48 protein-coding genes and 1 riboswitch are annotated in these 55,442 nt (G+C 71.5%); of the genes, 24 read left to right on the top strand and 24 right to left on the bottom strand.

What is annotated here, in order from left to right:
- The first annotated feature begins 427 nt into the window (after positions 1-427).
- The 4 genes from ACFVH5_RS21825 (at position 428) to ACFVH5_RS21840 (ending at position 3,772) form a co-directional block, all read left to right on the top strand.
- Positions 428-973: an RBBP9/YdeN family alpha/beta hydrolase gene (locus ACFVH5_RS21825; protein WP_385835269.1), complete on the top strand. Its 546-nt coding sequence runs from the start codon at positions 428-430 to the stop codon at positions 971-973.
- Between the two features lie 106 nt (positions 974-1,079).
- Complete coding sequence (locus ACFVH5_RS21830; RefSeq protein ID WP_385835270.1) at positions 1,080-1,679, top strand: cysteine hydrolase family protein; 600 nt, start codon at positions 1,080-1,082, stop codon at positions 1,677-1,679.
- A 10-nt stretch (positions 1,680-1,689) separates the two neighbouring features.
- Positions 1,690-2,598, top strand: coding sequence for a GlxA family transcriptional regulator (locus ACFVH5_RS21835; protein ID WP_385835271.1), 909 nt, complete (start codon positions 1,690-1,692; stop codon positions 2,596-2,598).
- A gap of 346 nt (positions 2,599-2,944) precedes the next feature.
- The gene (locus ACFVH5_RS21840) at positions 2,945-3,772 is read left to right on the top strand and encodes a GAF and ANTAR domain-containing protein (protein ID WP_385835272.1); all 828 of its coding nucleotides are present in this window, start codon (positions 2,945-2,947) and stop codon (positions 3,770-3,772) included.
- On the opposite strand, the gene ACFVH5_RS21845 is transcribed toward ACFVH5_RS21840, so the two are convergent.
- Positions 3,773-3,922 carry a hypothetical protein gene (locus ACFVH5_RS21845; RefSeq protein WP_385835274.1) on the bottom strand — a complete coding sequence of 50 codons (150 nt, stop codon included), beginning with the start codon at positions 3,920-3,922 and terminating at the stop codon, positions 3,773-3,775.
- 116 nt (positions 3,923-4,038) lie between these two features.
- On the opposite strand from ACFVH5_RS21845, the gene ACFVH5_RS21850 reads away from it, so the two are divergent.
- A complete protein-coding gene (locus tag ACFVH5_RS21850) occupies positions 4,039-4,434 on the top strand; it encodes a ribonuclease domain-containing protein (protein WP_384805357.1) in 396 nt (131 codons plus the stop codon).
- 9 nt (positions 4,435-4,443) lie between these two features.
- Here ACFVH5_RS21850 and ACFVH5_RS21855 read toward each other — a convergent pair whose 3' ends face one another.
- The 14 genes from ACFVH5_RS21855 to ACFVH5_RS21920 all read right to left on the bottom strand — a co-directional run bounded on the left by ACFVH5_RS21855 (position 4,444) and on the right by ACFVH5_RS21920 (position 21,425).
- Positions 4,444-5,256 carry an ABC transporter ATP-binding protein gene (locus tag ACFVH5_RS21855; protein ID WP_385835275.1) on the bottom strand — a complete coding sequence of 271 codons (813 nt, stop codon included), beginning with the start codon at positions 5,254-5,256 and terminating at the stop codon, positions 4,444-4,446.
- Positions 5,253-6,227 (bottom strand): FecCD family ABC transporter permease, encoded by a 975-nt coding sequence (locus ACFVH5_RS21860; RefSeq protein ID WP_385835313.1) that lies wholly within the window; start codon positions 6,225-6,227, stop codon positions 5,253-5,255. Before ACFVH5_RS21860 ends, ACFVH5_RS21855 begins: the two co-directional genes overlap by 4 nt.
- A 68-nt stretch (positions 6,228-6,295) precedes the next feature.
- Positions 6,296-7,333, bottom strand: a complete 1,038-nt coding sequence (locus ACFVH5_RS21865; RefSeq protein ID WP_385835276.1) for an ABC transporter substrate-binding protein — start codon at positions 7,331-7,333, stop codon at positions 6,296-6,298.
- 146 nt (positions 7,334-7,479) lie between these two features.
- A complete protein-coding gene (locus ACFVH5_RS21870; RefSeq protein ID WP_385835277.1) occupies positions 7,480-11,886 on the bottom strand; it encodes an amino acid adenylation domain-containing protein in 4,407 nt (1,468 codons plus the stop codon).
- Positions 11,873-12,175 (bottom strand): phosphopantetheine-binding protein, encoded by a 303-nt coding sequence (locus tag ACFVH5_RS21875; protein WP_385835278.1) that lies wholly within the window; start codon positions 12,173-12,175, stop codon positions 11,873-11,875. Before ACFVH5_RS21875 ends, ACFVH5_RS21870 begins: the two co-directional genes overlap by 14 nt.
- A gap of 85 nt (positions 12,176-12,260) precedes the next feature.
- A complete protein-coding gene (locus tag ACFVH5_RS21880; RefSeq protein WP_385835279.1) occupies positions 12,261-13,871 on the bottom strand; it encodes a long-chain-fatty-acid--CoA ligase in 1,611 nt (536 codons plus the stop codon).
- A gap of 60 nt (positions 13,872-13,931) precedes the next feature.
- Positions 13,932-14,459, bottom strand: a complete 528-nt coding sequence (locus ACFVH5_RS21885; RefSeq protein WP_385835280.1) for an FcoT family thioesterase — start codon at positions 14,457-14,459, stop codon at positions 13,932-13,934.
- Positions 14,456-15,346, bottom strand: coding sequence for a TauD/TfdA dioxygenase family protein (locus tag ACFVH5_RS21890; protein WP_385835281.1), 891 nt, complete (start codon positions 15,344-15,346; stop codon positions 14,456-14,458). The genes ACFVH5_RS21885 and ACFVH5_RS21890 overlap by 4 nt, the downstream gene beginning before the upstream one ends.
- A 57-nt stretch (positions 15,347-15,403) precedes the next feature.
- Entirely contained in the window at positions 15,404-16,786 is a 1,383-nt protein-coding gene (locus ACFVH5_RS21895) for an MFS transporter (protein ID WP_385835282.1), read from the bottom strand.
- Complete coding sequence (locus tag ACFVH5_RS21900) at positions 16,786-17,538, bottom strand: aspartyl/asparaginyl beta-hydroxylase domain-containing protein (protein WP_385835283.1); 753 nt, start codon at positions 17,536-17,538, stop codon at positions 16,786-16,788. Before ACFVH5_RS21900 ends, ACFVH5_RS21895 begins: the two co-directional genes overlap by 1 nt.
- Before the next feature lie 158 nt (positions 17,539-17,696).
- A complete protein-coding gene (locus tag ACFVH5_RS21905) occupies positions 17,697-18,341 on the bottom strand; it encodes a sigma-70 family RNA polymerase sigma factor (RefSeq protein ID WP_385835284.1) in 645 nt (214 codons plus the stop codon).
- On the bottom strand, positions 18,338-18,853 hold the full coding sequence (locus tag ACFVH5_RS21910; RefSeq protein WP_385835285.1) for a copper chaperone PCu(A)C: 516 nt from the start codon (positions 18,851-18,853) through the stop codon (positions 18,338-18,340). Before ACFVH5_RS21910 ends, ACFVH5_RS21905 begins: the two co-directional genes overlap by 4 nt.
- Positions 18,850-21,183: a heavy metal translocating P-type ATPase gene (locus ACFVH5_RS21915; protein WP_385835286.1), complete on the bottom strand. Its 2,334-nt coding sequence runs from the start codon at positions 21,181-21,183 to the stop codon at positions 18,850-18,852. The genes ACFVH5_RS21910 and ACFVH5_RS21915 overlap by 4 nt, the downstream gene beginning before the upstream one ends.
- On the bottom strand, positions 21,183-21,425 hold the full coding sequence (locus ACFVH5_RS21920) for a hypothetical protein (protein ID WP_385835287.1): 243 nt from the start codon (positions 21,423-21,425) through the stop codon (positions 21,183-21,185). Before ACFVH5_RS21920 ends, ACFVH5_RS21915 begins: the two co-directional genes overlap by 1 nt.
- A 352-nt stretch (positions 21,426-21,777) precedes the next feature.
- Here ACFVH5_RS21920 and ACFVH5_RS21925 point away from each other — a divergent pair, with 352 nt between their 5' ends.
- From ACFVH5_RS21925 to meaB, 3 genes are read left to right on the top strand one after another with little or no spacing between them, the layout of a single operon-like run.
- Positions 21,778-23,586 (top strand): methylmalonyl-CoA mutase family protein, encoded by a 1,809-nt coding sequence (locus ACFVH5_RS21925; RefSeq protein WP_385835288.1) that lies wholly within the window; start codon positions 21,778-21,780, stop codon positions 23,584-23,586.
- On the top strand, positions 23,586-25,760 hold the full coding sequence (gene scpA, locus ACFVH5_RS21930; protein WP_385835289.1) for a methylmalonyl-CoA mutase: 2,175 nt from the start codon (positions 23,586-23,588) through the stop codon (positions 25,758-25,760). The genes ACFVH5_RS21925 and scpA overlap by 1 nt, the downstream gene beginning before the upstream one ends.
- Positions 25,757-26,755 (top strand): methylmalonyl Co-A mutase-associated GTPase MeaB, encoded by a 999-nt coding sequence (gene meaB, locus ACFVH5_RS21935; RefSeq protein WP_385835290.1) that lies wholly within the window; start codon positions 25,757-25,759, stop codon positions 26,753-26,755. The genes scpA and meaB overlap by 4 nt, the downstream gene beginning before the upstream one ends.
- Positions 26,756-26,766: 11 nt before the next feature.
- Here meaB and ACFVH5_RS21940 read toward each other — a convergent pair whose 3' ends face one another.
- Positions 26,767-27,096 (bottom strand): hypothetical protein, encoded by a 330-nt coding sequence (locus ACFVH5_RS21940; protein WP_384805389.1) that lies wholly within the window; start codon positions 27,094-27,096, stop codon positions 26,767-26,769.
- 238 nt (positions 27,097-27,334) lie between these two features.
- Here ACFVH5_RS21940 and ACFVH5_RS21945 point away from each other — a divergent pair, with 238 nt between their 5' ends.
- Both ACFVH5_RS21945 and ACFVH5_RS21950 read left to right on the top strand, forming a co-directional pair.
- Entirely contained in the window at positions 27,335-27,622 is a 288-nt protein-coding gene (locus ACFVH5_RS21945; protein ID WP_385835291.1) for a hypothetical protein, read from the top strand.
- Between the two features lie 258 nt (positions 27,623-27,880).
- Entirely contained in the window at positions 27,881-28,333 is a 453-nt protein-coding gene (locus tag ACFVH5_RS21950; protein WP_384805393.1) for a flavodoxin family protein, read from the top strand.
- A 22-nt stretch (positions 28,334-28,355) separates the two neighbouring features.
- Here the strand turns inward: ACFVH5_RS21950 and ACFVH5_RS21955 are convergent, their stop codons facing one another.
- Together ACFVH5_RS21955 and cobN are read right to left on the bottom strand one after the other, a co-directional pair.
- Positions 28,356-28,997: a superoxide dismutase gene (locus tag ACFVH5_RS21955; RefSeq protein ID WP_107014838.1), complete on the bottom strand. Its 642-nt coding sequence runs from the start codon at positions 28,995-28,997 to the stop codon at positions 28,356-28,358.
- Positions 28,998-29,164: 167 nt separating this feature from the next.
- Positions 29,165-32,758 carry a cobaltochelatase subunit CobN gene (cobN, locus tag ACFVH5_RS21960; RefSeq protein WP_385835292.1) on the bottom strand — a complete coding sequence of 1,198 codons (3,594 nt, stop codon included), beginning with the start codon at positions 32,756-32,758 and terminating at the stop codon, positions 29,165-29,167.
- A gap of 92 nt (positions 32,759-32,850) precedes the next feature.
- Positions 32,851-32,925: riboswitch (cobalamin riboswitch) on the bottom strand.
- Positions 32,926-33,026: 101 nt separating this feature from the next.
- Here cobN and cobG point away from each other — a divergent pair.
- Genes cobG through ACFVH5_RS21975 form a run of 3 tightly spaced genes read left to right on the top strand, consistent with a single transcriptional unit; the run spans position 33,027 to position 36,549 of the window.
- Positions 33,027-34,334: a precorrin-3B synthase gene (cobG, locus tag ACFVH5_RS21965; protein ID WP_385835293.1), complete on the top strand. Its 1,308-nt coding sequence runs from the start codon at positions 33,027-33,029 to the stop codon at positions 34,332-34,334.
- Positions 34,335-34,381: 47 nt separating this feature from the next.
- Entirely contained in the window at positions 34,382-35,044 is a 663-nt protein-coding gene (locus tag ACFVH5_RS21970) for a precorrin-8X methylmutase (RefSeq protein WP_385835295.1), read from the top strand.
- A 14-nt stretch (positions 35,045-35,058) separates the two neighbouring features.
- Entirely contained in the window at positions 35,059-36,549 is a 1,491-nt protein-coding gene (locus tag ACFVH5_RS21975) for a precorrin-2 C(20)-methyltransferase (protein WP_385835314.1), read from the top strand.
- 82 nt (positions 36,550-36,631) lie between these two features.
- On the opposite strand, the gene ACFVH5_RS21980 is transcribed toward ACFVH5_RS21975, so the two are convergent.
- On the bottom strand, positions 36,632-37,375 hold the full coding sequence (locus tag ACFVH5_RS21980) for a cobalt-precorrin-6A reductase (RefSeq protein WP_385835296.1): 744 nt from the start codon (positions 37,373-37,375) through the stop codon (positions 36,632-36,634).
- Positions 37,376-37,393: 18 nt separating this feature from the next.
- Here ACFVH5_RS21980 and ACFVH5_RS21985 point away from each other — a divergent pair, with 18 nt between their 5' ends.
- Positions 37,394-38,566 (top strand): cobalt-precorrin-5B (C(1))-methyltransferase, encoded by a 1,173-nt coding sequence (locus ACFVH5_RS21985; RefSeq protein WP_385835297.1) that lies wholly within the window; start codon positions 37,394-37,396, stop codon positions 38,564-38,566.
- Between the two features lie 34 nt (positions 38,567-38,600).
- Here ACFVH5_RS21985 and cobM read toward each other — a convergent pair whose 3' ends face one another.
- Complete coding sequence (gene cobM / locus ACFVH5_RS21990; RefSeq protein WP_385835299.1) at positions 38,601-39,350, bottom strand: precorrin-4 C(11)-methyltransferase; 750 nt, start codon at positions 39,348-39,350, stop codon at positions 38,601-38,603.
- Positions 39,347-40,678, bottom strand: a complete 1,332-nt coding sequence (gene cbiE, locus ACFVH5_RS21995) for a precorrin-6y C5,15-methyltransferase (decarboxylating) subunit CbiE (protein WP_385835300.1) — start codon at positions 40,676-40,678, stop codon at positions 39,347-39,349. Before cbiE ends, cobM begins: the two co-directional genes overlap by 4 nt.
- A gap of 170 nt (positions 40,679-40,848) precedes the next feature.
- On the opposite strand from cbiE, the gene ACFVH5_RS22000 reads away from it, so the two are divergent.
- The 5 genes from ACFVH5_RS22000 to ACFVH5_RS22020 all read left to right on the top strand — a co-directional run bounded on the left by ACFVH5_RS22000 (position 40,849) and on the right by ACFVH5_RS22020 (position 46,302).
- Positions 40,849-41,541 carry a winged helix-turn-helix domain-containing protein gene (locus tag ACFVH5_RS22000; RefSeq protein WP_385835301.1) on the top strand — a complete coding sequence of 231 codons (693 nt, stop codon included), beginning with the start codon at positions 40,849-40,851 and terminating at the stop codon, positions 41,539-41,541.
- A complete protein-coding gene (locus ACFVH5_RS22005; RefSeq protein ID WP_385835302.1) occupies positions 41,538-42,896 on the top strand; it encodes a sensor histidine kinase in 1,359 nt (452 codons plus the stop codon). The genes ACFVH5_RS22000 and ACFVH5_RS22005 overlap by 4 nt, the downstream gene beginning before the upstream one ends.
- 43 nt (positions 42,897-42,939) lie before the next feature.
- Positions 42,940-43,335, top strand: coding sequence for a cation:dicarboxylate symporter family transporter (locus tag ACFVH5_RS22010; RefSeq protein WP_385835315.1), 396 nt, complete (start codon positions 42,940-42,942; stop codon positions 43,333-43,335).
- 85 nt (positions 43,336-43,420) lie between these two features.
- On the top strand, positions 43,421-45,367 hold the full coding sequence (locus tag ACFVH5_RS22015; RefSeq protein WP_385835303.1) for a glycoside hydrolase family 9 protein: 1,947 nt from the start codon (positions 43,421-43,423) through the stop codon (positions 45,365-45,367).
- An 89-nt stretch (positions 45,368-45,456) separates the two neighbouring features.
- Complete coding sequence (locus ACFVH5_RS22020; protein ID WP_385835305.1) at positions 45,457-46,302, top strand: class I SAM-dependent methyltransferase; 846 nt, start codon at positions 45,457-45,459, stop codon at positions 46,300-46,302.
- Positions 46,303-46,333: 31 nt separating this feature from the next.
- Here ACFVH5_RS22020 and ACFVH5_RS22025 read toward each other — a convergent pair whose 3' ends face one another.
- The 3 genes from ACFVH5_RS22025 to ACFVH5_RS22035 all read right to left on the bottom strand — a co-directional run bounded on the left by ACFVH5_RS22025 (position 46,334) and on the right by ACFVH5_RS22035 (position 48,864).
- Positions 46,334-46,996, bottom strand: a complete 663-nt coding sequence (locus ACFVH5_RS22025) for a hypothetical protein (RefSeq protein WP_385835306.1) — start codon at positions 46,994-46,996, stop codon at positions 46,334-46,336.
- Positions 46,993-47,712: an HAD family hydrolase gene (locus tag ACFVH5_RS22030; protein WP_385835307.1), complete on the bottom strand. Its 720-nt coding sequence runs from the start codon at positions 47,710-47,712 to the stop codon at positions 46,993-46,995. The genes ACFVH5_RS22025 and ACFVH5_RS22030 overlap by 4 nt, the downstream gene beginning before the upstream one ends.
- A 129-nt stretch (positions 47,713-47,841) precedes the next feature.
- A complete protein-coding gene (locus ACFVH5_RS22035) occupies positions 47,842-48,864 on the bottom strand; it encodes a LacI family DNA-binding transcriptional regulator (protein ID WP_385835308.1) in 1,023 nt (340 codons plus the stop codon).
- A 336-nt stretch (positions 48,865-49,200) separates the two neighbouring features.
- Here ACFVH5_RS22035 and ACFVH5_RS22040 point away from each other — a divergent pair, with 336 nt between their 5' ends.
- The 5 genes from ACFVH5_RS22040 to ACFVH5_RS22060 all read left to right on the top strand — a co-directional run bounded on the left by ACFVH5_RS22040 (position 49,201) and on the right by ACFVH5_RS22060 (position 55,329).
- Positions 49,201-50,568: an extracellular solute-binding protein gene (locus tag ACFVH5_RS22040; RefSeq protein WP_385835309.1), complete on the top strand. Its 1,368-nt coding sequence runs from the start codon at positions 49,201-49,203 to the stop codon at positions 50,566-50,568.
- 98 nt (positions 50,569-50,666) lie between these two features.
- Entirely contained in the window at positions 50,667-51,575 is a 909-nt protein-coding gene (locus ACFVH5_RS22045; protein ID WP_384805433.1) for a carbohydrate ABC transporter permease, read from the top strand.
- A gap of 2 nt (positions 51,576-51,577) precedes the next feature.
- Positions 51,578-52,465 carry a carbohydrate ABC transporter permease gene (locus tag ACFVH5_RS22050; protein WP_385835310.1) on the top strand — a complete coding sequence of 296 codons (888 nt, stop codon included), beginning with the start codon at positions 51,578-51,580 and terminating at the stop codon, positions 52,463-52,465.
- A gap of 59 nt (positions 52,466-52,524) precedes the next feature.
- Positions 52,525-54,042 carry an alpha-N-arabinofuranosidase gene (locus tag ACFVH5_RS22055; RefSeq protein ID WP_385835311.1) on the top strand — a complete coding sequence of 506 codons (1,518 nt, stop codon included), beginning with the start codon at positions 52,525-52,527 and terminating at the stop codon, positions 54,040-54,042.
- A gap of 129 nt (positions 54,043-54,171) precedes the next feature.
- Positions 54,172-55,329 (top strand): exo-alpha-sialidase, encoded by a 1,158-nt coding sequence (locus tag ACFVH5_RS22060; protein WP_385835312.1) that lies wholly within the window; start codon positions 54,172-54,174, stop codon positions 55,327-55,329.
- Positions 55,330-55,442 lie beyond the last annotated feature (113 nt).

A 55,442-nucleotide genomic window follows, 5' to 3' on the forward strand; every position in this document is an offset into this window, starting at 1 on the left:
GACTCGCGTCGTCCCCTGACGCGAGTCCTCGCGCGGGATCGTCCTCACGGCACTTGGGGCGCGCGGGAGTACGCCCCAACTCGAAAGGCCGGGAGGACGAGGGACCGGGGTCCGCGCAGAGCATCGCGGGATGCGGACTCCGGTTTCCCGGTTGGCTCGGTGGTCTCTCCTGGCCCGGGGGCTGGGGGCCGACTGCTGGTACCCGTCGCGGCGGGCCGGCTGCCCGTGCGGGAGCCGGTGTCTCTGCCCGAGATCTTAGAACGTGGCCGGTACGAGGCAAGAACGCGTTTCGGCCCCGACGGGCGGGACGTACCGGATCGCGGGAGGTCGGACGCACCCCGGGCCCATCTCTGTGACCCCACCACCGATAATCGCCGCATGGTGGCCCCGCGCAGCACGGGGCACCCCGATCGAAGGAAGGCGGGCCATGGTCTCGTACGTCATCATCCCGGGGATCGACGGTTCGGACGAGCGGCACTGGCAGAGCTTGTGGGAGAAGCAGTGGGGCGGCTCGGCCGTCCGTATCGCACCGGCCTCGTGGAGCGAGCCCGAGCTGTCGGACTGGGTCGACTCGGTCCAGACCGCCTACGAGTCGGTCGCGCGCCGTGACGGCGAGGTCGTGCTGGTGGCTCACAGCCTCGGCTGCTGGACGGCCGCTGAGTGGCTTGAGCGGGTGCGGCCCGCCGGGGTCTCGGCGTTCCTGGTCGCGCCTCCGAACACGCGGGCCGCTTCGTTCCCGAGCCGGGCGGCGGCCTCGTTCGTGGACGTGACCGCTCGCCCGCTGCCGTGCAGGAGTCTGCTGGTGGCAAGCGACGACGACCCGTACTGCGATCCGGCGGCGTCCGCCGCGTTCGCGCGCGACTGGCGGGCACAAGCGCATTTCGTCGGGAACCGCGGCCACATCAACTCGGGAAGCGGTCTCGGCGACTGGCCGGCCGGACGGGAACTCCTGCGCACACTCGTCGAGGAGTAGACGGCGTAAGCCTGCGGCCCGGCCTTCCGAAGGCTGACCGGATCGGTCCGCTTCGGGACCCGATACGGCATGTCGCGGCGCCCCTCACGTGACTCAGACTCTGGGCATGAACCGCGCACTGATCGTCATCGATGTCCAGGAATCCTTCCGCGCCCGCCCCCTGTGGGCGACGATCTCCGACCCGAAGATCGCCGACCAGGTGAACCGGCTGGTCGGGATCGCCCGCGAGGCCGGGGACCTCGTGGTGTGGGTGCTGCACTGCGAGCCCGGCAGCGGCGATGTCTTCGACCCGGCCCTCGGCCATGTCCGGCTCATGGAGGAACTGGAGCAGGCGGAGGGCGAGCCGCTGATCCACAAGACCTCGCACAACGCCTTCACCACGACCAATCTCCAGCAGGTGCTCACCGAACGCGGTGTCCGCGAACTCGTCGTCTGCGGCATCCGCACCGAGCAGTGCGTGGAGACCACCACCCGCGTCGCGAGCGACCTCGGCTACCAGGTCACGTTCGTCACCGACGCCACCGCGACCAACCCCATCCCGCACCGCGACGCTCCCGCCGACCAGAGCGTGGCCGATCTGCTGGCCGACCCTCGTACGCTCTCCGCCGACGAGGTCATCCGGCGCACCGAGTACGCGCTCGCCGGACGGTTCGCCACCATCGCGACGGTCGACGGACTGGAGGCCGCGGCACTGCGTCAGGCATGATGACCGGATCGTGAGCCACATCGTCTTCTTCCTGGTGCCCGGAGTCCATCTGCTGGACCTGGCCGGCCCCGCGCAGGTCTTCTCCACGGCCGACGACTTCGGGCACCCGTACACGCTCTCCTACGTCGCCGAGCGGCCTCAGGTCCCCACGGCGCAGGGGCTGCCGCTGGTGGCCCGGCTCGACTGGCCGGAGCTGGGGCCCGAGGACCTGGTCCTGGTGCCCGGCTGGCGGGCGGGCACCCTGGCCGACAGCCCCGCCATCGGTCCCGCCCCGCTGCAGGCCATCCGGGACCACCACGCCAGGGGCGGCACGGTGGCCAGTGTCTGCGCCGGGGCCGAGGCGCTCGGTCTGGCCGGGCTGCTGGACGGCCGCCACTGCACGACCCACCACGACGTGCAGGACGAACTGGCTTCACGTCATCCGCGGGCGCTGGTCGTCCGGGACGTCCTGTTCACCACGGACGACCGGGTCGTCACCTCGGCCGGCATCGCCAGTGGCATCGATCTGGCCCTGCACCTGGTCGCCACCCGGCACGGCCCCGCGGTCGCCGCGCAGGTGGCACGGGAGATGGTCGTCTACGCCCGCCGCAACGGGCACGAACCACAGTCCAGCGCGATGCTCCGGCACCGGTCCCACCTCGACGACACCGTGCACCGGGCCCAGGACCTCATCGACGAACGCTTCGACCAGGCGCTCCCCCTGCCCACCGTGGCCTCGGCCGTGGGCGTCAGCGAACGCACCCTCACCCGCCTCTTCAGCCGCGCCACCGGGCTGACCCCTCTGCGCTATCAGCAGACCCTGCGTCTCGAACGCGCCCAGCACCTCATCAGTCACGGCGCGACCATGGACGCCGCGGCCCGCTCCGTGGGCTTCGAGGACCCGCGCATGCTGCGCCGCCTGCGCGCCCGCACCACCTGACCGCACCTCCACATCGTCCGGCTGAGGAACGGTTCGCCGCCGCGTTGGGGAACGGTTCGCCGCCGTGCTGCGGGGCAGTTCGCCTCCGCCGGGTTCACCCGCCCTCCCTTCGGCTCCAGTTGCGTCGAGAAGAGGTGACATCTGCGGGTAAAGTTGTGCCGGTGCTTGGGCAATAGGCACGCGTCCTCCATGGACCTCACCGTCGAAACGTGACGTTCATGTGAGTCCTCCGCCGTGCCCAAGCTGCTGTAAGGAAGACCGCCCAGTGAGACAGGAACCCCCTCACCCACGCCCCCGGAACACCCCTGGTTCCGCCGCCGTACCGGAGACGGTCACGCCGGAACCGGTGGCGCCGGAACCGGGTGAGACGGCGGCGCAGCGCAATCGGCGTCTGGCACACATCGGTGTCGCCCACGCGCAGCGGGTGCTGACCGGCCGTTACCGCCTCGCCTCGCAGCAGGACGCGTTCGACCTGCTGCGGCAGACCTCGCAGCAGTTCAACATCAAGCTGCACACGCTGGCCGATGCCGTACTGCACACCGCGGCGCCCGACACGGACGCCGAACTGTGGTTCCCCAGACGCGCCCGCTACAGCCCGCCGCCGCTTCCGAACCTGGCGGTGGACGAGGCGAGCCGCACCAACCACGGGGTGGTGCTGAGGAACGCGATGCGGCGCGTGCTGCACATCACCGAGACCACCATGGGCAACGTACAGCTGTCGGAGCAGGGCATGCTGCGCATGGAGAAACACACCGGGCTGAACCAGGAGTTCACCGATTTCTTCGCCTTCGTGGGGGATTCCACGACGTCCTGCGCGCAGTCCGCCGAACAGCGCCGGCAGGTCACGGTGAAGGACGTGGCGGTCGCGGACATCTTCGACGACGAGTCCCGGCACGCGATCTTGCAGGCAGGCAGCCGGGCCGCGCACAGCGTGCCGCTGGTCGGCCGCAAGGACCGGGTCGTGGGCATCATCTCAAGCCATCACGAACAGCCCCTGACCGACTTCTCCCGTGCGCAACTCGCCGCCCTGGAAGCCGTCGGCACACAAGTGGGTCGCTGGTTGCTCTGGCACCGGCACACCATGGTCCTGGACGCACTGGAACAGCTCCACGCCACCGCCACCGCTCAAGGTGTTCAGGGTGCGCGGGGTAGTGAGGGTGTTCAGCCGGACTGATCAGCCCGACTGACCCGCCGACCGTCCCCACAGTTCCCGAAGGACGGCGTTGACGGTGACGGGCTGCTGCGTGTGGGGGTAGTAGCCCGCCACCCGCACCAGCCGAGCGCCGACACCGTCGGCGACGGCCTCCGGGTGTGTGTGGGTCACCCGCGCCTGCCGGCCGGTGTGAGAGGTTAAATTCCCGAAAACTCATCGGACGAGACGGTGAAAATCTTCGTGGTTGTCATTGACATGTCAGCGTCTACGCGCGTCATCATGTGGGCATGAGATTCCCCCCACGAATCACTCGCATCGGCGCCGCAGCCGCCGTTCTGTCCGCGCTTCTCGTCGGCGGCACCACGACCGCCAACGCCGCGGGCACGTCCGCCTCGGCAGTCGGCAGCATCTGCTACGGCAGTCTGCCGTCCCAGGCACACGACACGCTGGACCTGATCGAGCAGGGCGGTCCCTACCCCTACTCGCAGGACGGGAGCGTCTTCCAGAACCGGGAAGGCATCCTGCCCAGCCAGTCGACCGGCTACTACCACGAGTACACGGTGATCACGCCCGGCTCCTCCACGCGCGGTGCCCGTCGCATCGTCACCGGTGAGGAAGTCCGGGAGGACTACTACACGTCCGATCACTACGCCTCGTTCAAGCTGGTCAACTACAGCTGCTGACCGGCACGTTCAGGAACCCTCGCCCCGCGGACCCCCCACTTCCACCGGCCGCGGGGCGAGTGGCCGGGCGGCGTACGTGATGCGCACGACGCCGTCCGCGTGTCTCTCCGTCCCACCCTGTACGCCGAAGACCTCGCGCAGCAGTTCCGGTGTCAGGACCTCAAGGACCGGGCCCGCCGCCACCACCTCGCCCTCGTGGAGCACGACGAGACGGTCGCAGAGCCGGGCGGCCAGGTCGAGGTCGTGCAGGACCGCCAGGGTGGTGACCCCCGTGCTGCGGATGAGGTCCAGGAGCTCGAACCGGGCGCGGATGTCCAGGTGGTTGGTGAGTTCGTCCAGGACCAGCAGGCGCGGCTGCTGGGCGAGTGCGCGGGCCAGCAGGACACGCTGGCGCTCACCGCCCGACAGAGTGGCGTAGTCCCGGTCCGCGAAGGGCCCGACCCCGCAGAGTTCGACCGCTTCGGCGACCGCCCGATGGTCGTCGGTGCCGTCCCTGTCCATCAGACCGTGGTGGGGCGTCCGGCCCAGGGCCACGATCTCGGTCACGTTCAGGCCGGTCGTCGTGGCGGCGTCCTGCAGCACCGCCGCCGTTCGGCGGGCCGCCGTACGGGACGACAGCGCCCATACGTCGTCGCCGCCCACCCGGACCACTCCCCCGGCCGGCCGCAGTGAACGGTAGACCGTGCGCAACAGGGTCGACTTGCCACTGCCGTTGGGGCCCACGAGCCCGACGACGTCGCCCGGGGCGGCCTCCAGACTCACATCGCGGAGGATGGGCCTGCGGTCCAGGGTGACGTGGAGTTGGTCCACGGTCAGTTTCATGCGCTGTCCAGTCCCTTGTCCCGGCGCAGCAGCCACAGGAAGAACGGGGCGCCGAGCAGGGCGGTGAGGATGCCGAGCGGCAGTTCGTTGGGGCGGGTGAGGGTGCGGGAGAGCAGGTCGACGGCCACGAGGTAGACGGCGCCGAGGAGTGCGGTCAGGGGGAGCAGTCTGCGGTGGTCGGCCCCCGTCGTGAGCCGGACCAGGTGAGGGATCATCAGGCCGACGAAGCCGACGCCGCCCGCGACCGCGATGACGGTGCCCGTGAGCAGCGCGCTGATCACCAGCAGGACCGCGCGCAGCCGGTTGACGTCCACGCCGAGCGCGGTGGCGGACTCGTCACCGGCCAGCAGGGCGTTGAGCCGCCGCCCGAACAGGGTGAGCAGGACGGTGCTCGCGAGGACCACCACGGTGACGGTGGGCAGTTGGTCCCACTGAGCGCCCGCGACACTGCCGAGCATCCAGAACATCACGGTACGCAGTTCGGTGGGGGTCGCCATCAGCTGGACGAAGCTGGTCATGGACAGGAGGACGTAACCGACCGCGACTCCGGCCAGGACGAGCCGGGTGGGGGCCAGTCGGCCCCGCCGCTGCCCGAGGGCGAAGACCAGGGCCCCGGCCGCCAGGGCGCCGAGGAACGCCGCGCCGGACACCCCCAGTCCGCCCAGTCCGCCGAGCACGGCGCCGCCGAGGGTGATGACCAGTACGGCGCCCAGCGAGGCCCCGTACGAGAAGCCCAGGACGACGGGGTCGGCGAGCGGGTTGGAGACCAGGGTCTGGAGGACCGCGCCCGCGACGGCGAGGCCCGCGCCGACCAGGGCGGCCAGGGCGACGCGGGGTGCTCGGAACGTCCAGACGATCTGGTCCAGCGCCGGGTCGCCGGTGGCTCCGCGGCCGGTGACGTGGCGCAGGAGGACCGACCAGACGTCGGTCAGCGGGATGTTCACCGCGCCGATGCTCACCGCCACCACCATGACGGCGACGAGGAGGACCAGCAGTCCGACGGTCGCGAGCGACAACCGCGCGCGGCCGGGGAGGGGCTTCAGAACGCGTCGGGGTGCAGCATCCCGGCGATCTTCGCGACGGCCAGGTCGTTGCTCGGGCCGAGGTACATCGAGTCCGACAGGGCCACGTACGTGTTGTTCTTCGCGGCCGGCCACTGGGGGAACTCCTTCAGCAGTTTCCTGGCGTAGGCCGCCGGGTTCGGGTCGTTGTAGCCGATGACGACGAGCGCGTCGACGTCGGTGGCGGCCACCTTCTCCTTGCTCAGGTCGGCGAAGGAGGTCTTGGAGGCCGACTCGAAGGCGTTGGTGCCGCCCGCCTCGGCGAGGATGTCGTTGTAGATGCCCTTGGCGACGACGGAGCTGAAGTCGTTCCCGCCCATGGCCATGTTGGAGAAGAGGACCATGACCTTGGGCCGCTTCTCGCCCTTCACCTTGGCGGCGACGCCGGCGATGTTCTTCTCGGACGCGGCGATCAGCTGCTCGGCCCGGTCGCTCCGGTCGAAGACCCTGCCCATGTCCCGCAGGAGGGTGTAGCTGTCCGCGATCGTCATCTTCGAGGTGTCCTGGTCGCAGCCCTGCGGGGAGACGTAGGTGTGGGCTCCCACGTCCTTGAGCTGGTCGCGGGTGGCGAAGCCGTTCTTCTCGTCGAAGCCGTAGGAGGTCGTGGACAGCACGAGGTCGGGGCGCAGGCCGATCATCGCCTCGCGCGGGACGTCGTAGGCGTCGTTGAGCTTGACGCCTCCGTCGGGCAGGCCCTTGATGGCCTCGGCCCGGCCGTCGACCTCCGACATTCCATAGTTCTGCTGGTTGGCGACGATGCTGTCGCCGAGGCCGAGGGCGAGCAGGGTGGACACCTCCGCCACCGAGGCGCCGTTCATGACGACCACCCGGCCGGGTGCCTCGGTGAACTTCTGGGTCGCCCCGCAGTTGTCGAGGGTCACCGGGTAGCCCGACTTCGCCGCGGCGGCTGATGCCTGGCCCGCGGCGCCTGTCGTGTCGTTCGCGTCGGCACAGGCCGTCGTGACCAGACAGAGGGCGCCGGCCAGGGCGACGGCGACCGGCCGTTTCTTCGACATGCGGGGCTCCTTGTTGCATGGGCGGTACGTGGGTGGTAGGTCAGCAGTAGGTAGCGGTGCGTGGGCCCCACGCAGGTGATTCGCCTGCGTGGGGCGCTGTTGCAGTAGTCGGAGGAGGAGACTCCTGAGTTCCCGAAGGCCCGTCACTACTTCGCCGGTGGCGGCAGCATTCCGCTGGTGACGCAGTGGTCGAGATAGCGGAAGACGAGGTCCCGGTCGACGGGCGGGCACGTGATGCCGCTGCCGCGCAGACCGTTCCTCACGTTGTCGGAGCGGATGCGGCCCAGCCGGAGGTCGAGTCCGGCGGGTTCCGCGTCCCGGGAGTCGAAGAAGGCCAGTGTGGTCGCCGCCGTGGAGGCCGTAGCGCCCGGAGCGTCGGCAGAGCGCGCCAGTTCGGTCCGCCAGCGGGCCGTCGGCATGCGGCGCAGCGGGTAGCCGTACTCCCCCAGCCAGTCGTAGACGTCGCTCAGGCGTACCGGGGCGGTGGCCGCGTGCTGAAAGACCGTGGCGTTCGTGGGGCGTTGTACGAGGCTGAGGTGGACGAGTGCCTTGGCCACGTGGTCGACCGGTGTCCAGGTCTCCTCCTCGAACAGGTCGGGGACGATGCCCGCGGGCACTCCCGCGCGCAGCACGCTCCACAGGAAGTCCCGTTCGTTCACGTAACCGGTGGTGTACGGGCCGACGACCCGGCCGAGCCGGTGCACGGTGACGGGCAGCCCCCTCTCGGCGGCCTGTTCCAGCAGGCGCTCCGACGCCCACTTCGACTGCTGGTAGCCGGAGCGGAGTCCGGCGTGGGGCGGGAGGAAGGCTTCCGGTACCTCGCGGCTGAGCGCGAGCGACGGGGCGACCGAGAGGGTCGACACATAGTGCAGCGGGGTCGAACGTGCCGCCGCCATGCGCAGGAGGTCCCTGGTCGACTCGGTGTTGGCGGCGCGCAGAGTGGCGTACTCGCGCAGGATGCTGACGGTCGCCGCGTTGTGGACGATCGCCCGGCAGGTACGGCCCAGTTCCGTGAAGTGCCGTTCTTCGAGGCCCAGTCGGGGGCGGGAGAGATCCGAGGGGATCGCGGTGATGCGCCGCAGTGCCTGGTCCGGAAGGTGGATCCGTTGGGCCTTCAGTGCCTCCCGGACACGGGCGGTGGCCTCGGCGGGGGTCCGGGCCCGGACGGTACAGACCACCTCGGGACCCACATCCGTACGCGGGCCCGTGCTCGTCCTCGTGCCCGTCAGGAGTTCGGCCAGCAGGTGTACGCCGACGAAGCCGGTGGCACCGGTGAGGAGAATCCTGTCGGGTGCGTGTCCCACCCGGGACCCGTCGCCGGTCCGGGGTCGGATGTCCGGGTCCAGGACGGTGTCCGTGAGCAGGCCGGCCGGCAGACCCGCAGCGACGGACGGTTGCCACGCCTGTGCCTGCCGTTCCAGGAATCCCGCCAGCCCGGCGGGGGTCGGGTGCTGGAAGAGCCAGGCGACCTTCACCTCCCGGTGGAGTTCGGTACCCAGGCGGTTGGCGACCTGGATGGCCTGGAGGGACTGGGCGCCCAGGTCGAACACGTCGTCCTGCGCGGAGAGGGTCGTGACGCCGAGCGCCCGCTGCCAGGCACCGGCGACGGCCCGCTCCAACGGGCTGTCGGACGCGTCCTCGTACGCGACCGGCGTGCCGTCGGACGTGCCCGTCTGCGCGCCGGGGCGGGGCGCCATCCGTCCGAGCGCGTCCCGGTCGGTCTTCCCGGAGCCGGTACGAGGCATGTGGTCCAGGAACTCGACGGCCGAAGGGATCATCGCGGCGGGAAGGGTCGCCCGGAGGTGTGCCCTGAGCAGGGCCGTCGCCGGAGGTGGGCCGTCCGGGACGACGAACGCGATCAGCCGCCGCGTCCCGTCCTCCAGTACCTGCCCGACCACGGCGGTGTCGCGGACCGCCGGGTGGGTGAGGAGCGCGTTCTCCACCTCGGCGGGGTGCACCCGGTGACCGCTGATCTTGAACTCCGCGTCCGAGCGGCCCAGGTACCGCAGCCGGCCGTCGTCGCCGAGCCGTACCAGGTCGCCGGTGCGGTAGGCGCGGGGCCCTCCGGGGAGCCGGTCGAGTGGGGCGAAGCGCGACGCGTCCGGTGGCCGGGCTCCCCGGTAACCGAGCGCCAAGTTGGCGCCCAGGAGGTGAAGTTCACCGTCGACGACGGCGGCACGGGTGCCGGGGAGCGGCAGTCCGATGGGGACGTCTCCCGCGGGGAGGGATTCGTCGTGCAGGTCGGCGACGGTGGCGACCACGGTCGCCTCGGTCGGCCCGTAGGTGTTCAGCAGCCGCACCGAGGTGCCGACCGCCTTGCGCCAGCGGTCGACCCGTTCGGGCAGGGCGGCCTCCCCGCCGATCACGACGGTACGTATCCCGCCGGGCAGGGCCGGGGTGTCGGCCGAGCCGGTCGAGAGCGCGTGGGCCAGTTCGTGCCAGTAGGCGGTGGGCAGGTCGAGAAAGCTGATCCGCAGCCGTGCGCAGGCGTTCAGGAAGCCGGGGACCGAGTCGGTCATGTCGTCGTCGCGGACGACGAGCGTGGCGCCCCGGCACAGGGTGAGGAAGACCTCTTCGACGCTCGTGTCGAAGTGCAGGGGGGCGAACTGCAGGACGCGGTCCTCCTGTTGGAGGCCGTAGCGATGAGTGGCGCCGGCGACGAAGTGCGCGAGGGCGCGGTGGCCGATCTCCACGCCCTTGGGACGCCCGGTGGAGCCCGAGGTGTGCAGGACGTAGGCGAGGTCGCCCGGCGCTGGCGCCGGGGGTTGCCGAGCGCCCAGCCCCTGGAGCCCCTGGGGCTGCTGGGGCTGCTGGGGCTGCTGAGACTTCTGGGGCTCCTTCAGTACCGTTTCGGCGGTGAGGGCGAGCGCGGGGCGTGCGTCGTCCAGCAGCTGCGCTCTGCGCGCCGGGGTCGCGGTCGGGTCGAGCGGGCAGTAGGCGGCTCCCGACAGCAGGACGCCGAGAATGGTGGTGACGGCCTCGATCCCGCGCGGCAGGACGACGGCCACCAGATCGCCGCGGCCGATCCCCCGCGCGGTCAGCCGACGGGCCGTCTCCCGTGCGGAGTCGAGCAGTTGCGCGTAGGTGACCGCTCGCCCCGCGTGCTCGACGGCGATGGATCCGCCGCGCTGGGAGGCATGTTCGGCGATCAGGTCGAGGACCGGGCGGGTTGGACCGGGCAGCGGACCTCCGTCCAGGATCTGGACGTCGGCGACGTCCGGCCGGGCACGCGTGCGCGCACCGAAGCCGCGGAGCGGCTCGTACGGAGCGGTGATCGCCTTGTCGAGCAGCAGGATCAGTTCCTCCTGGAACGCGACGACGTCCGCCTCGTCGTAGAGGTCGGGGTGGGCGTCCACCGCGATGCGCAGTCCCCCGCCCTCGGCACGGTCGTACACGTTGACGGAGAGGTCGTCGACCGGTCCGGCGGAGACGTTGTGGACGGTGCTGGGGTGTCCGGCGAAGCGCAGGTCGTACGCGAAAGGCATGATGTTGACGCCCGGCCCTGACAATCGGCGCTGTCCGCCGACGAGCTTGAGGTCGCGCCGCAGTCGCTCGTAGCGGTAGCGCTGATGCGGCAGGCCCGCACGCAGTTCGGCGGAGATCCGCTGGGCCAGGTCACGCACGCTGTCGGACGCGGAGACGGCGACGCGCAGGGGCAGGATGTTGCGGACCATGCAGGGCACGCGCAGGGCGACGGAGCCGAGCCGGCCCATGGTGGGCAGGCTGAGGACGATCTCCGGTGCGCCGGTCGCGCGGTGCAGCTGTGCGGCCGTCACGGCCAGCAGGACCTCCGACCAGGTGACCTCCAGTTCGCGGGCGACCGTGCGCAGAGCCTGCGTACGGTCCGCGCCGAGGTCGACGACTCGACGGTGAAAGGTGCGTGCGGGCAGGGCCGTACGACCCGCCGGGGTGGCCACCGGCGGGCGGTCCGCGAACCGGCCCGTCCAGTACGCGCGGTCCTCGGCGAAGCGGGGCGACTCCTGGTAGGCGCGTTCCTCGTCCCGTACGGAGGCCAGGGTGCCGAAGCCGCTGTCCCCCGTCGGCTCACCCTTCGTCAGGGCGGTGTAGACCTGGGCGACCCGGCGGGCGACCAGCGACAGGCCGAAGCCGTCGAGGGCGATGTGGTGCACACGGTGGTACCAGAGGTGTTCCTCCGGTGCGACGCGCAGCAGGGCGTGGCCGAAGAGCGGACCGTGTGCGAGGTCGACGGGGTGGGTCATGTCCGTGTCGATCCAGGCCAGGGCCGCCGCGTACGGGTCGGGCTCGGCGGTGAGGTCGGCGGTGTGCAGCCGCCAGTCCCCGGCCGGCGTCTCCCGCTGCCGGGGCCGGCCGTCCGCGTCGACCACGAAGGAGACGTTCAGGGCTGGGGTCTCCGCGACGACCTGGTGCAGCGCGGAGTCGAGGACGGCCGGGTCCACCGGTCCGGTGATGTGCACGTACTCGGCCGTGTTGTACGCGGGGCTGTCCGCGTCCAGTTGCTGGCCGGTCCAGATGGCCTCCTGGGCGGCGAGCAGCGCGTGGCCGCCCACCGTGCCGTCGTCATGCGCCGGCACGGTCCACTCCCTCCTGACTGGTTTGACGTGCCTGGGATGCCTGGGATGTCTGGCGTGCTTGACGTGCGGAGAGCAGGTGCCACCACTGGGCGAACGAGGTGCACTCGGCGAGTTCGACGAAGTTCACGTCCACGCCGGTCTCGCGCCAGCGTTCGATGAGGGTGACGATGCGCAGGGAGTCGAGGCCCGCGAGGAGGGGGCTCTCTTCGAGGTCGACTTCTTCGGGTCGCTGGTACAGGAACTCCGCCAGGTCCGCGCGGAAACCGTCCAGGGTGAGGGGAGCAGGCATGTGGTCTCTCTCGTCGGCGCTCTGAACTTGGTACTTGCCGCTCGGCGCTTGGCGCTCGGCACGCGGCACCTGGGTTGGGCCGCGGTCAGTTGACCTTGCGGGCGGAGGCGCTCCAGAAGCGGTCGCGCAGTTCCCGGCGCAGGATCTTGCCGCTCGGGTTGCGCGGAACGCTGTCGATCAGCTCGTAGCGGGCCGGCAGCTTGAATCCCGCCAGCTGCGGGACGAGGAAGGTGTGCAGGTCGCGGGGTGTGGGCCGGTGCTCGGGGGCGGGGACGACGAAGGCGTGCACATACTCGCCCCAGCGTGCGTCGGGGGCGCCGACGACGACGGCCTCGGCGACGCCGGGGTGGCCTTCCAGGACGTTCTCGATCTCGGCGGGGTAGACGTTCTCGCCGGCGACGAGGATGGCGTCCTTGATGCGGTCCCGGATGACGACGTATCCGTCCTCGTCGATGTATCCGGCGTCCCCGGTGTGGATCCAGCCGTCGACGAGGACTTCCGCTGTCTTCTCGGGCAGCCCCCAGTACTCGACCATGTGCGCGGGCGTGGCCAGGCAGACCTCTCCGACCGCGCCCGGGGGCAGTTCGCGCCCCTCGCCGTCAATCACCTTGCCGCGTACGCCCGGATAGGGGCGTCCCGCCGCCTGCATGAGGGAACTGCCGGGAACGTGGGCGGCCGGTGGCAGGCAGACCGCGGTGTTGCCGGTCTCGGTGAGGCCGTAGATCTGGGCGAACTCGCAGTTCACCACCGTGAGGCTCTCCTCCAGGAGTGCCTCGGAGATCGGGGAGCCGCCGTAGACGACCTTGCGCAGGGTGGTGAAGTCCCGTGCGCCGACGCCGGGTTCGCCGAGCATCATGCGGAGCATGGCGGGCACGACGCAGGCGGTGGTGATGCCGAGGTCCCGGATGAGGCCGACGGCCTCGCGGGCGTCGAAGGCGCGCAGCGCGACCACGGTCGTGCCCGCGTTGAAGTTCTGGGTGGCCCACCACAGACCGCCGACGTGGAATCCGGGGATGCCGATCAGTGCGATGTCTCCGGTGCGCCAGTCGATCCAGTCCAGTCCCTCGCTCGCCAGGGCGTCCCGGATCGCGAAGAAACTGCGGTGGGCGAGGACGACACCCTTGGGCAGTCCGGTGGTACCGCTGGTGTAGAGGTGAGCGACCGGGGTGTCGGGGGTGACGTGCGGCACCGGGCCGATGTCCGGACGCGTGTCCGGGTCGGTGTCGGGGTGGGCAGCCAGGTCGGTGTCCGGGTGGGACGCCTTCCAGGCGGAGAAGCCGTCATTGAGCGCGACGATCGTCTCCGGAGGCGCACCCGGCATCCGCTCGACGGTCGGCCCGAACTCGGCTTCCAGAAAGAGCAGTCGGGCCCCCGAGTCCTGGAGGATGTGACTGACCTCGGGCGCGGCGAGCCGCCAGTTGACGGGGACGAGGACGGTGCCGCTCTTGGCGCACCCGAACAGCACCTCGTAGTAGTGCTCCGACTCCTTGCCGAGGTAGGCGACCCGGTCGCCCGGTCCGAGTCCGGCGGCCCGGAGGGCGTGGGCGATGCGATTGCTCTCGCTGTGCAGTTGCCCGTACGTCAGTGTGCGGCCCTCGCAGAGCACGGCGGGGGCGGTGGGCCGGTGCTCCGCGTGGAAGCTCGTGGTCTGGACGAGCGTCCGGAGCTGTGGGTGGTGGAGTCTGTCCGTGGTCATGCAACTCTCGTCTCGTGTCACTCGTGTCTTGTCGTGTCACTCGCGTCATGTCATGTCGTGTCAGGGGACGTTGACGAACGCCAGGACCGCCTTGCCGTCGCACCGGCCCGATGCGGCGTCCCAGCAGCGGTAGACGGTCTCCGCGTGCAGGAACGGGGAGCCGCCGGCCGGAACACGCCGGGTGACGGACCGGAATTCCATCTCCCCCGAAAAAGCACGGGGATTGACCGGACGCCGGAAATTCGCGGCGAACCGGGCGATGAGAATGTCGGGGAGCTGATGCTTCCAGAAATCGTCCAGCGTCCAGGACTCGAACCCCGCCAGCAGCCCCTCTTCCACGGACTTGGCGACGAGGTAATACATCATCTGGTTGTAGCAGATGTTCACCTCGACGGAATTCAGATGCCCTGTGTCGTTGATGTAGCACGACTCCGGGATCGCGAACTCGCAGCGGGCGGACGTCTGTCCGGCGCCTTCGGACACGACGACGGCCGAACGCAGGTATTTGCAGTGGTCCTTGTAGGGCGCGAGCACCCGCGCCAACAGGTCCTCGTCCGTGGGGTGCTCGGTCGCGAGGAGGGTTGTCATGCCGCCTCGATTCCGTCGTGGAGTTTGCGCTCGTCGTGCACGGTGACGCGGAAGGAGACGGTCGGTTCGGGTGTCGTCGTGTGCCGGGCGCGGTGGACGAGGCTGCGGTTGTCCCACACCAACAGGTCGCCCTGCTCGAAACCCTGCAGGTGGATGTTGTCGTGCTCGAAGGTCTCGTCGAGCTGGCCGGTGGCCTCGAACAGGCGCTTGAGCAGCTCCTCGTCGAGCGGCTCGCCGTCCCGGTCCTCGATGCCGACGGTGAATCCCTCACTGAGATAGAGGAGGGTCTCGCCGGTCATGGGATGGGTGAAGGTGGTCGGCTGCGTGACGGCCGGGGTCTTCCGTTCGACCTCCTCGATGATCTCGGAGATCGGCCGGTAGACGTCATGGGGACGGATCTTGAAGTACTTGCGCACGGAGTGCCGGCAGTACGTTCCGTCGATCTCCTTCTTGAGCTCCTCGGGCAGTCCGTCGTAAGCCCGGCCCATGTCGATGAAGTACGTGCCCCTGTTCTGCGCCGGAATCACCTGGGGGTATATCAGGGTGATTCCGAAGGGGTCCGGCATGAACTGGTAGTCGGCGTGCCAGAACTTGCCGGTCCTCGGCACGCCTATCTGCTGTCCGTTCTCCGGAACATTGGAGGAGACGAATATCTCCCTGACCTCCGGGTGGTGGTACATGGGCTCGTAGTAGGTCTCCGGGCGGCCCAGTCGCCTGCCGAGTGCGAGGAACGCTTCGGGAGAGAGGTCCTGTCCCTTCAGGACGGCGATCTTCTTCGTGTAGACGGCGTTCTTGAGGACGTCGATGTCGGCGTCGGAGGCGTCGGTGTGGTCGAACCCCTCGACGATCACGCCGATCGCGTCGCCGGGCTGGTCTTGGATGTGCATGGGTTGCCTTTCTCGGGAGATCGGCCGGAGCACCGGCCGACTGCTCGTGGACGCTGCTCAGGAGGTGGTGATGTCCGTCGTCCGACGGCGGGCGAACAGCGCGAGTGCGCCGCAGCCGATGCCTGCCGCGACGACGAGGACGGCGGTCCGGATGCCGTCGAGGAGGGCCGGGCCGGAGGCGTTCTGCCCGATGCCGCCGGCCGTCGCGACCAGTACGGCGAGGCCCACGGCACCGCCGACCTGCAGGGCGGTCGAGGCCATTCCGGAGGCCACGCCCTGGTCACCGGGGGCGATCCCGGCGGACGCGGCGATCCACATCCCCGTCCAGGCGGCTCCTTGGCCGAGGCCCAGCAGGACGATCCCCGGCAGCAGCGCGGGATACGAGCCGTCCGAGGTCAGCGCCGGAGCCAGTGCCACGGCTCCGGCGGCGCCCAGCGTCATCCCACCCACCAGCATGCGGCGGACGCCGAAGACGGACACGGCACGCTCACCGGCCTGTGTACCGACGGCGACCACGAGGGCGGGGACGAGGAACGCGAGCCCGGTGGCGGCGGCACCGTATCCCTGGACCGTGCGGAAGTAGAGAGTCAGGAAGTACGGGACCGCACTGAAGGTGGCACCGAACAGGGCGGCGATCCCCATGGCGGTGAGCAGCCCGCGGTGGCCGAGCAGCCTTGCCGGGAGGAGCGGATCACGGGACCGGCGCTCCACCACGGCGAAGAGCGTCAGCAGGCCGAGGGAGAGCGCGGCGCTCACAAGGACCGTGGGAGCCCCCCAGCCCTCGGCGGATGCCCGCACCAGTACGAACACCAGGAGGGTGATGCCGCCCGTCGCGGTCAGCGCACCCGCCGCGTCGAAGCTCCGCGAGCGGTCCCGCGGTCCGTCGGCGGGGAAGAGCAGCCGTCCGGCCACCGCGAGCGCTCCCGCCACGGGCACGTTGACGAAGAACACCGACGGCCAGCCGAACGCCTCCACCAGCACCCCGCCGAGCAGCGATCCGAAGCACAGCCCGCCGGCTCCCGCGGCGCCCCAGACCGCCAGGGCGCGGTTCCGGTCGCGCCCCTCCTCGTACAGGGTGCCGATCAGGGACAGTGTCGCGGGGAACAGCAGGGAACCGCCGATGCCCTGGACCGCCCGGACGGCGACCAGTACGCCGGGTGACTGGGACAGGCCGCCCACCAGGGACGAGCCCGCGTAGAGCAGCGCCGCGACGACGAACATACGGCGCCGGCCGAGGAGGTCCGCGGCCCGGCCGCCCAGCAGCAGGAAGCCTCCCGTGGCCACGACGTAGGCGCTCACCACCCACTGGAGATCGTGGTCGGAGAAACCCAGCCCGGCGCCGATGTCGGGCAGGGCGACGTACACGATGTTGTAGTCGAGCGAGATGACGAGCTGCCCCAGTGCCAGCACCGCCAGCGGAAGTCCGAGCGCATTGCGCATCACTCGCCCCGTACGAGCCGGCGCACCTCGGTCACGAGGGCCTCCAGCGCCCGGCGTTCCGGAACGGTGGTCTCCGGATGCCAGAGGTCGATGAGCAGACAAGTTCGCGGTGCGGTGCCTTCGTTGCGCGCCTCGTGCTCGAACGAGTAGTCGAAGAGCAGACACTTCCCCTCCTCCCACGAGCGGGTTTCTCCCGCGACCGTGATGCCGCACCCGTCGGGGACGTCCACGGCGAGATGCAGATTGATGCTGAAGTTCCACAGGTCGCAATGGGGTTCGATGACGGCGCCGGGCAACAGTGTGGAGAAATGGCATTCCAGGAGGGGACACAGGATTCCCGTGTCCACGGCGAAGTCCTTGAGGACCCGGTACGCGGTGGGTGCGATACCGGCCGATTCCTCGACGAGGCCGCCGTCGCGGAAGAGATGGAGTGCCTGCCAGTTCCGCTGGCGTGTCAGATAGTGCTCGTAGTCCGAGAACACCTCGCGGCGGGCGGTCCATGCGGAACCGAACTCCTTCCTGATCGCCCGATGGCTGGCCTCCAATTCGCGCACCACGGGGGCCAGTTCCGGGTATGCGTAGGGATCGTGCCAGGGCGTGGGAGAGATTCCCGGCATGACCCACTTGGCCGCCTTCTGCAGTGGATGCCTTTCACCTCTGCCCGCCGCCAGCATCTGCTCGACCCGGTCGATCGAATCCTTTCCGGACTCGGCTCTGATCGCGGCGAAGGCGTTCTCTATTTCCGGTGTCACACGGTTCTCCATGTCCCGCGTCCCGTCCCGCCGACGACCTCACGCGGTGGCCGGCGGGACGGGTCTGCGCTTTCACCTCAGTAGTCGGTCAGCGGTGCGCGGGAGTTCCCGGGAATTCCCAGGAATTCACGGACGTTCGCGGGAGTTCGCGGGAGTACTCATCCGGCCGTGGTCTCCGGGAGGCGCGGTTCCTCTGCCTGGGCGAGAAGTTCGACGAGGGTCGCGCGGGCCCGGGCCACCCGTGAACGGATCGTCCCGACGGCACAACCGCTCAACTCGGCGGCCTCCTCGTAGGCCAGTCCCACCAGTTGGGTGAGGACGAACGCCTGGCGTCGCTCGGGCGCCAGCGCGTCCAGCAGGTCGAGCAGCGCCACGCCCTCCTCGAAGCCGGGCAGTCCGCTCGGCCGTGCCCGGTCGGCGCAGGCCGTCCAGTCGTCCGTGTCGGCCGGCCGCGGCCGTGCGGCGGCGTACCGCAGGCTGTCGACGACCGTGCGCCGGGCGATGGACAGCAGCCAGGTACGTGCCGACGAGCGCCCCTCGAACCGGTGCAGACTGCCCAGCGCCCGCAGGAAGGTGTCCTGCACCAGATCGTCGGCCACCTGATGGTCGGCGCCGACGTGGGTGAGGTAGCGGACGACGTCCGGACGCAGGGCGCGCACGAACCGGTCGACGGCATGGGGGTCGCCTCCCCGGGCGGCCAGCGCCCAGGCGGTGGCCGCCTCGTCACGCGACTCCGACGTGCCGGGTTCAGCCGTGTCAGGTTCAACCGTGCCGGATTCCGACGTGCCGGGTTCAGCCGTCACCGGCCCGGCCGGTCCACGACCGCGTCACTCCGCACGGTTCCGCTGCGCTCGAAGTGCAGGGTGAACGTCACGAGGTCGCCGATCCGCCAGTCCGCGTTCACCGGCACGATCACGTCGAGGCTGTTCGGGGACATGGAGATGCTGTCGCCGGCCGCTACCGGGACCGAGGTCACCGTCCGCGCGGAGGCCGAGCGGGCGCCGGTCATGCGATGGCGGCTGAGGGTGGTGGCGCCCCCGGTCTCGGTGAACGTGACCTTGAGCAGCCGGTCCGCCGAGCCTCCGGTGTTGGTGATCCGGAAGAAGGCCGCCGTCTCCGGGGTGTCACCGGTGGGCAGGAACAGGCGTCCGCCGGTGACCGCGATCCGGGCCGGGCTGCCCGCGTTGCCGAGGACCGTCCACATGCTCAGACCGCCGAGGGCGAGGACGGACACGGCGACCGGCGCGAGCGCGGCGAGCAGGGTGTCGGCGAGCCGGCGGCGGGTCGGCCGCCAGAGGGCCTGGTCGGTCGTCATCGGGTACGCCTCCGGGCGGCGGGTGAGGGCTGCCAGGCGCGCAGGCGCAGGCTGTTGGCGACGACCAGCACCGAGCTGGCCGACATGGCCGCCGCGGCGAGCATCGGGTTGAGCAGGCCGACCATGGCGAGCGGCACGGTGACGGCGTTGTAGCCGAAGGCCCACACGAGGTTGGCGCGGATGGTGCCCAGGGTGCGGCGGGCGAGCAGGATCGCGTCCGCGAGGGCCTCGATGTCGCCGCGCACCAGCGTCACGTCCGCGGCCCCGATGGCCACGTCGGTGCCGCTGCCCATGGCGATGCCGAGGTCGGCACCGGCCAGCGCGGCGGCGTCGTTCACCCCGTCACCGACGACCGCGACCCGGTAACCCTGCTCCTGAAGGTCCCGTACGAGGTCGGCCTTGTCCTCGGGTGTGCGGCGGGCGTGCACCTCGTCGATCCGCAGGGCGGACGCGACGGCCGTGGCGGGCGCCTCCCGGTCGCCGGTCGCGAGCACGGGGCGCACCCCGAGCCGGCGCAGCCGCTCGACGGCCCGGTAGCTGCCGGGCCGTACGACGTCGCCGATCGCGATCAGGGCTTCGACCGTGCCGTCGACCCGGACCGTCACGGGTGTGTGGGCGGCGGCCTCGGCCGCCGACAGGGCGTCCGCGAGCGCGGCGGGCAGTTCGTCGTCCGGGGCGAGTACTTCGACGAGCCGCCCCTCGACCCGGCCGCGGACCCCCCGCCCCGGCAGAGCACGGAACTCGCTCACCCCGAGCGACCCATGAACCTCGGGCGTTTCAAGCGCTTCCGGAACTCCCGCTCCTCCCGGCCGCTGTCGGCCCGCGGCCGACTCGCGCCGCGCGTACGCCGTGACGGCCCGGCCGAGTGGATGCTCCGAGCCCTGCTCCACGGCCCCCGCCAGCCGCAGCACGGCGTCCCTGCCGAGTCCGTCCGGTACGGCGGTGACCGCGGTGACGCTCATACGGCCGGAGGTGAGTGTGCCGGTCTTGTCCAGGACGACGACGTCGACGTGCTGCAGCCCCTCCAGCGCCTGCGGGCCGGTGACCAGCACGCCGAGCTGGGCGCCCCGGCCGGTCGCGGCCAGCAGCGCGGTCGGGGTAGCGAGGCCGAGCGCGCAGGGGCAGGCCACGACCAGGACGGCCACGCACGCGGTGACGGCCGCCTGCGCGTCGGCACCGGCGCCCAGCCAGAAGCCCAGGGTGGTCACGGCCAGTGCCAGCACGACGGGCACGAACGCACCGGCCACCGTGTCGGCGAGCCGCTGGGCGCGCGCCTTGCCGGTCTGCGCCTCGGTGACGAGCCGGGTGATACGGGCGAGCTGCGTGTCCGCGCCGACCGCCGTGGCCCGTACGAGGAGCAGTCCGCCGGAGTTGACGGCCCCGCCGACCACGGACGAACCGGGCCCGACCTCGATCGGCTCGGTCTCGCCGGTGACCAGTGACAGGTCCACCGCGGAACTGCCCTCCGCCACCGTCCCGTCGGTGGCGACCCGCTCCCCCGGCCGCACCACGAAGACCTGACCTGCGCACAACTCGGCGATGGGGACGAGCCGTTCGGTGCCGTCGACGCGGACCGCCACCTCCTTGGCGGCGAGTGAGGCCAGCGATCGCAAGGCCTCCCCGGTCCCGCGCCGGGCCCTCGCCTCCAGGAAGCGGCCCGCCAGGACGAACAGGGGTACGCCGACCGCCGCTTCGAGGTAGAGGTGCGGGACGCCGTCCGGGACGGAGGGCACGAGTGTGAACGGCATCCGCATCCCGGGATCACCGGCTCCGCCGAGGAAGAGCGCGTACGCCGACCAGGCGAAGGAGGCCAGTACGCCCAGCGACACCAGGGTGTCCATGGTCGCCGCGGAGTGCCGCAGACCGCGTACCGCGCGGGTGTGGAAGGGCCAGGAGCCCCACACGGCGACGGGTGCGGTGAGGGCGAAGCACAGCCACTGCCAGTTGCGGAACTGGAGTGCGGGCACCATCGACAGGACGAGTACGGGCAGGGCGAGCAGGGTCGTGACGATCAGCCGGTCGCGCGCCGACCTCGTGTCCTCGGAATCGTCGCCGTCCGCCGTTTCCCGCTGCTCGCCCCTGGGCGTGGGCGGTTCGGGTACGGCCGCGGTGTATCCGGCCTTCTCGACGGTCGCGACGAGTTCGCCTGGGCCGATGTCCGCCGGATGGGTCACGCGGGCGGTTCCGGTGGCCAGATTGACGGTCGCCGTGACCCCTTCCAGCCTGCCCAGCTTCTTCTCCACCCGGTTCACGCAGGCCGCGCAGGTCATCCCGCCGACGGTCAGATCGGTGGTGACCGGAGCGGCCACCGTCACCTGTTCCGCGCCCATCAGCGGTCTCCCTCATGCGTGTCGCCCATACCGCCCATGTCCCCGCTGTCCCCCATGTCGTCGCCGCCTCCGGAGCCGGTGCCGGGGTCCGTGCCGCTGCCGCTCGTACCGGTTGAGCCGTGCATTCCGGGTGCGACGGGTCCGGCGGACACCCCGGCGGCGTAGGAGGCCGTGAAGACGAGTGCCAGCAGCAGGAAGAAGCCGCAGAGGGCGGGCGGGGGTGCCGTTCTCCGCAGGAACACGGCCGCACCGCTTGCGGGGGATCGCCGGGGCTCGTCCATCAACCGCGTCTCCAGGTCACGTCGTACGGCGTCGCCGGGATCGCGCCGAACCGCCTCAGTAGTCGGGCCGGCCGCGAGCGGGGTTCCTCGGTGCGGCTGTGGCCCGCGTCACACGAGTGGCGGTTGTTCCGGGCGTGGCTTCAGAGGCGCGGAGACGTCCGGCGCCGGCGGACACGCCGGGGCTCCCGCAGCCGTGTCGCACGGTCCTCAACCCGGTGTGCCCGACCAGTGAGGGACGTCACCCGGGCCGCGAGGGGAAGGTCACAGTCCTCGCCTCTGCTGTGGCTCAAGCAATCTGCCCTAGCATCCGAGCATGACGGTCCTGCCCAACGACGGGCTCTCGCTGGCCGCCGAGTTTCCTTCCGCGACACATGAACAGTGGCGACGCCTCGTGGCGGGCGTACTGAACAAGTCGGGCAGGGAGGTCTCGGATGAGACGGCGGAGGCAGCCCTGTCCACCGCGCTGGAGGACGGGCTCGCCACCCGGCCTCTGTACACGGCGCACGACGAGGCCCCTGATCCCGGTTTCCCCGGCTTCGCGCCCTTCGTACGAGGGGGCAGGCCCGACGGGAGCACCGTGGGCGGCTGGGGCGTACGCCAGCGGCACACGACCGCCGACGGCGCCGCGGTCCTCGCGGACCTGGAGAACGGCGTCAGTTCGCTCTGGCTGGTCGTCGGCGAGGGCGGATTCCCGGTGTCGTCGCTCGCTCAGGCCCTCGAAGGCGTGCTCCTCGACCTGGCGCCCGTCGTCCTCGACGCGGGACGCGACACCGAGCCGGCCGCGCGGGAACTGCTGCGGCTGTACGGGGAGCGGGGCGTCGCCAAGGACGCGGCGCGCGGCAGTCTCGGCGCGGACCCGCTGGGCCACGAGGCGCGCAGCGGCGAGGCGTTGGACTTCGCACCGGCCGCCGTTCTCGCACGGCGGTGTGCCGAGGAGTATCCGGGGCTGCGGGCGCTGACCGTGGACGCGCTGCCGTACCACGAGGCGGGCGGCTCGGCCGCGCAGGAGTTGGGTGCTTCCCTGGCGACCGGTGTCGCCTATCTCCGGGAGCTGACCGAGGCGGGCCTGTCCGCCGAACAGGCCTGCGGACAGCTGGAGTTCCGGTACGCGGCCACCGCCGACCAGTTCCTCACCATCGCCAAGCTGCGCGCCGCGCGCCGGCTGTGGGCGCGGGTCGCCGAGGTGTGCGGGGCGCCGCGGGCGGGGGCGCAGGTGCAGCACGCCGTGACCTCGCCGGTGATGATGTCGCGCCGCGATCCCTGGGTGAACATGCTCCGCACGACGATCGCCACGCTCGCCGCCGGTGTGGGCGGCGCCGACGCCGTCACCGTGCTGCCCTTCGACCACGCCCTCGGGCTGCCGGACGCCTTCGCCCGCCGTATCGCCCGCAACACCTCGACGATCCTGGTCGAGGAGTCGCATCTGGCCCGGGTGATCGACCCGGCGGGCGGCTCCTGGTACGTGGAGCGGCTCACGGACGAACTCGCCCACGCGGGCTGGGAGTTCTTCCAGCGGATCGAGGGCCTGGGCGGTCAGGCGACCGCCCTGCGCTCGGGCCGTCTCGGCGAGGACCTGGCGAAGACCTGGGAGGCGCGCAGCGCGAAGCTCGCCAAGCGGCGCGAACCCATCACCGGGGTCAGCGAGTTCCCGAACCTCGGCGAGCGCGTTCCGCAGCGTGAGCCCGTACCCGAGCCGCCGTCCGGCGGGCTCCCGAAGGTGCGCCGCGACGAGGCGTTCGAGGTGCTGCGGGCCCGTTCCGACGCGCATCTCGCCGCCACCGGCAGCCGGCCGCGCGTCTACCTGGCCTCCATCGGCCCCGCCGCCGCGCACACCGCACGGACCTCCTTCGTCTCGAACCTCTTCCAGGCCGGCGGCATCGAACCCGTCACCGAGGGCGCCTTCGAGGACAGCGGGACCACCGAGGCGTGTCTGTGTTCCAGCGACGCGCTGTACGAGGAGCAGGCCGCGAGCACCGCCCGGGACCTCAGGGCGGCGGGCGCCGGGCACGTGTTCCTCGCCGGCCGTCCCGGGCAGTACACGGATGTCGACGCGTACGTCTTCGCGGGCTGCGACGCCGTCGCCGTGCTCTCCGCCACCCTCGACCGCATGGGAGTGTCCTGATGGGAATCCCCGACTTCTCCGGGATCCAGCTGGGGACCCCGACCGCCGAGGGCGGCCCCGACGAGTGGCGCACGGCCGTCAAGCACGCGACCGGCAGCGACGAGGCCTTCTGGGAGACCCCGGAGGGCATCGCGGTCAAGCCGCTGTACACCGGCCGTGACCTGGAGGGCCTCGACTTCCTGGAGACGTACCCGGGCGTCGCCCCGTATCTGCGTGGCCCGTATCCCACCATGTACGTCAACCAGCCCTGGACGATCCGTCAGTACGCGGGGTTCTCGACGGCCGAGGAGTCCAACGCCTTCTACCGCCGCAATCTGGCCGCGGGCCAGAAGGGTCTGTCGGTCGCCTTCGACCTGCCGACCCACCGCGGCTACGACAGCGACCACCCGCGGGTGACGGGTGACGTCGGCATGGCGGGCGTGGCCATCGACTCGATCCTCGACATGCGGCAGCTGTTCGACGGGATCCCGCTCGACAAGATGTCCGTGTCGATGACGATGAACGGCGCCGTGCTGCCGGTGCTCGCGCTGTACATCGTGGCGGCGGAGGAGCAGGGCGTACCGCCGGAGAAGCTGGCCGGGACCATCCAGAACGACATCCTCAAAGAGTTCATGGTCCGCAACACCTACATCTATCCGCCGAAGCCGTCGATGCGGATCATCTCCGACATCTTCGCGTACACCTCGCAGCGGATGCCCCGCTACAACTCCATCTCCATCTCCGGCTACCACATCCAGGAAGCCGGGGCGACGGCCGATCTGGAGCTGGCGTACACCCTCGCGGACGGTGTCGAGTACATCCGGGCGGGCCGTGAAGTGGGCCTGGACGTGGACGCGTTCGCGCCGCGGCTGTCGTTCTTCTGGGCGATCGGCATGAACTTCTTCATGGAGGTCGCCAAGCTGCGGGCGGCGCGCCTGCTGTGGGCGAAGCTGGTGCGGCAGTTCGACCCGCAGAACGCCAAGTCCCTTTCCCTGCGCACCCATTCGCAGACCTCGGGTTGGTCGCTGACCGCGCAGGACGTGTTCAACAACGTGACGCGTACGTGTGTGGAGGCGATGGCGGCGACGCAGGGCCACACCCAGTCGCTGCACACCAACGCCCTCGACGAGGCGCTCGCGCTGCCCACGGACTTCTCGGCACGCATCGCCCGCAACACCCAGCTGCTGATCCAGCAGGAGTCGGGCACGACCCGGGTCATCGACCCGTGGGGCGGCAGCGCGTACGTCGAGAAGCTGACGTACGACCTCGCGCGGCGGGCCTGGCAGCACATCGAGGAGGTCGAGGCGGCGGGCGGGATGGCCAAGGCCATCGACGCGGGCATCCCCAAGCTGCGCATCGAGGAGGCCGCGGCCCGTACGCAGGCGCGGATCGACTCGGGGCGCCAGCCGGTGATCGGCGTCAACAAGTACCGCGTGGAGACCGACGAGCAGATCGACGTCCTCACGGTCGACAACTCCTCCGTGCGCACCCAGCAGATCGAGAAGCTGCGGCGGCTGCGGGCGGAGCGTGACGAGGGCGCGTGCCGGGACGCGCTCGACGCGCTGACCCGGGCGGCCGGCGGCGAGGGCAACCTGCTGGAACTGGCGGTGCGCGCGGCCCGTGCCAAGGCCACCGTCGGGGAGATCTCGGACGCGCTGGAGAAGGTGTACGGGCGGCACGCGGGCCAGATCCGTACGATCGCCGGTGTGTACCGCAACGAAGCAGGCGAGTCCCCGTCCGTGGACCGCACCCGTACGCTCGTGGACTCCTTCGAGGAGGCCGAGGGCCGCCGCCCGCGCATCCTGGTCGCCAAGATGGGCCAGGACGGGCACGACCGCGGCCAGAAGGTGATCGCGACCGCCTTCGCGGACCTCGGCTTCGACGTCGACGTGGGCCCGCTGTTCCAGACCCCGGGCGAGGTGGCCCGTCAGGCGGTGGAGGCGGACGTGCACATCGTGGGCGTCTCGTCGCTGGCCGCCGGGCACCTCACGCTCGTACCGGCGCTGCGGGAGGAGCTGGCGGCGGAGGGCCGCGAGGACATCATGGTCGTGGTCGGCGGGGTGATCCCGCCACAGGACGTGCCGACGCTGCTGGAGATGGGCGCGGCGGCCGTGTTCCCGCCCGGGACGGTGATCCCGGACGCGGCGTACGACCTCGTGAAGCGGCTGTCGACCGGCCTCGGGCACGACCTGTGATCGAACTCGACACCTACGTCAAGGGCGTACTCGACGGGAAGCGGGCGCTGATCGCGCGCGCCATCACGCTCGTCGAGTCCACCCGGCCCCAACACCGTTCGCTGGCACAGGAGTTGCTCACCGAGCTGCTTCCGTACAGCGGGCGGGCGCGGCGGATCGGCGTCAGTGGGGTGCCGGGAGTCGGCAAGTCGACGTTCATCGACGCGTTCGGCACGATGCTGACGGGACTGGGTCACCGGGTGGCGGTGCTTGCGGTGGACCCGTCGTCCAGCCGTACGGGCGGTTCGATCCTGGGCGACAAGACCCGGATGGAGCGGCTGGCCGTCGATCCGGCGGCCTTCATCCGCCCCTCCCCCACCGCGGGCACGCTCGGCGGGGTGGCGAAGGCGACGCGTGAGTCGATCGTCGTCATGGAGGCCGCGGGCCACGACGTGGTGCTGGTGGAGACGGTCGGTGTCGGCCAGTCGGAGACCGCGGTCGCGAACATGGTCGACTCCTTCCTGCTGCTGACCCTGGCCCGCACCGGCGATCAGCTCCAGGGCATCAAGAAGGGCGTCCTGGAACTGGCGGACGTGATCGCCGTCAACAAGGCGGACGGGCCGCACGAACGTGACGCCAAGGCCGCCGCGCGGGAACTGGCGGGCGCCCTGCGGCTGATGCACGGCAAGGACGCGGCCTGGACGCCGCCCGTACTGAGTTGCAGCGCCCGCGAATCGGCCGGTCTGGACACCGTCTGGGAACGCCTGGAACAGCACCGTACGCTGCTCGACTCGACCGGCCGGCTCGCCGCCAAACGCCGGGACCAGCAGGTCGACTGGACCTGGACCATGGTCCGCGACGAGTTGCTGGGCCGCCTGCACGCCGATCCGGCCGTACGCGCCCTCACGCCGTCCCTGGAGGAACAGGTGCGCAACGGCGAGCTGACGGCCACGCTCGCCGCCGAGCGGATCCTGCGGGCGTTCAACGAGCCGGGAGCGGGCGACGGCGCGGGCTGACGGTCAGCGGGTCACGGTGTGCTGTCCCGTACGTCGAGGTGGGCCCACGGGTCGTCGACCTGCTGTGCCCCGGCCGCTTCCTCCTGGGCGGCCGCCTCGGCGGCGGCCTCCTTGGCGCGCTTCTTGAACGCCACGGTCCTGCGGGCCTTGGCGATGACCTCGTCGTGGTCCCAGCCGAAGGTCGCGGCGTCGAGCCGGGCGTTGAAGGCGGTCAGCAGCTCGGGGCTGATCGCCGCGAGCGCGGTGCGCAGCTCGGCGAGCGTCTGCGGTCCCTCGGCGAACTCGAACTCGTACGGGTCCGAGGATGCCTCTGAGCTCGGCTCGTGCGGTAGCGCGGACATGTGTGTGACCTCCGGTCGTGATGTCTTCACGGTACGCGGTGGATGTGGCTTCCGTGCAACCAGGACCGATCTCCGACGGTGTGCCCGAACCCTGTGCCGCGTCGCCCCGTGAGGGGTATGCCAGAGCGGTTTGCCGGAGCTACGTGCTCGCAAACGGCCTGGCCACGGGCCGGTGACGACCGCATCACGATGGCCTCCTCAGGAGTAGCCGGTCGCGTGGGCCTTCGTTGAACGTGCCATGACGATGTGTGACGAGGGCGGTCCCCCGGTTTTCTTCGCACGAGCACCGGCCGGGTCCTGGCCGGACGAAGGGGGCGACTGCCGTTGGTGCAGCATCCTCCTCGGCCCCGCCCCTGTCGCGGGGTCCGCTGTCCCGGGGTCCGCACCGGGCGAACACGGCCGCGCCCCGTCCGCCGAGTGGCGCACCGACGGCCTGCGGACCTGGCCGGAGCGGGTACGGCCGGTGATGCTGCCGCTGGCGGCGCTCACCGTGCTGGCCGTGCTGGCGCTGGCCGTGTGGGGCTGAGCAGGCGCGCGGCGACGGCGCCGTGCGGCGCGCGTCCGCCCCGCGCCCGCCGCGCCCACCGCGTCGCGCCAAGTGCCACGAAATGCCCCGCCGGGGCACGGCGACGAATTCCGGCCTTCCTGGGAGGGTGACAGAGGCCGCCGCTCCGGTCGGCGAGGGCGGCGGCCCCCGGCGCGCACGGCCCGCGGACGGTCCCACACCGTCCGACGCGGAGGCCTCCGTTTGCGGCCCGGCGCGTCCGCACGGCAGGGTTCGGGGGTGGCTACCTTGCTGATCGTGCACCACACGCCCTCGCCCCACTGCCAGGCGATGTTCGAGGCCGTCGTCGCCGGGGCGAACGACCCGGAGATCGAGGGCGTACGCGTCGTCCGGCGGGCGGCGCTGGCCGCGACGGCCGCCGACGTGCTGGCGGCCGACGGATATCTGCTCGGCACACCGGCGAACCTGGGCTACATGTCCGGCGCCCTGAAGCATTTCTTCGACCAGGTCTACTACCCCTGCCTGGACACGACCCGGGGCAGGCCCTTCGGCTACTACGTGCACGGGGGCAACGACGTCACCGGCGCGGTCCGGGGCATCGAGTCGATCGTCAAGGGCCTGGGCTGGCGGCGCTCGGCCGAGGCCGTGACCGTGACGGGCGAGCCGGACAAGGCCGACGTCGAGGCGTGCCGGGAACTGGGCGCGTCCCTCGCCGCCGGCCTCATGGACTGACCGTGGTGGTGTGCCTACGGCGTCACGGCGCGAGCAGCAGGCTGTCGCCGCGCTCCTTCGCGGCGGCGTAACGCCGGGCCACGTCCTGCCAGTTGACGACGGCCCACATGGCGTCGATGAAGTCGACCTTCTGGTTCTTGTACTGGAGATAGAAGGCGTGCTCCCAGGCGTCGAAGACCAGGACCGGCGTCGAGCCCTGCCCGACGTTGCCCTGGTGGTCGTAGACCTGCTCGACGATCAGCCGTCCGCTGAGCGGCTCGTAGGCGAGGACGCCCCAGCCGGAACCCTGGGTGGTCGCGGACGCCTTGGTGAGCTGCGCCTTGAAGCCGGCGAAGGAGCCGAACGACTCGGTGATCGCGTCCGCCAGCTCCCCCACACCGTCCGCGGCCAGGGGCTCACCGCCGCCGTCACCGGTCATGTTGTGCCAGTAGATGGAGTGCAGGATGTGCCCGGAGAGGTGGAAGGCGAGGTTCTTCTCCAGGCCGTTGATCGAGCCCCAGGACTCCTTGTCGCGGGCCTCCGCGAGCTGCTCAAGGGTGTCGTTCGCGCCCTTCACGTACGCCGCGTGGTGCTTGTCGTGATGCAGCTCGACGATCTGCGGGTTGATGACCGGTTCGAGCGCCGCGTAGTCGTACGGAAGCTCCGGGAGCGTGTAAACAGCCATGTCCAACATCCTTCGGACTTGTTATTGCAACCAGTATGCAGTTGCACGCTAGCAGCAGAAGGTGCGGGGCGTCGCCGATCAACACAGCGAGGGCCGGAGGGGTTTCCCCTCCGGCCCTCGCTCTGTCACGCTCCTCGGTCGGTACTCCCCGACCTCGGCGCCCGCTCTCAGTCCTCGCCCTCCAGGTCCCCCTCCGTCTCCAGGTACACCTGGCGCAGCGCCTCCAGCACCGCCGGGTCGGGCTTCTCCCACATGCCGCGGGACTCCGCTTCGAGCAGCCGCTCGGCGATGCCGTGCAGGGCCCACGGGTTGGCCTGCTGGAGGAACTCGCGGTTGGTCGGGTCCAGGACGTACGTCTCGGTGAGCTTGTCGTACATCCAGTCGGCGATCACGCCCGTGGTGGCGTCGTAACCGAAGAGGTAGTCGACGGTGGCGGCAAGTTCGAAGGCGCCCTTGTAGCCGTGGCGGCGCATCGCCTCGATCCACTTGGGGTTGACGACCCGGGCGCGGAAGACCCGGGAGGTCTCCTCGACGAGCGTGCGGGTGCGGACCGTCTCGGGGCGCGTCGAGTCGCCGATGTACGCCTCGGGGGCGGTGCCGCGCAGCGCGCGGACGGTGGCGACCATGCCGCCGTGGTACTGGAAGTAGTCGTCCGAGTCCGCGATGTCGTGCTCGCGGGTGTCCGTGTTCTTGGCGGCGACCGCGATGCGCTTGTACGCGGTCTCCATCTCGTCCCGGGCCGGACGGCCGTCGAGTTCACGGCCGTAGGCGTAGCCGCCCCACACCGTGTAGACCTCGGCGAGGTCGGCGTCGGTGCGCCAGTCGCGGGAGTCGATGAGCTGCAGCAGCCCGGCGCCGTACGTACCGGGCCGGGAGCCGAAGATACGGGTGGTGGCACGCCGTTCATCGCCGTGTTCGGCCAGGTCGGCCTGGGTGTGGGCGCGGACGAAATTCGCCTCGGCCGGTTCGTCGAGCGAGGCGGCCAGGCGTACGGCGTCGTCGAGCAGGCCGATCGTGTGCGGGAACGCGTCGCGGAAGAAGCCCGAGATGCGCAGCGTCACGTCGATACGGGGGCGGCCCAACTCCTCGTACGGGATGGCCTCCAGGCCCGTGACCCGGCGTGAGGCGTCGTCCCAGACGGGGCGGACGCCGAGCAGGGCGAGTGCTTCGGCCACGTCGTCACCGGCCGTGCGCATCGCGCTGGTGCCCCACAGGGAGAGGCCGACGGAGGTGGGCCAGTCGCCGTTGTCGGTGCGGTAGCGCTCCAGGAGGGAGTCGGCGAGGGACTGGCCGGTCTCCCAGGCGAGCCGGGACGGGACGGCCTTGGGGTCGACCGAGTAGAAGTTCCGGCCGGTCGGCAGGACGTTGACCAGACCGCGCAGGGGCGATCCGGAGGGGCCGGCCGGGACGAAGCCGCCGTTCAGGGCGTGCACGGTGTGGTCGAGTTCGGCGGTCGTCGCGGCGAGGCGCGGCACGACCTCGCGGGCGGCGAACTCCAGGATGGCGGCGACCTGTTCGCCCTGGTCGGTGGGGACTGCGGCCGGGTCCCAGTCGGCGTCGTCCATCGCCTGCACCAGCGCGCGGGCCTTCTCCTCCGCCTCGTCGGCGGTGGTGCGGGTCGCGGCCGACTCGTCCAGGCCGAGCGCCTCCCGCAGGCCGAGCAGAGCGGCGGCGCCGCCCCAGATCTGGCGGGCGCGGAGGATCGCGAGGACGAGGTTGACGCGGTCCGCGCCCTTCGGCGGGTTGCCGAGGACGTGCAGGCCGTCGCGGATCTGGGCGTCCTTGATCTCGCACAGCCAGCCGTCGACGTGCAGCAGGAAGTCGTCGAAGCCGTCGTCCTCGGGGCGGTCCTCGAGTCCCAGGTCGTGGTCCAGCTTCGCGGCCTGGATGAGGGTCCAGATCTGGGCGCGGATCGCGGGCAGCTTCGCCGGGTCCATGGCCGCGATCTGGGCGTGCTCGTCGAGCAGTTGCTCCAGCCGCGCGATGTCCCCGTAGGAGTCCGCGCGGGCCATCGGCGGGACCAGGTGGTCGACGAGCGTGGCGTGGACGCGGCGCTTGGCCTGGGTGCCCTCGCCCGGGTCGTTGACCAGGAACGGGTAGACGAGCGGCAGATCACCGAGGGCCGCGTCCGGACCGCACGCGGCGGACAGGCCGGCGTTCTTGCCGGGCAGCCACTCCAGGTTGCCGTGCTTGCCGAGGTGGATCATCGCGTCGGCCCCGAAACCGCCGTCCGCGTGCGCGGCGGCGATCCAGCGGTAGGCGGCGAGGTAGTGGTGCGAGGGCGGCAGATCGGGATCGTGGTAGATCGCGATCGGGTTCTCGCCGAAGCCGCGCGGCGGCTGGATGAGGACCAGCAGGTTCCCGCGCCGCAGGGCCGCGAGCACGATGTCGCCCTCCGGGTTGCTGCTGCGGTCGACGAACATCTCGCCGGGCGCCGGGCCCCAGTGCTGCTCGACGGCGGTGCGCAGCGACTCGGGCAGGGTCGCGTACCAGCGCTTGTAGTCGGCCGCCGGGATACGGACCGGGTTACGGGCCAGCTGCTCCTCGGTGAGCCAGTCCTGGTCGTGGCCGCCCGCCTCGATCAGCGCGCGGATCAGTTCGTCGCCGTCCCCGGAGACCAGTCCCGGGATGTCCTGCTCGGGCCCGAAGTCGTAGCCCTCGCCGATGAGCCGGCGCAGGATCGCCACGGCGCTCGCGGGGGTGTCGAGGCCGACGGCGTTGCCGATCCGGGAGTGCTTGGTCGGGTACGCGGACAGCACCAGCGCCAGCCGCTTCTCGGCGGCGGGGATGTGCCTGAGCCGGGCGTGGCGTACGGCGATCCCGGCCACCCGGGCGGCCCGCTCGGGGTCGGCGACGTACGCCGGGAGGCCGTCCTCGTCGATCTCCTTGAAGGAGAACGGCACGGTGATCAGGCGGCCGTCGAACTCCGGGACCGCGATCTGGCTCGCCGCGTCCAGCGGGGAGACGCCCTCGTCGCTCTCCTCCCAGGCGGTCCGCGAGCCGGTCAGGCACAGGGCCTGCAGGATCGGGATGTCCAGGCCGGTGAGGGCTCCCGCGTCCCAGGACTCGTCGTCGCCGCCCGCGGAGGCCTCGGCGGGCTTGGTGCCGCCGGCCGCGAGGACGGTCGTGACGATCGCGTCGGCCGCCCGCAGCTCCTCGATCAGCTCCGGCTCGGGGGCGCGCAGGGAGGCCACGTACAGGGGCAGCGCGCGACCGCCGGCGTCCTCCACCGCGTCGCACAGGGCGCCGATGAAGGCCGTGTTGCCGCTCATGTGGTGGGCGCGGTAATAGAGCACCGCGATGGTCGGGGCGCCGGGGATCTCGCGGGCCGTGCGCTCCAGCGGGCCCCAGGTGGGGGCGGGAGCGGGCGGGTCGAAGCCGTGGCCGGTCAGCAGGACCGTGTCCGAGAGGAAGCGGGCCAGCTGGTCGAGGTTGTCGGGGCCGCCGTGGGCGAGGTAGGCGTGGGCCTCGGCGGCGATGCCGATGGGCACGGTGGAAGCGGCCATCAGCTGGGCGTCGGGGGCCTGTTCGCCGGTGAGGACGACGACCGGGCGGCCGTCGGCGAGCAGCAGGTCGAGGCCGTCCTCCCAGGCGCGCAGACCGCCGAGGAGGCGTACGACGACGAGGTCGGCGCCGTCGAGGAGGGCGGGGAGGGCGTCGGTGTCGAGGCGGGCCGGGTTGGCGAACCGGTAGGGCACCGGACCATCGGCCGCGCGAGCGCTGAGCAGGTCGGTGTCGGACGTCGACAGCAGGAGGATCATGTGGCGTCGGGCCTTCCTCGGGGTCCGCGCCCCGGGCGGTGGTGGACTGGGTCTCCCCGTGCTCACGCGCGAACTCGTGAGCTGGGGAAAGGGAGTTCCTGGCTCACCCGGATTCTCTGGCCGGGCTCACAGTGGCGGGACCGCGCCGGCTTCGCACCGGCTTCCTCCCCTGTCGCCGTGGTGGCGGTGGCGGATCGGATGATCCACCGAAAGGAATAGTAAGGGGCGGGGAAAAAGGGCGGGGCATACAGCCTGCGGGAACGTAGGTATGCTCGCCGCCATGTCCTCGGCTGCCCTCCGTCCATCGTCCCAGGCCACAGCGGTCTCACGGGACCGCGGTGACGCCTGCCCGGGGACCCTGCGGCTGCATGCGGCGGACGACGGGGCGCTGGCCCGCGTCAGGATCCCCGGCGGTGTGCTGACCGTCCGCCAGGCCGAGGTGCTCGCCGACGCGGCACAGCGCCTGGGCGACGGTGACGTGCATCTCACCTCGCGCGGCAACGTACAGCTGCGGGGGCTGGCGGACGGGTGCGGAGCCGCACTGGCCGAGTCGCTGACCGCCGCCGGGCTGCTGCCCTCGCGCGGGCACGAGCGGGTCCGCAACATCGTCGCCTCCCCGCTGTCCGGTCTCGACGCCCGGGGCTTCCTGGACGTACGGCCCTGGCTGTCGGCCCTCGACACCGCGCTGTGCGCGAGCGAGGCGGCGCAGGCGCTGTCGGGTCGGTTCCTGTTCGCGCTGGACGACGGGCGCGGGGATCTGGCCGGACTCGAAGCCGACGTGACGGTACGGGCCACGGCGGACGGCGGCGCACAGCTCGCTCTCGGATCGGCGGCCCAGGCACTGCACGTGTCCGCCGAGGACGCGCCACGGGCCGCGCTGGCGGCGGCGGAAGCGTTCCTGGAGGCCGAGCGGGCCGGTGGGACACGTGCCTGGCGGGTGGCCGAGCTGGCGCTCGCGGACGACGAGTTGACCGCCCTGGTCGGTCGCCGTCTGACCGCGGAGGGCATGGCCCACGAGCGGCAGGTACGGGAGACCGGCCGCTCGGAGGGCCCCCTGCCGGGAGTTGTCGGGGACGCCTTGTCCGTGCACGTTCCGCTGGGCCGCTTCTCGGCTCCGCAGTGGCGGGAGTTGACACGGGTCGCCCTCGGGGAGCTGCGGCTGACCCCGTGGCGCGGTGTGGTTCTTCCCACTCCGGGGACGACCGCCGCGCAGCGGACCGAGGCACTGGCCCGCCTCGCCGCCGTCGGCCTCGTCACCGATCCCGACTCGCCCTGGCTGCGCGTCGGCGCGTGCATCGGGCGGCCGGGCTGCGCCAAGTCGCGGGCCGACGTACGGGCGGACGCGACCACCACGCTCGGCGCGGTCGACGAGGTGAACCACCGGAGCGGCCTTCCCCTGTACTGGTCCGGATGCGAGCGCCGCTGCGGGCACCCGCGGGGCGAGCGGATCGACGTCGTCGCCGCCCCCGAGGGGGGTTACCGGCTGTCCGTCGCCGCACCCGGTCACGACGAAGCACGCACGGTCTCCCTGGACGCCCCTTCCCGTCTCGCCGCCGCCCTGGCGGAGATCACATGAACCTGAGCCCGAATCCGAGCCCGATTCCGAGCCCGACCCTGAGCCGTATGACGACCGAGAGCAGTGAGAAGAACACCGTGACCACGTACGACTACGAGAAGGACGGCGCGGCGATATACCGCCAGTCCTTCGCCACGATCCGCGCGGAGGCGGACCTCGCGGCGCTGCCCCCCGACGTCAGCCAGGTCGCCGTACGGATGATCCACGCCTGCGGAATGGTCGACCTCGTACGCGACCTCGCCTTCACCCCGGACGTGGTGTCGCGGGCCCGTGCGGCCCTGCGCGCCGGTGCGCCGATCCTCTGCGACGTCCAGATGGTGGCCAGCGGGGTGACGCGCAAGCGGCTGCCCGCGGACAACGACGTGCTCTGCACGCTGTCCGACCCGTCCGTCCCGGAACTGGCCGCGAAGCTGGGCACCACGCGCAGCGCCGCCGCGCTGGAACTGTGGCGCGACCGTCTTGAGGGTTCCGTGGTCGCCATCGGCAACGCCCCCACGGCCCTCTTCCGTCTTCTGGAGATGATCGAGGAGGGCGCGCCCCGTCCGGCCGCCGTCATCGGCGTCCCGGTCGGCTTCATCGGCGCCGCCGAGTCGAAGGACGCACTCGCCGCGCACCCGTCCGGTCTGGAACACCTGGTCGTACGCGGCCGTCGCGGAGGCAGCGCCCTGGCCGCCTCCGCTCTCAACGCGATCGCGAGCGAGGAAGAGTGAACGGCGAGAACGGCATGACCGGCAAGCTGTACGGGGTCGGGCTCGGCCCCGGCGACCCGTCCCTGATGACCGTGCGGGCCGTCGAGGTCATCGCCGAGGCGGACGTGATCGCCTACCACAGTGCCCGGCACGGGCGGTCCATCGCCCGCTCGATCGCGGCGAAGCACATACGCGAGGACCACATCGAGGAGCGGCTGGTCTATCCGCTCACGGTGGAGACCACCGATCACCCCGGCGGCTACCAGGGCGCCATGGACGAGTTCTACGCCGAGGCGTCGGCCCGGCTCGCCGCGCATCTCGACGCGGGGCGCACGGTGGCGGTCCTCGCCGAGGGCGATCCGCTGTTCTACGGCTCGTACATGCACATGCACAAGCGGCTCGTCGACCGTTACGACACCGAGGTCGTCCCCGGTGTCACATCCGTGTCCGCCGCCGCGGCCCGCCTCGGCACCCCGCTCGCCGAGGGCGAGGAGGTGCTGACCATCCTGCCGGGCACCCTGCCCGAGGAGGAGCTGACCGCGCGGCTCGCCGCGACGGACGTGGCCGTGGTGATGAAACTGGGCCGTACGTTCCCCAAGGTGCGGCGCGCGCTGGAGAGTTCGGGGCGGCTGGACGAGGCCCGGTACGTCGAGCGGGCCACCATGGACGGGGAGCGCGTCGCCGGACTGGCCGACGTGGACCCGGAGTCGGTGCCGTACTTCTCGGTGGCCGTGCTGCCCAGCCGGGTCGACGCCGAGCGGCCCGTACGGGAGCAGGGCGAGGTCGTCGTGGTCGGCACCGGGCCCGCCGGACCGCTGTGGCTGACCCCCGAGACGCGGGGCGCCCTCGCCGCCGCCGACGACCTGGTCGGCTACACCACCTACCTCGACCGGGTACCGGAGCGGGCCGGGCAGCTCCGGCACGGCTCGGACAACCGGGTGGAGGCCGAGCGCGCCGAGTTCGCGCTCCAACTGGCCCGGCGGGGGCGGCGGGTGGCCGTCGTCTCCGGCGGCGACCCGGGCGTCTTCGCGATGGCGACCGCCGTGCTGGAGGCCGCCTCGCAGAAGGAGTACGAGGACGTCCCGGTGCGGGTGCTGCCGGGGGTGACCGCGGCCAACGCCGCCGCCGCCCGCGCGGGCGCACCCCTCGGCCACGACTACGCCACCATCTCCCTGTCCGACCGGCTCAAGCCGTGGGAGGTCATCGCCGAGCGGCTGCGCGCGGCGGCCTCGGCGGATCTGGTGCTGGCGCTGTACAACCCCGGCTCGCAGAGCCGTACCTGGCAGGTGGGCAAGGCCCGCGAGCTGCTGCTTGAGCACCGGGCCCCGGACACGCCGGTCGTGGTCGCCCGGGACGTGGGCGGCGCGGGCGAGCGCGTACGGATCGTGCGGCTCGTCGACCTGGACCCGGCTGAGGTCGACATGCGGACGGTGCTGCTGGTCGGGTCCTCGCAGACTCGGGTTGCCGTGCGGCGCGGGGGTTCCGAGGAGATCGTCTGGACTCCCCGGCGGTATCCGGAGGGATGAGCCTTGGCCGCGGTGCAGCCGGCTCGGTGTGGTGAGTCGGCTGCGGGTGCGTCGTGGCTGGGCGCGCAGTTCCCCGCGCCTCTTACGGGGCGCGCCTCATCCTGACCCAGTGGGCCGCCGACTCGGGGTCGGTGGCCACCTGGACGCCCTCTGGGGTCGGCGGCCTGCGGACCACCACCACCGGGACTCCCGCCTCTCGTGCCGCCGTCAGTTTCGGTGCCGTGGCACTGCCTCCGCTGTCCTTGGTCACCAGGGCGTCGATCCGGTGGTGGCGCAACAGGTCACGCTCGCCGTCGAGGGTGAAGGGGCCCCGGTCCAGCAGCACCTCCATGCGGGCGGGACACGGGGGCTCCGGGGCGTCGACGGACCGGACGAGGAACCACAGGTCGTCCAGGTGCGCGAACGTGGCCAGGCCCATGCGGCCGGTCGTGAGGAAGACCCGTCGGCCGAGTCCGGGCAGCAGCCGCGCCGCCTCCTCCAGCGAAGCGGCCTCGTGCCAGTCGTCGCCCTCGACCGGGGTCCAGCCGGGGCGGCGCAGCGCGAGCAGGGGAACATGGGCGGTGGCGGCGGCGCTCGCCGCGTTGAAGCTGATCGTTCCGGCGAAGGGGTGGGTGGCGTCGATGAGTGCGTCCACCGCGTGCTCGCGCAGCCACGCGGCCATCCCCTCGGCTCCGCCGAAACCGCCCACGCGGACCTCGCCCGGGGGCAGCCGAGGGCTGGCGACCCGCCCCGCCAGGGAACTCGTCAGTTCCAGGCCGGGGGTACCGTGCAGTAGCCCGGCCAGCTGTCGGGCTTCGGTCGTTCCGCCGAGTATCAGTACGTGCATGGAGATCCGGGTCCGTTCATGAACAGCGAAGAGCAGGGTGCCAGTGCTGGTGCGGGCGCCAGTGCCGGTGTCGGTGTCGGCGAGGCGAAGGGCGGGCGCGGGGCCCAACTCAAGCACACCGGGCTGCGGCCCGGCTGGACCACCGGCGCCTGTGCGACCGCGGCGACGACGGCCGCGTACACCGCGCTGCTGACCGGGGAGTTTCCCGACCCGGTGACCATCACGCTGCCCAGGGGGCAGACGCCGTCGTTCGCGCTCGCGGCCGAGGAGCTGACGGACACGTACGCGATGGTGGGGATCGTGAAGGACGCGGGTGACGATCCCGATGTCACGCACGGCGCGCTGGTACGGGCCACGGTCCGGCGGCTTCCCGTGGGCGCCGGGGTGGTCTTCCGGGCGGGCCCCGGCGTGGGCACGGTCACCCGTCCTGGGCTGCCCCTGGCCGTCGGTGAGCCCGCCGTCAACCCGGTCCCCCGCCGGATGATGAGCGAGCACGTCGCCGAGGTCGCGGCCCGGCACGGCGGCACCGGCGACGTCGAGATCACCGTCTCCGTCGACCACGGCGAGGAGATCGCCCGCTCCACCTGGAACCCGCGGCTCGGCATCCTGGGCGGCCTGTCCATCCTCGGCACCACGGGCATCGTGGTCCCGTACTCGTGCTCGGCCTGGATCGACTCGATCCGGCGGGGTGTGGACGTGGCACGCGCGGCGGGGCGTACGCATGTCGCCGGGTGCACCGGGTCGACGTCGGAGAAGACGGTCGTCGCCGAGTACCGGCTCCCCGAGGACTCCTTGCTCGACATGGGTGACTTCGCGGGCGCGGTGCTCAAGTACATCCGCCGGCATCCCGTCGACCGGCTGACCATCTGCGGCGGCTTCGCCAAGCTGTCCAAGCTGGCCGCGGGACATCTGGACCTGCACTCCGCCCGCTCCCAGGTCGACAAGGGGTTCCTCGCCGAACTCGCCCGGCGCGGCGGGGCGGGCGAGTCGCTGGTCACCGAGGTGGCCGGGGCGAACACCGGGCTGGCCGCGCTCCAGCTGTGCATGGCGGCCGGGGTGCCGCTGGGCGAGCTGGTCGCGACGACCGCCCGTGACGAGGCGCTGGCCGTGCTGCGCGGGGCGCCGGTCGCGGTCGACGTGATCTGCATCGACCGGGCGGGCACGGTGGTGGGGCGCAGCACGGTGGCGTGAGCGCCGCACATGGCCGGCGCGTGCTCATCCGGCATCAGCAGTTATGACGGTCCCGCTCGGCCGAGTACAGGTGGCTGTCGCGGAACTGCTCCGCGCCCAGGGTCCGCCCGACCATGATGACGGCGGTCCGCAGCACGCCGGCCTCCTTCACCTGCCCGGCGATCTCGTCCAGCCTGCCGCGGATGACCAGCTCGTCGGGCCGGGAGGCGTAGGCGACGACCGCGGCGGGGCAGTCGGCGCCGTAGTGCGGAAGCAGCTCGTCGACGACCCGGTCCGCGTACCGGGCGGCGAGGTGCAGCACGATGAGCGCGCCGCTGCGGCCGAGGGTGGCCAGGTCCTCCCCCTCCGGCATGGCGGTGGCGCTGTGGGCGACGCGGGTGAGGATGACGGTCTGGCCGACGGTCGGCACGGTCAGTTCCCGCTTGAGGGCGGCGGCAGCCGCGGCGAAGGCGGGGACTCCGGGGACGACCTCGTACGGCACCCCGGCCGCGTCGAGACGCCGCATCTGCTCGGCCATCGCGCTGAACACCGACGGGTCCCCGGAGTGCAGCCGCGCCACGTCGTGCCCCTCCTCGTGCGCGCGGACCGTCTCGGCGGTGATCTCGTCGAGGTTGAGCTGCGCGGTGTCGATCAGCCGGGCGTCCGGCGGGCATTCGGCCAGCAGTTCACGCGGGACCAGGCTGCCCGCGTACAGGCAGACGTGGCAGGCGGCGAGCGTACGGGCGCCGCGCACCGTGATCAGGTCGGCGGCACCGGGTCCGGCGCCGATGAAGTACACGGTCATCTGTCTGCTCCTGCGGAATCATCGGCTGCGGCGGACTCGGCGGACGTCTTCCGCACGGGCGTCTGGAGAGGTTTCTGTACGGCCCACTGGGTCACCGGCATCGCCTGCCGCCAGCCGGTGAAACCGCCCACCGGCACGGCGTGCGCCACCGCGAGCCGTACCAGTTCGCCGCCGTGGCTCCGGTAGGCGTCGGCGAGCAGTGCCTCCGACTCCAGGGTCACGGTGTTGGCGACCAGCCGTCCGCCCGCGGGCAGCGCCTCCCAGCACGCGTCGAGGAGGCCGGGCGCGGTGAGCCCGCCGCCGATGAACACGGCGTCGGGCGGCGGGAGTTCGGCCAGGACGGCGGGCGCTGCACCGGTGACGACCCGCAGCGCGGGTACGCCGAGCCGGTCGGCGTTGCGGGCGATGCGCTCGGCCCGTACCGGGTCGCGTTCGACGGTGACCGCCCGGCACGAGGGGTGCGTACGCATCCACTCGATCGCGATCGAGCCCGAGCCGCCGCCGATGTCCCACAGCAGCTCGCCGGGTGCGGGGGCGAGCGTGCCGAGCGTGGCGGCGCGGATGTGCCGCTTGGTGAGCTGTCCGTCGTGCTCGTACGCCTCGTCCGGCAGCCCCGGTACGGCGCCGAGCCGCAGGGCGTCCGGGGCTCGCCGGCACTCGACGGCGACGATGTTGAGGGGGTCACCGGACGGGTGCGCCCAGTCGTCGGCGGTCGCCTCGGCCGTCGTACGTTCCTTCGCGCCGCCGAGTTGTTCCAGCACCCGCATCCGGCTGGGGCCGAAGCCGCGGTCGCGCAGCAGGGCGGCGACCTCGGCGGGGGTGGTGGCGTCCGCGCTGAGCACGAGGAGCCGTCGGCCGTCGTGCAGGGCGGCGGCGAGGCGGGCGGCGGGCCGGCCGACGAGGGTGACGACCTCGACGTCCTCCACGGGCCAGCCGAGGCGCGCGGCGGCATGGGAGACGGAGGAGGGGTGGGGCAGGACGCGCAGTGCGCCGCGTTCGGCGTCGGGCGTCTCGTCGAGCACCTCGGTGAGGGCGCGTCCGATGCCGTAGAACATCGGGTCGCCGCTGGCCAGCACGGCGATCCGGCGGCCGGAGTGCGTGGCGAGGAGGCCGGGGACGGCGGGGCGCAGGGGCGAGGGCCAGGTGATCCGTTCCCCGGCGCACTCCGGCGGCAGCAGGTCCAGCTGGCGCGCTCCCCCGATCAGGACCTCGGCGTCGCGAAGTGCCGTACGGGAGGGGCCCGGCAGGCCTTCCCAGCCGTCCGCCCCGATCCCGACGACGGTGACAGCGGTGGCGGCGGGCTGCGGTCCAGGTCGCGCGGGGATCACTGCTCGGTACCTCGGAATTCGGCGGCGGGTCTCGGGATGGAGCTCATGAACGGGTGTCGGGAGGGGCAACAGGAACGCACTTTACGGGGCGCCGACCTGCACACCTACGCTCGGGTACGCGGGCCGGGGCCGCCGTGGGCCTGTCATCGACAGCGTCTAAGCTCCAGGTCATGCGCGTACTGGTCTTGGAGGACGATCCCGATCTGGGGCCCGTCGTCGCGGCTCGACTGCGCGAGGCGGGGTTCGCCGTGGACCTCGCACGGACGCTGGCCGAGGCCGACCTGAAACTCGCGGTGAACGGCTACGACTGTGTCGTGGCCGACCGCTCGGTCCCGGACGGCGACTCGCTCACCCTGCTCGCCGCACACCGGCGCAGGGGTTCGGCGCTGCCCTTCCTGCTGCTGACGGCGCTGGACGCGGTGAGTGACCGGGTGGCCGGCTTCGAGCACGGCGCGGACGACTACCTGGTCAAGCCGTTCGCCTTCGCCGAACTGGTCGTAAGGGTGCGGGCGCTGTGCCGCAGGGAGCAGCCCGCGCGGTTGCCGGTCCTGCGGGCGGGCGACCTTGAGATGGATCTGCCCAGACGCCGTGTGTCCCGCGCCGGGGTGCTGCTCAGCCTCTCCGCCAAGGAGTTCGCGGTGCTGGAGGTGCTGATGCTGCGCGCGGGCCAGGTGGTCACGCGCACCGAGCTGATCGAGAGCTGCTGGGACGAGGCGAGCGAGCCGATGTCCAACGTGGTGGACGTCCTGATCGGCCAGCTCCGACGCCGGCTCGGCCCGCCCGACCCGATCGGGACGGTACGCGGCGTCGGCTACCGGCTGGACGGCGCGGACCGGGAACAGGCCACAGGGACGCGGACGTGATACGCCCGCGCCGCCCGGCGGCCACGCCCTCCACCTCCTCCGCGTCGCCCGCCGTCGCCCGGCTGCGGCGTACCCGTCGGTCCATGACGCTGCTGTTCGCCGGGACGACCGCGGCCTGTCTCGTCGTACTCGCCACGGTCGCCGTCCGCATCGATGCCGAGTCCCGCCGGTCCGGCCTCGACCACGAGGTCGGCAGCCGGGCGGTCGGTCTGTCGCGGGCGGTCTGGTTCGACGACGGGGCGTTGCATCTGGAGCCGCTGCGCGAGGACGAACTCGCCCGGAGCGCCGAGGTGTTGGCCGTCCTGGAGGTCGCTCCGGGAGAGTCACCGTCGGTGTGGAACGTCGTTCCCGCCCGCACGGCGCTTCCCCGGGAGGACTGGCTCGACCATGTCTGGCGGGACGTCCTGGAGGAGCAGGAGACCGTCTCCGTCAGCGCCCCCTCAGAGGAGGGCGAGCGTCTGAGGTGGGCCGCGGCTCCCGTCTGGGACGGCGACCGGATCGGCGCGGCCGTACTGGTCGGCACGGCACTGGCGCGCAGCGAACACGATCACGACCTCCTCGTCCGCTGGCTGGCCCTCGGCTGTACGGCCCTGGTGTGCTGCGCGGCGGCCGTCGGCCATCTGCTGTCCGGCAGGGCGATGCGTCCCGCCCTCGTCGCGCTGGGCCGGCAGGAACAGTTCCTGGCCGAGGCCGCGCACGAACTGCGCACACCGCTGGCGACGTTGCGGCTGGTGGCGGAGCGGGACGGTTCCTCCGACCAGACGCTACGGATGGTGGACCGGCTGAGTCGCCTGGTCACCGGCCTGCTGAGCCGGGCCCGTACGGAAGCCGGTACGCAGCAGGTCGAGCTGGTGCCCCTGCGCCTCGATCAGCTGGTGGAGACCACGGTCGAGGAGCTGCCCGACCACGGGAGTGTCACGGTGACCTCCGAGGAAGCGGTGGTCGTGCTGGGAGACCCCGACCTGCTGGCCCAAGCGGTACGGAACCTGGTGGAGAACGCTCAGCGGCACGGGGGTCCGGCCGGGGCTCCGGTGGAGGTCACCGTGGCTCCGGGGCTCGTACAGGTCCGCGACCATGGAGTGGGCGTACCTCTCGCGGACCGGGAGCGCGTCTTCGCCCGGGGCGTCACCGGGGCTCCCGGCGCCGGGTCGGCACCACCTGCCGCAAGCGGGCCCGGAACCGTGCCGGTCCCGGAAACGGCGGCCGTCCCGGGCACAGGCGCAGGCCTCGCCATCGTCCGCTGGGTCGCCGAGCTGCACCACGGCACCGCCCACCTCGCGGACGCACCCGGCGGCGGCCTGATCGCCGAACTCCGGCTGCCGGAACACCCGCCCCGGACGCCCTCGACCCCGTAACCGTTCCCGTCCCCGTCCCGCATTTCACGTCCGCACCACGTCCCTGTTCCTGGCGCAGACCATGGGCATCGATCTGTCGTGGCAGCAGCAGCTGATCATGGTGGGCGTCATGGTGCTCACCAGCAAGGGCGCCGTCGGCATCGCGAGCGGGGCGTTCGTCGTGCTCGCCGGCACCGTCACCGCGGTGGGCCACATCCCGCTCGCCGCCCTCTCCCTGATCGTCGGCAGCGACCGCATCCTCAACGAGGGCCGCGTCTTCATCGAAGTCCTCGGCAACGCGGTCGCCACCATCGTGATCGGCACATGGGAGAAGGACCTCGACATCGACAAGGCCCGCTCGATCCTCAACTCCCTTACCGCGGGGCCCCCGTCGGCCGACACCGGGAGCACCGGGAGCGACACGGGTTCCGGCTCGGGCACGGTCCCCGCCGACGCCTGACCCGCGGTCGGTCCTCGTCCGACGACGGAGACCTCCCCCACCCGTCCTCATCTTCATCTCATGAAGGCTCCGGCAGGGTGGACGCATGAACTCTCCGCGCACCCCCCGGCTGCTGGTCGCCGCAGCCGCGGGACTCGGCACCCTGCTCCTCGCCGCGAGCCTGCACGGTCTGCCCTTCGGCGGCGACGGGCCGGGCTCCACCGAGGTGGCCATCAGGGTCGACCAGGTCGGCTACGCGCGCGGCGAGGCGAAAAGGGCCTACGTCATGGGGCCCGCGGCAGCACTCGCGGGAGCGCGCTTCAAGGTCGTCGACGCCGGGAACGACGACGTGGTCACGGCGGGGAGGCTCGGAGCCGTCACCGGCCGCTGGAACGCCAAGTACCCCTCGGTACGCACCATCGACCTCTCCGCGCTGAACACGCCCGGCACCTACCGCATCGTCCTGACCGGGAGCGCGGCCGGCCGCTCGCCCGCCTTCCGGGTGGCCGGGGCCCGCGCTCTGATGACCCCGCTCGTGCGCGACAACGTCCGCTTCCTGCAGGCGCAGCGCGACGGGGCCGATGTCCTCACCGACGGCCCCCGGAGTGCGCTGCGGCACGGCCCGTCCCATCTGGCCGACGAGGACGCGACGGTCTACGAACCGCCGGAGTACGACGAGGAGGGCACCGAACTGCTCGACGAGGAGCTGACTCCGGCCGGTGAGCGGGTCGACGTCTCGGGCGGGTGGTTCGACGCGGGGGATTTCCTCAAGTTCACCGGCACCACCTCCTACTCGGTGGCCGAACTCCTGCTCGCGCAACGTGACGTGCCCGGGATGACAGAGCTGTCCGACGAGGCCTCGCACGGCCTGGCCTGGCTGGACAAGATGTGGGACGGGGACAACGAGACCCTCTACGTACAGGTCGGCATCGGGGCGGGCAACGACGCCGTACGGACGGATCACGACGTGTGGCGGCTTCCGGAGGCCGACGACCGGCTCGATGTGTCGCCCGGTGACCCTGACTACACGATCAAGCACCGGCCGGTCTTCCGCGCGGCCGAGCCGGGCGAGGGGGTCAGCGCCAGTCTGGCGGGCCGGGTGGCCGCGGCCTTCGCCCTCGCCGCACAGCGCGCGGCCGGCACGGACCCCGAGCAGGCCCAGGAGTGGCTGGAGAAGGCCGCCGCCGTCTACGCCCTGGCCGACACCGCACCCGACCCCGACGAGCCGCCCCTCACCGCGATCCCGGGGAACTTCTATCCCGAGGACTCCTGGCAGGACGACATGGAGTTCGGCGGCGCCGAACTCGCCCTGGCCGCACGGGAGCTCGGGGACGACCGGGAGGGCGACTGGACCGACGACGCGGCCCGCTGGGCCGGGGCGTATCTGCGTTCCGACGTCCAGGGCACGCTGGGCGTCGCGGATGTCAGCGCCCTGGCCCACGTGGACCTGGCCACCGTCCTGGACGGCGGGCGGACGCACGGGATCGCGGCGGCGGACCTGTATGAGGATCTGCGGCGTCAGCTGGAGGACGGGGTCGACCGCGCCGGGGACGACCCGTTCGGGGCCGGTGCCGTCTACGACGACTTCGACGCCGTCCCGCACACCTTCGGGCTGGTGGCAACGGCCCGCCTCTACGCGAGGGCCACCGGGGACACGGAGTACGCGGCCTTCGCCGGCCGGCAGCGCGGCTGGGCCCTCGGCGCCAACCCCTGGGGAACCAGCTTCATGATCGGCGCGGGTGAGGTCTATCCGCACTGCCCCGAACACCAGTTGGCGAACCTCGGAGGCAGCCTCGACGGCAAGGGCGCCATCCTGCGGGGAGCGGTCGTCAACGGCCCCAACGCCGCCGCGAAACTGGAGGAGTTGAACAGCTTTCCCACGATGAAGAAGTGCACGGCCGCCCCGCCCGAAGGGGCTTGGCGCGACTTCGACGGCAAGGGCGCGCGCTACCTGGACGACGTGGGCGCCTGGCAGACCGTGGAGCCCTCACTGGACTTCACCACCACCGCCCTGCTGGCCTTCGCCCTCACCTCGCGGGCCGATGAACGGTAGCCGCACCGGACCCGTGAAATCATCGATCCGACGGACAGACCGGACACACCCGACAGGACCGTGATCTCCGTGAACGGCGAGGGACAGACATGACCTCCAGCCCGGAGTGGAAGTGGGACGACACCCTGTTCCTCGGCACGGCCGCCCACTACCAGCGGGGCAGACTCCCGTACGCCCCCGGGCTGGCGGACGCGCTCGCCGGGATCCTGGAACTCGACGGGCGGGGACGCCTCCTCGACGTGGGCTGCGGACCCGGCACCGTCGCCCTGGGCCTGGTGGACCTGTTCGGCGAGGTCGTCGGCGTGGACCCGGACAACGGGATGATCACCGAGGCCGCCCGGGAGGCCGCCGAGCGCGGGGTGGGCGGGAAGACGCGGTGGGTGCGGGCCCGGGCCGAGGAACTGCCCGCCGGACTCGGGACGTTCAGCGTCGCGGCCTTCGCCCAGTCCTTCCACTGGATGGACCGCGACCTGGTGGCGGCCACCGTAAGGGACATGCTCCGGCCCGGCGGGGCACTGGTGCACATCTCCGACCTGAAGACGGAGACCCGGAGCACCGACGGCCTGCCGCATCCGCCGGTGCCGTACGCGGCCCTGGAAGAGCTGGTGGGCGGCTATCTCGGGCCGGTCCGCCGCGCCGGCCAGGGGCTGCTGCCGCACGGGCCCCCCGGTGGCGAGGCGGCGGTGTTCGACCGGGCGGGATTCACCGGCCCCCAGCGGCATGTCGTCCCCGGCGGACAGGCTCTGGAGCGCACGAGTGACGACGTCGTCGCGGGCGTCTTCTCGATGTCGTTCTCGGCCCCGCACCTGTTCGGCGCCGGCCGGGACGATTTCGAGGACGACGTACGCCGCCTGCTGCGGACGACGTCCCCGACGGGCCTCTTCTCCGCACGCCAACCGGGCACGGAGATCCATGTCTGGCGCAAGGCTCCCTGAGCCGCAAGGCCTCCTGTGTTCCAGGGCGGCCCTAACCGCTGTGGGTGGCGCTGCGGATCGCCCGCCAGCGGCGGATGAAGAACCGCAGGAAGAGCGTCTCGCACAGTACGGCGTAGAGGAGTACGCCGCCCACGACGGCGAGGTCGTCCCGGAGGGTCGGGCTGGGCTCCAGCCGTCCGACCAGGAAGTAGCCGCCGAGGCTCTGGGCGAGCACGCCGGTGCTGAGGATGAACACCGCGGTGGCGATGTACGGGTACCCCATGTGCGTACCGGAGGAGACGAGCCGGGATTCCCAGCTGAGGACGTCTCCCGTGCCCAGAAGGCTGTTGATCCGGCGCTCGACCGCCGCGACGCCCTGACCGGCCCGCTGGGAGCGGTGGTACTCCCCCAGCCAGATCAGCAGGCTCGCCTTCGCGGCTCCCGGGACGAAGAACAGACAGGCCGGGATCAGGAAGCCCCGGGGCAGATCGGAGGTGATCATGGCGGCGGTGACGACCGCGAGGGAGGTGAACGCGAAGTTCATGATCTGGATGCGGTTGCTGATCGCCTGCAGACTCTCCGAACGCAGCGAGTTGTACTCCGCGAGCAGCGCCGTCAGAGCGGCATGATCCGCGGGGCCCGGAGCGGCGGAAGTGGGCCGTACGACGGGAATCGCCTTGCGTGGGGCAGGAGTTGGCGGGGATGGATCGGTCACCCTGTGATTGTGTCCAGCAACTCCGCGACCGACACACCGGACATGCCGCTGGACTCGTGACGGGACTCGTCACCGGAGTCGTGACGGGCTTCGCCAGCGGACTCGTCCTTGAACGCGTACTCGACGGTGCGGAAACCCAGCCCCCGGGCACGTGCCAGGTTGGCCCCGCGGTCCTCCACGAACAAGGTGGCGGACGGGCGGACGTGCTCCGCGGCGATCTCCAGAAGGCCCCGCCCGGGTGTGCTCTTGGAGACGCCGAGCCCGCTGGAGAGGAAGACCAGTCCCGGGTCGATCCACCGGTCCAGACGCAGCCGGTCCGCCTGCTTCGCGTACCAGAAGGACGTGTTGTTGGAGGCGATGCCCACCGGCCGGACTCCGTCGGCGGAGGCCGCGGCGAGCAGTGCTCCGGCGGCGGGGTTCGCCAGCAGCAGCTCCTCCTCCAGCTCCTTGACCAGCTGGGCGGGGATGTCGCAGCCCAACTGCCGGGACAGTTCGCTCCAGTACTCCGCCTCATCGGCCTCGCGCACACTGAACGTGCGCCAGCAGTGGCGGCCCGCCGCCAGTACGGCGGACCGGTCGAGCCCCAGACGGTCCCCGAGCCCCGCGCCCGGGGTCAGCAGCAAGGACTCCCAGGGGTCGCTGAACAGGACGTTGCCGAGGTCGAAGAGGATCACCGCCGGACGGCCGGCTTCCGCGGCACCGGGATGCGCGTTCACCTGCGGGCCCCCTTCGCTCTGTCGCAGCGGCTCACCAGGCCGCGGCGGACGGGAATCGCGACGCTAGCATGCCCACGCACCGCACCCCGGGCGGCCGACGGGAGCCGTCCAGGGGCCATGCCCCGCCCGTCACTCCGCTTCCGGCGTCCGCGTGCTTTCCCGTACGACCAGTTCGTACCCCGCGATGAGTCGTGTGTGAGGGGCCTCCGCGTCCGTGGTGATCCTGTGCAGCACGGCGTCCACGGCCAGTTCGGCGATCTCGCGTTTGTCCGGTGACACGGTGGTCAGCGACGGGACGCTGTAGCGGGTCTCCTGGATGTCGTCGAAGCCCACGACCGCCAGGTCCTGCGGCACGCGCAGGCCGTGTTCGTGCGCGGTGCGCACCGCGCCGGAGGCGAGCAGGTCGCTGAAGCAGAAGACGGCATCCGGGGGCTCGTCCAGGGCGAGCAGGATCCGCATGGCGGCGGCTCCGTCGGCACGGGTGAACTCGCCGGTGTCCGGGACGAGTCGGGGGTCGTGCGGCACCCCGGCGGCGTGCAGCGCGGTCAGGAAGCCGTGCATGCGCTGCACGGTCGTGGCATGGGCCCGGTCCGAGGGCTGGCCGATGACTCCGATGCGCCGCCGGCCGAGCTGGAGCAGGTGCTCGGTCGCCTCGCGCGCCGCCGCGGAGTTGTCGATCAGTACGTGGTCGGCCGGGATCTTGTACGACTGCTCGCCCAGCAGGACGAGGGGGACGCGGCGCTCGCGGTTGGCGAGCATCGTCTCGTCGAGGCAGAGCGGGCTGAGCAGCACGCCGTCGATGAGGGGGTCGCTGAGTCCGCAGGCGATGCGCAGTTCCTCGGCGGGGTCTCCCCCGGTGTCCTCGATGAGGACCGTGCAGCCGCGCTTCTTGGCTGCCGCGATGACCTCGGCGGCGAGTTCCGCGAAGTAGGGGGCGACCAGTTCGGGCACGGCCAGCGCGATGATGCCGCTGCGGCCGGTGCGCAGATGGCGTGCGGAGGCGTTGGGCTGGTAGTCGAGTTCGGCTATGGCGCGCAGCACCCGTTCCCGGGTCTGTTCCGCGACCCGGACCTCGCCCCGCACGACGTTCGAGACGGTCTTGATCGATACGCCCGCGCGCTCGGCGACGTCCTTGAGGCGTGCACCTGCCATGGTGGTCGCCCCTCCCTCCCCCGACTTCCTTCCGGCCGACGGCCGGCGACCGACGGCCGCCTTCCGCGTTGCTCCGTCACGCGTGTCGGTCCGGTGCGCTGCTCAGCGTAAGCCATGTTCCAACGTTGTAATGGCTTCGCTTACCAGTTGGGCGATATAAACCGATATGGCGTCGACAGCCCGTCGAACAGGAAGTTCGTGCAGAAGTGTTGACGCCACATTTCCCCGGGGATACAACGTTGTAACCGCCTGGACCCAGTGACCGAGCGGATCGGTTCGATCGCCCATTCCAACGTTGTATTCCTTGAGTTTTCCGCCGTGGAAGGACGCATGCCCATGCGGGACCGCACGCCGCACACCTCCCCGCCCGCTCCGTCCCGGCGCCGACTGCTGCGCGGCACCCTGTCGCTCGGTGCCGTCGCGGCCTCGGCCGCGGCGCTCGGCGGCTGTGACAGCACCCTCGCGCAGGGGTTCACCGGCGGGTCGCCCACCCCGGACCGGCTGAACTTCTGGAATCCCTTCACCGGCGGTGACGGTGAGCGGCTGCTCGCGATGCAGGCCGCCTACCGGGCCGGGCACAGGAAGACGGACCTGAAGTCGGCGACCTTCGTGTGGGGCAACCCGTACTACACGAAGCTCACCCTCGCCACGCTCGGCGACCGCCCGCCGCAGGTCGCCATCAGCCATCTGTCGAAGGTGCCGACGCTCGCCGAGGCGGGTCTGCTCTCCGAGATCCAGCCGGCCGATCTGGCCCGGCACGGGCTGACCGAGGACAAGTTCGACCCGCGGCCGTGGAAGAAGTCGCAGCTGGACGGGAAGCTGTACGCCATCCCGCTCGACACCCACCCCTTCGTGCTCTACTTCCGTACCGACATCGCCGAGAAGGCCGGACTGCTCGACGGCAAGGGGCGGTTGACGGACGTGGACGGGCCCGACGCGTTCATCGACGCCCTGCGCGCCGCGAAGGAGGTGACCGGGCAGTGGGGCGGTTCGATCGCCTCGGTGAAGGACGCCTCGACGCAGTTCCGGCTCTTCTGGTCGTTCTACCGGCAGATCAGCGGCGGCGATCTCGTCGCCGACCAGGGCAAGAAGGTCGTCATCGACACGGAGGCCGCGGCGGAGGCCCTCGCGTACATCCGCCGGCTCACCCAGGAGAAGGTCGTCCCGACGACCACCGACGGCCCGGGTGCCATCACGATGCTCACCACCGGCAAGGCCGGGTTCCTGATGGACGGCGTCTGGCAGGTCCTCACCGTCCAGGGCTCCAAGGTGAAGTTCGACATGCGGCCCCTGCCGCGGATCTTCGACGACGCGCCCTACGCCTGCGCCGCCGACTCGCACTCCCTCGTCCTGCCCAAGGCGCCCTCGGACTCGGCCCAGCGCCTCGACCTCTCCCTCGGTTTCATCGCCTCCCTGCTCGGGTCGAGCGAGCTGTGGGCGGAGGGCGGACACATCCCCGCCTGGCTGCCGACCCAGCGATCGGCGTCCTACAAGGCCCTCGAACCGCAGTCGCACTACGCCGCCGCCGCCAACGGGGCCGCCTACGACCCGGCCGCCTGGTACGGGGGCGCGGGCAGCAGCCTGCAGATCGTCATCGGCGACGCCGTGACCTCCGTGTTCACCGGAGCCACCAGCCCGACGGCCGGAGCCGCCCGGATGAAGCGCGAACTGCGTGAGCTGGCCGGCCGGCCCTCGCCCGTGTAGTCCGGCGCCCTCCACCCCTCGCACTGTCTTCATCACGGCCCGCATCGGGCCCCCGTACGTCGTGAGATCCCGTATGTCCTGACTGAAAGGGCCGTCCCATGGCCACGACAACCGCACCGACCAAGGCCCGAGGCAGAGGTGACCGCTGGGCCGGTCCGGGGATGCTGTTGCCCTTCTCCCTGTTCTATCTGCTCTTCCTGGTGGGGCCGCTGATCTACACCGTCGTGGCCGGCTTCTTCGACACCAGCCTGCTCAAGTCGGGCCTCGGCGACTTCGCCGGTCTCTCGAACTACTCGGCCGTGCTGGGCGACAGCGAGTTCTGGCGCACGCTCAAGAACACGCTGTGGTTCACCGTGCTGACCACCGTCCCCCTGGTGCTCCTCAGTCTGGTGCTGGCGATCCTCGCCGACCGCTTCGTCCGAGGACGCTGGTTCTTCCGCTTCGCCTTCTTCGCGCCCTTCGTGCTGCCGTCGGCGGTCGTCGCGCTCATGTTCACCTTCATCTACGCCGACCAGGTGGGCCTCGCCCAGCAGGCCGCGACCTGGGTCGGCGTGGACACCCCGCCGTCCTGGCTCGGTGACCCGGACTGGGCGATGATCTCCATCGCCGCCGCCACCGTGTGGTGGACGCTCGGCTTCAACTTCGTCCTGTACCTCGCCGGTCTGCAGGACATCCCGCGGTCCGTGCACGAGGCCGCGGCCATCGACGGAGCCGGGCCCTGGCAGCGCATCCGCCACGTGGTCGTGCCGATGCTCGGCCGCACCACGACCCTCGTCACGGTCCTCCAGGTCGTCGCCTCCCTGAAGGTCTTCGACCAGATCTACATGCTGACCAACGGCGGCCCCGACGGAAGCACCAGGCCCTCGCTCCAGCTCATCTACGACACCGGGTTCGTCGAGGGCCGCGTCGGCTACGCGTCGACCGTCTCGCTGCTGCTCTTCGTGGTGATCCTGCTGGTCTCGCTCGTCTGGTTCGCCCTCGTCCGCCGCGCCGAGAAGGAGCGCTGATCATGACCGCCACCGCCACACCGCCCGTGACCGAGCCGCAGACCCCCGTGGCCGAGCCGCGCCGGAAGTACGACGCAGAGCGTCTGTTCAACCGGGTGGCCCTCGGCGTCCTCGTCGCCTTCTCGCTGCTGTGGCTGGTGCCGCTCGCCTGGGCGCTCGCCACCTCGATCCGGCCCGCGCAGGAGGTCATCACCAACCCCACCAGCTGGTTCACGGCCCACCCCACCCTCGCCGCGTACGGGGACATCTTCGACGCGGGGAAGCTGCCCTACTGGTACGCGAACAGCTTCATCACCTCGATCCTGACGACCGTGCTCACGGTGGTGGCCGGCTCGCTCGCCGCCTTCGCGCTCTCGCAGACCCGCTTCCGGGCGCGCCGCGTCGCGTTCGTGATGCTCCTCGCGGGGATCATGATCCCGGGTCAGGTGCTGATGATCCCGCAGTTCCTGGCACTCCAGGAGGCGGGCCTGCTCAACACCTACTGGGGAGTCGTGCTTCCCCAAGTACCCAACGTCGTCGCGGTGTTCGTCTTCAAGCAGTTCTTCGACGGCATCCCCAGGGAACTCATCGACGCGGCGCGCGCCGACGGCGCGTCCTGGCTGCGCACGTACCGGCAGATCGTCATGCCCATCTCGCGGCCGGTGATCTCCGCGGTCACGATCTTCGTGTTCGTCGGGGTCTGGAACAACTTCCTGTGGCCCCTGCTGGTCGTCACCGACCCGGAGATGATGACCCTCCCCGTCGGGCTGACCTCCGTACAGGACGTGTTCGGCGTCCCCTACGCCCAGTTGATGGCCTCCGCCGTGCTCGGTGCCATCCCGCTCCTCGCCGTGTTCGCGCTGTTCCAGCGGCGCATCGTCGAGGGCATCGCCGGAACCGGCCTCAAGTAGCCCCGTACATAGGGCAGTTCCACCGTTCCACCGTTTTCCTTCCTGAGAAAGGCTCCAGCATGCCGCACACCGCACGGTTCACCGTCGACCCCGAGTTCACCGTCGGGGAGGTGGACCCGCGCCTGTACGGAACGTTCGTCGAGCACATGGGACGCTGCGTCTACACCGGTATCTACGAGCCCGAGCACCCCTCGGCGGACGCCGCCGGTTTCCGCACGGACGTCGCCGACCTGGTACGGGAGCTGGGTACGGGCCTGGTCCGCTACCCCGGCGGCAACTTCGTCTCCGGCTACCACTGGGAGGACGGCGTCGGCCCGGCCGCCGAGCGGCCCCGCCGGCTCGACCTGGCCTGGCGCTCCATCGAGACCAACCAGGTGGGCACCAACGAGTTCCTCACCTGGGCCAAGGAGCAGGGCCTCGACCCGATGATGGCGGTCAACCTAGGCACACGCGGTATCGACGCCGCCCGCGCCCTGGTGGAGTACTGCAACCAGCCCAGTGGCACCGCCTGGTCCGATCTGCGGATCAAGCACGGCTACTCGGCGCCGCACGACGTCAAGCTGTGGTGCCTGGGCAACGAGATGGACGGCCCCTGGCAGACCGGCCACAAGTCGGCCACCGAGTACGGACGCCTCGCGGCCGAGACCGGCAAGGCGATGCGTCAGGTCGACCCGTCCATCGAGCTGGTCGCCTGCGGCAGCTCCAACGCGGCCATGCCGACCTTCGGCACCTGGGAGCGCGAGGTCCTGGAGCAGACGTACGACGAGGTGGACTACCTCTCCCTGCACGCCTACTACGAGGAGTTCGACGGCGACCGCGCCAGCTTCCTGGCCTCCGGGGCGCACATGGACCAGTACATCCGCGACGTGGTCGCCACCGCGGACCACGTCCGGGCCGCGCGCGGCGCCAAGAAGCACATCAGGCTCTCGTTCGACGAGTGGAACGTCTGGTACGCGGCCCGGTTCGTCGGCGAGCGCAACCTGGAGACCGCCGAGACACCCCGGCTGATCGAGGACACCTACAGCGTGACCGACGCCGTGGTCGTCGGCTCGCTGCTCATCACGCTCCTGCGCAACGCCGACCGGGTGGCCATCGCGTGCCTGGCCCAGCTCGTCAACGTGATCGCCCCGATCCGCAGCGAACCGGGCGGCCCCAGCTGGCGGCAGACCATCTTCCACCCGTTCGCCCAGGCGGCCCGGTTCGCGACGGGCAAGGTGCTGCGCACCGAGGTCACCGGGTCCCGTATCGACACCGCGCGGCACGGTGACGTGCCGGCGCTCGACTCGGTGGTGACGTACGACGAGGAGAGCGGCGCGGTGACCGTCCTCGCCGTCAACCGCGGCCAGGAGGAGTCGCTGAACCTGCGGGCCGAGCTGCGCGGCGCGCTGTCCGGCTACCGGGTCCTTGAGCACCTCGTCCTGGCCGACCAGAACCCGGACGCCGTCAACACCCAGGCCGATCCGGACCGGGTGACCCCGCGCGCCGACGGCGGAGCCAAGGTGTCGGCCGACGGCGCACTGGAGGCGGAGCTGGCCCCGGTGTCCTGGAACGTCATCCGCCTGGTTCCCGGCGCCTGACCCCCGCCTCGCCGCCCCCCTCGCTGTGTGACGTCGCCTTCGGCGTCACCGACCGAACAGATCCGACCCCCACCCCATTGGGAGCATCTGATGTCGGCAAGACCACGTACCCCCATACCCCCACTCCGCATGGCCGCCCTCCTCTCCGCGCTGGTCGCGCTCCTGGCGGCGCTGCTCACCGCGCAGACCGGCTCGGCCGGCGCGGCGAGCGGCACCGTACTGCGCAACGACACCGGCCTGTACCCGCGGGCCATCCGTCTCGCGTACAACGGGAGCGCCAACGGCCGCGTCCTGTCGTCGGTGGTCACCTTCTCAGGCAACAACGGACTCGGGACCATCTACGAGAGCACCGACTCGGGCGGGTCCTTCCGCCAGGTCGGCGCGGTCGCCGACCCGGAGGCGGCGGGCGGCCAGGGCCTGTGCTGCTCCACGCTCTTCGAACTCCCGCGGGCCATCGGGAGCCTGCCCGCCGGCACCCTGCTCTGGGCTGCCTCGGTCGGCCAGGACGAGACGAACCGCCGCATGGCGTTGCGCGTCTTCAGGAGCAACGACGTGGGCCGCACCTGGAGTTACCTGTCCACCATCGCCACCGCGGGCAGCACCGGGGGCCTGTGGGAGCCCGAGTTCTCCGTCGACGCCTCCGGGCAGCTGGTCGCGCACTACTCGGACGAGACCGACTCGGCCCACAGCCAGAAGCTGATGGCCGCACGCACCTCGAACGGCACGACCTGGACGAGCCACCACGCCACCGTCGTCAGCTCCCTGGTCTCCGACCGGCCCGGCATGGCGGTCGTCCGCAAGCTCGGCAACGGCACCTACTTCATGTCGTACGAGATCTGCGCCGCCCCCGGCCAGTACCAGTGCGTCGTGCACTACCGGACCTCGCCCGACGGCTGGGACTGGTCGAGCGGGCCGTTCCTCGGCCACCGGCCCGAGACGGCCGACGGCAAGTACTTCAAGCACGCCCCGACCGTGGCCTGGTCCCCCGAGGCCGGCAATCCGCTCGGCAGGCTCTTCCTGATCGGCCAGGTCCTGTACAACAAGGACGGCAGCGTGGCCGCCGGGAACAACAAGACGGTCTGGGTCAACAGCGCGGGCGGCAGCGGCACGTGGCGGGAGATCCCCGCGCCCGTCACCGTCTCGTCGACGGTCGTCGACTACTGCCCCAACTACAGCTCGGCCCTGCTGCCGTCGGCGGACGGCACCAGCCTGCTGGAGATCGCCACCGACTGGGACGGCGGTACGTGCAAACCGTACTTCGCCACCAGGTCCGTACCGTCCTCCTGAACCCTCTCGCAGCATGACCTGTGGGGGGGGCGGGGCCCCGCGGCGGGGGGGGGGCCCCGCGGGGGCCGGGGGGGGCGGGGGGGGGGGGCGGGGGAGAAGGGGCGGCCCCCCGG

The organism is Streptomyces sp. NPDC127119, assembly GCF_042677425.1.
Taxonomy (GTDB): Bacteria; Actinomycetota; Actinomycetes; order Streptomycetales; family Streptomycetaceae; genus Streptomyces.

What these genes read in the sequence shown, in the direction of transcription:
- ACFVH5_RS21825 (WP_385835269.1), top strand. Translation starts at nt 428, where the DNA reads ATGGTCTCGTACGTCATCATCCCGGGGATCGACGGTTCGGACGAGCGG.
- ACFVH5_RS21830 (WP_385835270.1), top strand. Translation starts at nt 1,080, where the DNA reads ATGAACCGCGCACTGATCGTCATCGATGTCCAGGAATCCTTCCGCGCC.
- ACFVH5_RS21850 (WP_384805357.1), top strand. Translation starts at nt 4,039, where the DNA reads ATGAGATTCCCCCCACGAATCACTCGCATCGGCGCCGCAGCCGCCGTT.
- ACFVH5_RS21855 (WP_385835275.1), bottom strand. Translation starts at nt 5,256, where the DNA reads ATGAAACTGACCGTGGACCAACTCCACGTCACCCTGGACCGCAGGCCC.
- ACFVH5_RS21860 (WP_385835313.1), bottom strand. Translation starts at nt 6,227, where the DNA reads ATGGTGGTGGCGGTGAGCATCGGCGCGGTGAACATCCCGCTGACCGAC.
- ACFVH5_RS21865 (WP_385835276.1), bottom strand. Translation starts at nt 7,333, where the DNA reads ATGTCGAAGAAACGGCCGGTCGCCGTCGCCCTGGCCGGCGCCCTCTGT.
- ACFVH5_RS21875 (WP_385835278.1), bottom strand. Translation starts at nt 12,175, where the DNA reads ATGCCTGCTCCCCTCACCCTGGACGGTTTCCGCGCGGACCTGGCGGAG.
- ACFVH5_RS21880 (WP_385835279.1), bottom strand. Translation starts at nt 13,871, where the DNA reads ATGACCACGGACAGACTCCACCACCCACAGCTCCGGACGCTCGTCCAG.
- ACFVH5_RS21885 (WP_385835280.1), bottom strand. Translation starts at nt 14,459, where the DNA reads ATGACAACCCTCCTCGCGACCGAGCACCCCACGGACGAGGACCTGTTG.
- ACFVH5_RS21890 (WP_385835281.1), bottom strand. Translation starts at nt 15,346, where the DNA reads ATGCACATCCAAGACCAGCCCGGCGACGCGATCGGCGTGATCGTCGAG.
- ACFVH5_RS21895 (WP_385835282.1), bottom strand. Translation starts at nt 16,786, where the DNA reads ATGCGCAATGCGCTCGGACTTCCGCTGGCGGTGCTGGCACTGGGGCAG.
- ACFVH5_RS21910 (WP_385835285.1), bottom strand. Translation starts at nt 18,853, where the DNA reads ATGACGACCGACCAGGCCCTCTGGCGGCCGACCCGCCGCCGGCTCGCC.
- ACFVH5_RS21915 (WP_385835286.1), bottom strand. Translation starts at nt 21,183, where the DNA reads ATGGGCGCGGAACAGGTGACGGTGGCCGCTCCGGTCACCACCGATCTG.
- ACFVH5_RS21925 (WP_385835288.1), top strand. Translation starts at nt 21,778, where the DNA reads ATGACGGTCCTGCCCAACGACGGGCTCTCGCTGGCCGCCGAGTTTCCT.
- scpA (WP_385835289.1), top strand. Translation starts at nt 23,586, where the DNA reads ATGGGAATCCCCGACTTCTCCGGGATCCAGCTGGGGACCCCGACCGCC.
- ACFVH5_RS21940 (WP_384805389.1), bottom strand. Translation starts at nt 27,096, where the DNA reads ATGTCCGCGCTACCGCACGAGCCGAGCTCAGAGGCATCCTCGGACCCG.
- ACFVH5_RS21945 (WP_385835291.1), top strand. Translation starts at nt 27,335, where the DNA reads ATGACGATGTGTGACGAGGGCGGTCCCCCGGTTTTCTTCGCACGAGCA.
- ACFVH5_RS21955 (WP_107014838.1), bottom strand. Translation starts at nt 28,997, where the DNA reads ATGGCTGTTTACACGCTCCCGGAGCTTCCGTACGACTACGCGGCGCTC.
- cobN (WP_385835292.1), bottom strand. Translation starts at nt 32,758, where the DNA reads ATGATCCTCCTGCTGTCGACGTCCGACACCGACCTGCTCAGCGCTCGC.
- cobG (WP_385835293.1), top strand. Translation starts at nt 33,027, where the DNA reads ATGCTCGCCGCCATGTCCTCGGCTGCCCTCCGTCCATCGTCCCAGGCC.
- ACFVH5_RS21970 (WP_385835295.1), top strand. Translation starts at nt 34,382, where the DNA reads ATGACGACCGAGAGCAGTGAGAAGAACACCGTGACCACGTACGACTAC.
- ACFVH5_RS21975 (WP_385835314.1), top strand. Translation starts at nt 35,059, where the DNA reads ATGACCGGCAAGCTGTACGGGGTCGGGCTCGGCCCCGGCGACCCGTCC.
- ACFVH5_RS21980 (WP_385835296.1), bottom strand. Translation starts at nt 37,375, where the DNA reads ATGCACGTACTGATACTCGGCGGAACGACCGAAGCCCGACAGCTGGCC.
- ACFVH5_RS21985 (WP_385835297.1), top strand. Translation starts at nt 37,394, where the DNA reads ATGAACAGCGAAGAGCAGGGTGCCAGTGCTGGTGCGGGCGCCAGTGCC.
- cobM (WP_385835299.1), bottom strand. Translation starts at nt 39,350, where the DNA reads ATGACCGTGTACTTCATCGGCGCCGGACCCGGTGCCGCCGACCTGATC.
- ACFVH5_RS22000 (WP_385835301.1), top strand. Translation starts at nt 40,849, where the DNA reads ATGCGCGTACTGGTCTTGGAGGACGATCCCGATCTGGGGCCCGTCGTC.
- ACFVH5_RS22015 (WP_385835303.1), top strand. Translation starts at nt 43,421, where the DNA reads ATGAACTCTCCGCGCACCCCCCGGCTGCTGGTCGCCGCAGCCGCGGGA.
- ACFVH5_RS22020 (WP_385835305.1), top strand. Translation starts at nt 45,457, where the DNA reads ATGACCTCCAGCCCGGAGTGGAAGTGGGACGACACCCTGTTCCTCGGC.
- ACFVH5_RS22035 (WP_385835308.1), bottom strand. Translation starts at nt 48,864, where the DNA reads ATGGCAGGTGCACGCCTCAAGGACGTCGCCGAGCGCGCGGGCGTATCG.
- ACFVH5_RS22040 (WP_385835309.1), top strand. Translation starts at nt 49,201, where the DNA reads ATGCGGGACCGCACGCCGCACACCTCCCCGCCCGCTCCGTCCCGGCGC.
- ACFVH5_RS22045 (WP_384805433.1), top strand. Translation starts at nt 50,667, where the DNA reads ATGGCCACGACAACCGCACCGACCAAGGCCCGAGGCAGAGGTGACCGC.
- ACFVH5_RS22050 (WP_385835310.1), top strand. Translation starts at nt 51,578, where the DNA reads ATGACCGCCACCGCCACACCGCCCGTGACCGAGCCGCAGACCCCCGTG.
- ACFVH5_RS22055 (WP_385835311.1), top strand. Translation starts at nt 52,525, where the DNA reads ATGCCGCACACCGCACGGTTCACCGTCGACCCCGAGTTCACCGTCGGG.
- ACFVH5_RS22060 (WP_385835312.1), top strand. Translation starts at nt 54,172, where the DNA reads ATGGCCGCCCTCCTCTCCGCGCTGGTCGCGCTCCTGGCGGCGCTGCTC.